Below are 55586 nucleotides of genomic sequence, written 5' to 3' on the forward strand. Positions count from 1 at the left end.
AGGATGGCGGGCGCGGCCTTCGCCGCGCCGGTCAGCGCCAGGGCGCGGCCATGACGCAGCACGACGACGACCGGCTTTCCCGTCGCCGCGACGGCTTCGGCCAGCGTCAGTTGCGCATCGGGGATGCCGATATCGACGCGCGATTGCGCCTCGCCCGACATGCCGGCGCTTTCGCCGATGACCAGAACGACGACGTCCGATGCTTCGGCGGCACGCACCGCCTCGTCGATGCCGCCCTCATAGGGCAGCTCATAGTCGCTGCCCCTCGCCATCGTCAGCGTGCCGCGGCCGCCCATCACCGCCTGAAAACCCTCCGCCATCGTCACGCAGGTCGCGACGTCCGGAAATACCGACCACGGGCCGGGATAGTCATATTTGTCGTTGATGCAGGGGCCGATCAGGGCGATCCGTGCCGATTTTGAAAGAGGGAGAAGACCGCCCTCGTTCTTCAGCAGGACGATCGACTTGCGGCCGGCTTCGCGGGCGAGCGCCAGGGTCTCCGGCTTGCGCAGATCGGTCTGTTCGCGGTCCTCATCGAGCGAGCGATAGGGATTGTCGAACAGGCCGAGCGCCTGCTTGACGCGGAGCACACGCCGCACCGCTTCATCGACGGTCGCCATCGACACGGCGCCGCTTTTGACCAGATCGGGGAGATAGTCGTTGTAGAGGCCCGACTGCATGGCGACATCGCAGCCGGCATTGATCGCCCTGGCGGTGGCGTCGGCGCCATTGGCGGCGAAGCCATGCGCGATCAGTTCCTCTTCCGACGTGTAGTCGGAAACGACCAGGCCCCTGAAGCCCCATTCGCCGCGCAGGATGTCGGTCAGGAGGTAATGATTGCCGGTAGCCGGCACGCCGGCGATGTCGTTGAACGCCGACATGGTCGAGAGCGCTCCGGCGTCGAAGGCCGCCTTGAAGGGCGGCAGATGCGTCTGGCGCAGCGTCGTTTCCGGGATGTCGGCGGTGTTGTATTCCATGCCGCCCTGCACGGCGCCATAGGCCGCGAAGTGCTTGGGGCAGGCGAGCAGGGAGGTCTCGTCCTTGAGGCTGCTCCCCTGGAATCCCAGCACGCGGGCGGCGGCGAACTGGCTGCCGAGGAACGTGTCTTCGCCCGAACCTTCAGCATTGCGTCCCCAGCGCTGGTCGCGCGCCACGTCGACCATCGGCGCGAAGGTCCAGTGCAGGCCGACGGCGGTCGCTTCCAGCGCCGCGGCACGCGCCGTGCGGAAGGCGAGATCGGGGTCGAAGCTCGCGGCTTCCGCCAGGGGAATCGGAAATGTCGTCTTGAAGCCGTGGATGATGTCGCCGGCGAAGATCAGCGGAATTCCGCGCGGGCTCTTCTCGACGGCGATCTTCTGCATCTCGCGGCCACCGGCGACGCCGATGCCGTTGAACAGGCCGGTGATGCGGCCGGCGGCGATGTCCGCATAGACCCTGTTCCGGGTCGCGGCCTGTTCGCTGGTGGGATTGACGACCGTGCCATGAAAACGCGTCGGGTCACCGAAGAGGCTAAGCTGGCCGGCCTTCTCCTCGATCGACATGTTCGCGATCAGGTCTTCGATCGGATCGCTGCCTTTGCCGGCGGCCATGGCACGCCGGATGCCGAGCAGCGCCACGGCCGCCATGGCGGCGGCCGACACGCCCTGGAGCAGGAGGCGGCGAGTGGGGTTGAGCAGGCTCATGGCGCGCCTCGGATGGGGCATCTCGCTAAGCGGATACCGTCGCGTGCCCTGGCGAAGCAAGTCCCCTCATCGAACGCTGCGTCGATGGTTCAATGCTGCTCCTCCCGGAAGCGCGCGGGAGAGGTCCGCGACAGCACGAGGTCGCTCGCCGTCACCGCACGCGCAAGGCGATTCCGTTATCGCGGAAGCGTGTCCAACAAGATGAACATATTTTCCAATCGCTTGGACGCCTGTTCGTTCTGCCGGAGGAAACGACAGGCGGGCTCGATCGCGTCGTTGCGCTGCGTCATTCGCGGTCCTAGGTCGGGGTCATGGACGGCGCGGCCGTCGAACAAACACGGAGTTTGAAGATGAGCAACGCGATGTCGATGATGCCGATGCCCGCCATGATGCCGATGATGGGCATGAACCCCATGATGGGCGGCATGAACCCCATGATGAACAATATGATGCCGATGAACGGCATGATGGGCGGAATGATGCCGATGATGAACGGCATGATGCCCGCGATGATGCCGATGATGATGGCCAAGATGACCTGCACCATGACCGACAAGGGCATGACGTGCGAGATGATGCCGATGAACGGCATGTCCATGGAGATGTTCATGGACTGCTGCAAGCGCATGATGAGCATGATGGGCATGGGCATGCCCATGATGATGTCGATGGGCGGCATGCCGATGATGATGGGCATGATGGAGATGAAGGGCTGATTTTTCGCCCCGTCCCATCCCCGTCTCGTCGAGGAGCCGCCCACCGGGCGGCTCTTTCGTTTTCGGAACCATCAGGCCGAAACGGCCTCGACATAGGTCATGACGAGATACATGACCGCCTCGGACGCCCGCAGGTTCCGATAGCTGTGCGGCACGTCCGCGTCGAAGGCGATGGCATCGCCCTCGCCGAGCACCTGGGGCGCCTCGCGGCCGGCCGTGACCTCGACCGTTCCCTGCGTCACCACGAGGTTCTCCACCGTGCCCGGTGCGTGCGGCTCGGCATCCTCGCGATGGTTGGGCGCGAGGCGAAGCTCGTAGAACTCCACCGTCCGCTCGCTCGAGAAGGGAAACAGCGCCCGCGAGGAGAAGCGGCCGCCGCTGGATGTCAGGATCTTGGCGCGGTCCTTGAGCAGGACCGTGGTGCCGCGCGTGTCCTGGCCGTTGAGCAGCGTGGCGAAGGGAACGCCGAGCGCCGTCGCGACCTTCCAGAGCAGGCTGATCGTCGGGGCGCTCTTGCCGGTCTCGATCTGGCTGAGCATGGCGCGACTCACGCCGGACAGCTTGGCGAGCCGCTCCAGAGAGTGGCCGCGACGCGTCCGCAGGCGCTTCAGATTGCGCCCGACGGTGGCGGCCAACTCATTGGACGCTTCGCCTTCGACCTCCAGCAGGACGGCGGCCGGAACGGGATCGCGGGCGGGCTCGGTCATGTGGGCTCGGTCATGGCGCGCAACCTTCAGCGCGCCATCAGGTCGGTCCACCCATGGCGAGGATGGGGACGGGCACCATGACCCAAACCGGAACCCATGCGAACGGAGCGAAGCTCATCATCGGCATGCTCTCGGCCGGGGAGGCTGAAGCCTGCTTCGTCTTCCGGTAGGAAGAGAGATCGATGATCTTCGCTGTCTGCTGCACGGGTGCCTCCTGTTCGATGGCCCTTCCGTTATATCAGCACTCGCGTCGCTATTTCGACGGTTCGGGACCGGCCGGCGGCAGAAAAGCAAGGGCTTGTCTGCTTTCGCCGGCGGCAGAGAAACGCTGCTGCCTCCCGGCGGCTCAGCGGAACGGGGTTCCACTGAAGCGCCGGGTCGGCGCAGATTATTCCGCCGGTTCCGCCACCACGGCCGGCTTCGCCATCGGGTTGTTCGGATGCGTCGTCCAGTTGGCGTATTCGCCGGTGACGGCGCGGCCCGTGCGCGGGTCGGTGCCGCCGGTCATCGGCTCCATGGTGATGCAATTGTCGATCGGGCAGACATTGACGCAGAGATTGCAGCCGACGCATTCGGCGTCGATCACCTCGAAATGGCGCTTACCGTCGACCATCGACGTGATCGCCTGGTGCGAGGTGTCCTCGCAGGCGATGTGGCAACGGCCGCACTTGATGCAGAGATCCTGGTCGATCTTCGCCTTGGCGACATAGTTGAGGTTCAGGTACTGCCAGTCGGTGACATTGGGCACCGCGCGGCCGACGATCTCGTCGATCGAGGTGAAGCCGCGCTCATCCATATAGTTGGAGAGGCCGGAGATCATCTCCTGCACGATGCGGAAGCCATAGGTCATGGCCGCCGTGCAGACCTGCACATTGCCGGCGCCGAGCGCCATATACTCGACCGCGTCGCGCCAGGTGGTGACGCCGCCAATGCCGGAGATCGGCAGGCCGTGCGTCTCGCGGTCGCGGGCGATCTCCGCCACCATGTTGAGCGCGATCGGCTTGACCGCCGGACCGCAATAGCCGCCATGGCTGCCCTTGCCGTCGATGGTCGGGACGGGCGCGAAATTGTCGATGTCGACGGCGATGATCGAATTGATCGTGTTGATCAGCGACACCGCGTCGGCGCCGCCGCGCATCGCGGCGCGGGCCGGTTGGCGGACGTCGGAGATGTTCGGCGTCAGCTTGACGATGACCGGCATGCGCGAATGCTGCTTGCACCAGCGCGTGACCATCTCGACATATTCCGGCACCTGGCCGACCGCGGCGCCCATGCCGCGTTCGCTCATGCCGTGCGGGCAGCCGAAATTCAGCTCGACGCCATCGGCCTCGGTCTCCTCGACCTTGGCGAGGATGTCCTTCCAGTAGTGCTCCTCGCAGGGGACCATCAGCGAGACGACGAGCGCACGGTCCGGCCAGTCGCGCTTGACCTGCTTGATTTCCTGGAGGTTGAGCTCGAGCGGCCGGTCGGTGATCAGCTCGATATTGTTGAGGCCGATCAGGCGGCGATCGTTCGAATGGATCGCGCCATAGCGCGGGCCGGAGACGTTGACGACAGGCGGATCGGTGCCGAGCGTCTTCCACACGACGCCGCCCCAGCCGTCCTTGAAGGCGCGGACGACATTATAGGCCTTGTCGGTGGGCGGCGCGGAGGCGAGCCAGAACGGGTTCGGCGATTTGATGCCGATGAAGCTCGAAGCGAGATTGGCCATGGTGAAGTCCTCCCTCAGCCGGCGATGAGCGCGCGATGGATGGATTCGGCGGCGATGCGGCCATCCGCGACCGCGGCGACCGTCAGGTCCTCGCCGGTTGCGGCGCAGTCGCCGCCGGCCCAGACGCCGGGCAGCGAGGTGCGGCGCTCTTCGTCGACGCGGATCTTGCCCCGGTCGAGCGCGATCGCTTCGCCGGAACCGTTCAGCGCGGCGGGGACGAAGGCCTGTCCGATCGCCTTGAACACCATGTCGGCGGGAAGCGTGAAGGTCTCGCCCGTGCCGACGAGGCGCCCGTCCTGTTCGGCCGTGGTCTCGAAGGCGATGCCGGCGACGCGGCCATCCTCGACCAGGAGCGAGGCCGGCTTCGCATTGGTGCGGATGACGACGCCGTTGGTCGCGGCGAGTTCCTGCTCATAGAGCGAGGCGCCCATCTTCTCGCGGTCGCGGCGATAGACGAGGGTTACCTCCTCCGCGCCGAGCCGCTTCGACTGCACGGCGACGTCGATCGCCGTCATGCCGCCGCCGACCACGACGACGCGCGCGCCGACGGGCAAGGCGGAGAGATCCGAGGCCTGGCGCAGCTCCGCAATATAGTCGACGGCATCCTCGGCGCCCGGCAGATCCTCGCCGGGAAGGCCGAGCGCGTTGACGCCGGCAAGGCCCATGCCGAGGAAGACAGCGTCGAAGGAGGTCTTCAGTTCCGCCAGCGAGACGTCGCGGCCGAGCGCCTTGCCGTGCTCGACGGTGATGCCGCCGATCGAGAGGACGAAATCGACCTCGGCCTGCGCGAAATCATCCGGCGCCTTGTAGGCGGCGATGCCATACTCGTTGAGCCCGCCCGCCTTCTCGCGCGCGTCGAAGATGACGACGTCATGGCCGTGCAGCGCGAGGCGATGAGCCGCCGAAAGGCCGGCCGGTCCGCCGCCGATCACGGCGACGCGCTTGCCCGTCGCGGGCGCGCGCTCGAAAGGCTGGCCCTCGCCCTCGGCGAGCAGATAGTCCGTCGCGAAGCGCTGCAGCAGGCCGATCTTCACCGGCTTGCCTTCCGCTTCCTCGCGCACGCAGGCTTCCTCGCACAGCGTCTCGGTCGGGCAGACGCGGGCGCACATGCCGCCGAGGATATTCTGCTCGAGGATCGTCTCGGCCGAGCCGAAGGGATTGTCGGTCAGGATCTGGCGGATGAAGAGCGGGATGTCGATCGAGGTCGGGCAGGCCTTCACGCAAGGCGCGTCATAGCAGAAATAGCAGCGGTCCGCCTCGACCAGCGCCTGGTGGCGATCGAGCGGGGGATGGATGTCGGCAAAGTTGCGGACATAGTCCTCGGCCGCGAGACGGCCCGATGCGATGTCCGGCGCGCTGGTCGCCATGTGGGGAGCCCTCCAAACGGGAGGCGGGCGGCGCCGTTCTCACCAGCGGCCGCGCCTCCTGACAATCCTCTCCGGGCGGCCTCTGGCTTGTTGTTGTCCCGCGCCGGAAAACTCTTGATCATTTGGACAAATTCTCAAGAAGGCGTCAAGGAGTGGATTCGAGCAATTCCAAACTGGCTTGCACAAACAATAAGCGCGCCGCCGTTGCCGGCAAGCGCGCGATTCCATTCCAACGCGTCAGCGTGACGGGGCGTGAACCAGCCAGCCCACGATCCGCCGCACCATCGGCAGGATGAGTAGCAGGACGGGGAAGGCGATCAGCCAGGAGATCACCCAGGCCGAGCACCAGCGGGCGACGAAATCGGGGGTCAGCCCGATGCCCTTGGCCGTCGAGACGGCGGAGACGGTGCCGCACATGAAGATCGACAGGATGAAGGGGAAGACGATCGCGTGAAAGCGGGCCGGAAGCTTCCGGCGGCCGAGCGACGAAGAGGGATATGTCATGGAAGTTCCATCAGTCATGGCCGTGCGCCGACCGGGGATCTCCCGGCGACCCACGGCTCGGTGGGTCAAGGCGCGTTGACTGACGGAAACGCTTACGGCGGCCTGTGGCCACGGCGGCCATATAACGCCAACGCCGCAGGCCTGCAAGATGGCGGTGATCGCCGGTTCAGCGCCGCAGGGCGAGCATGTCGGCGAGCGAGACGGGCCGGGTTTCGCGCTCGCTGAGATCGAGCCCGTCGAGGAGATCGGCGATGTGTTCGTCCATCAGCCGCGCCGCCTCGCCGGACCGTCCCGTCGCCAGCGCGGTGATCAGCGCGCCATGCGCCGGCGTCGCGCAGGTGGCCTCGCGGCGGCGCCAATAGAGCGACAGAATGAGCGAGGAGCGGACGACGAGTTCGCGCACGAAGGACGCGAAGACCGGCTGTCCGGCGATGGCCGCGATCGAATTATGGAAATCGCCCGAGAGGACGATCGCACGGCGATGATCGCCCGCATGCAACGCGTCGTGCTCGGCTTCCATCTGGCGGCGAAGCATGGCGATGTCGGCCTCGACGGCCCGTTCAGCGGCGGTCGCGGCGACACGCGGCTCGATCAGCTGGCGCGCCTCGAACACGGCACGGGCCTCCGCGACGGTCGGATGCGCCACCGCGGCGCCGCGGTTCGGCTCGATGCTGACGACGCCCTCATGCGACAGCGCTTCAAGCGCGGAGCGGACGATCGTCCGGCTGGCGCCATAGACGGCGCCGACCTCGTCCTCCGGCAGGCGCGTGCCGGGCGGCAGGCGATGATCCAGGATCGCCCCGAGAATCTCGCGATAGACGCTCGCCGCGCGCGCGCTTCTGAGCGGCGCTCGCTCCGTCGCGACCGTCGTTGATGCCCGTCCGACGGGGCTCGTCACTCTCGGCATGTCCTCGACCCGTGCCGCGGCCCCAACCCGGCGGCCACTTCCCGCAGACTAACCCAGACACCACGGGGGGCAAGCCTCGGATCGTATACAAACTGTGCTAATATCGTCCTCATCCGCCGAATTCTTGTGCATGAGGCGAGATCGGGCATCTGATGGTGCCCGCCCGCGCCCGATACGGAATCGCCGTTTCGAATCAAGGCGAAGCCGTCAGGCCGGACGGCCGGCGGGCAACTGGCACACGACTTGCGATCTCCCGACTGACCGAAAGGGAGATGTGCATGGCGCGTGCAGCCGATCTGGAACTTGCTTCCGTCACCAAGCGCTACGGCGATACGACGGCGGTCGACTCGATCGACCTCAAGATCAAGGCCGGCACCTATTGCTGCCTGCTGGGACCGTCGGGCTGCGGCAAGTCGTCGACGCTGCGCATGATCGCCGGCCATGAGAGCGTGTCGGACGGCGACATCGTGCTCGGGCCCGAGGTGGTGAATGGCCTGCCGCCGGCCAAGCGCGGCACGGCGATGATGTTCCAGTCCTATGCGCTGTTCCCCCATCTCTCCGTTCGCAACAACGTCGCCTTCTCGCTGAAGATGAAGGGCGTCTCCAAGGTCGACCGGTCGATCAAGGCGACCGACGCGCTGAAGCTCGTCGATATGGAGCGCTACGCCGAACGTCTGCCGAGCCAGCTTTCCGGCGGCCAGCAGCAGCGCGTGGCGCTCGCGCGGGCGCTGGTGACCGATCCGCAGATCCTCCTGCTCGACGAGCCGCTCTCCGCGCTCGACCCGTTCCTGAAGATCAAGGTCCGCGCAGAGCTCAAGCGCTTCCAGCGCGAGCTCGGCATCTCCTTCATCCATGTGACGCACAGCCAGGAAGAGGCGATGGCGCTCGCGGACCTGATCATCATCATGAATGCCGGCAAGATCGAGCAGCAGGGCGCGCCGCGCGAGATCTTCAACGCGCCGGCGACGGAGTTCGTCGCCCGCTTCATCGGCGGCCACAACATCATTCCGGAGACGGGCGGCCGCAAGGTCAGCGTGCGCGCCGACCGCGTGAAGGTCTCGACCGATGGCGAGACGGGCACCGGCGCCGTCGTCCGCGAGGTCGAGTACCAGGGCACCGTCGTCTATCTCAGCCTCGCCACCGATGCGGGGCTCGAAATGACGGCGATCGTGCCGGAGCGAACCTTCTACGAACGCCCGATCGAGACGGGCGAGAGCGTCCGCGTCCACTGGGACGCAAGCGACGTGCACGAGCTCGCGGCCTGAGCGCCGCGTTTCCCAACGCAGATTGGCACCAGAGGAGATGACTGCCATGAGCCAGAATGAGAAGGGCGGGCTGACCCGCCGCACATTGCTGAAGGGTTCGGCGATCACGGCCGGCTTCATCGGCACGACCGCCGTGACCGGCTTCCCGGCGGTCCATGCCGACGAGCCGATCACGCTGCGCTACCTGTCGACCGCGACGAACCAGTCGCCGGCCATCGCCGCCAAGGCGAAAGAGGTCACGGGCATCAACGTCGAATATGTGACCGTCACGACCGACGACGTCACCAAGCGCATCATCACGCAGCCGGATTCGTTCGACCTCGTCGACAGCGAATATGCAAGCCTTCCGAACCTGATCCCGTCGGGCAATCTGATGGGCATCGACGCCAAGAAGGTGAAGCTCGTCGACAAGCTCGCGACCGTCATGACCAAGGGCGAGATCGGCGGCAAGAAGATCGGCGACCAGGGCACGGCGCCGCACAAGGTCTTCTATCTCGAGAAGCAGCGCGGCAAGACCTTCGCGAACGAGCCGACCGAATGGATCACGCTGATCCCGACGACCTACAACGCCGACACGCTCGGCATCCGCCCCGACCTGATCAAGCGCCCGATCGAGAGCTGGGCCGAGCTGCTGAACCCCGAGTTCAAGGGCAAGGCCGCGATCCTCAACATCCCGTCGATCGGCATCATGGATGCCGCCATGGTCAATGAGGCGATGGGCCTCGTGAAGTATGGCGACAAGGGCAACATGACCAAGGAGGAGATCGACAAGACGATCGCCACCCTGATCGAAGCCAAGAAGGCTGGCCAGTTCCGCGCCTTCTGGACCGACTTCAACGAGAGCGTCAATCTGATGGCCTCGGGCGAGACCGTCATCCAGTCCATGTGGTCGCCGGCCGTCACCGCCGTCCGCCTCAAGGGCATCCCCTGCACCTTCCAGCCGCTGAAGGAAGGCTATCGCGCCTGGGCTTCGGGCTTCGGCCTGCCGAAGACGCTGAAGGGCAAGAAGCTCGACGCGGCGTATGAGTTCATCAACTGGTTCCTCTCCGGCTGGGCCGGCGCCTATCTGAACCGCCAAGGCTATTACGCGGCGGTTCTCGAGACGGCCAAGGAGAACATGGAGCCCTATGAGTGGGCGTTCTGGATGGAAGGCAAGCCGGCCGAGAAGGACATCCATGGTCCGGATGGCGGCCTGCTCGAGAAGGCCGGCACGGTCCGTGACGGCGGCTCCTACGATACGCGCATGGGCGCCGTCGCCTGCTGGAACTCGACCATGAAGGAGAACGCCTACATGGTTCAGAAGTGGAACGAGTTCATCGCCGCGTAAGGCGAGCCGTCTCTCTTCCGCCTCTCCGAGAGAGGCGAGAAACGCGGCCTCTCCCGCTATTGGCGGGGGAGGCACTTCGAGAACTGGACGCTGGCGGACGAGCGGAGCCTGCCCACACGATGCTGGAAGATAAATCGCGCTGGACGCCTTATTGGCAGGCGGCTCCGCTTGCCCTCGTCTTCTTCGTCTTTTTCCTGCTGCCGCTGGCGGTGACCTTCGTCGTCTCGTTCTGGACCTATACGGGCTATTCGATCGAGCCGGCCTTTGTCGGCGACAATTACGTGACCGCGTTCGACAAGTGCTTCGCGTCCCTGCCGGACCTCTGCACGACGTTCCGCACCTATCTCTCGACGCTGCGCTTCTGCCTGCTCGTCTGGCTGATCACGCTCGTCCTCGGCTTCACCATTGCCTATTACCTCGTGTTCGAGATCCGCTCGAATACGGTCCGCATCGTCCTGGCGCTGCTGACGACGATCCCGTTCTGGACGTCGAACGTGATCCGCATGATCTCGTGGATCCCGTTGCTCGGGCGCAACGGCCTCGTCAACCAGGCGCTGATGGGGGCGGGCATCGTTTCCGAGCCGGTCGACTGGCTGCTCTATTCGCCCTTCGCGGTGACGCTGTCGCTGGTCCACATCAACACGGTCTTCATGATCGTGCCGATCCTCAATTCCATGCTGCGCATCGACCGCTCCCTGATCGAGGCGGCCTATGACACGGGCGCCTCGCCCTGGCAGACGATCTGGAACGTCATCGTGCCCTTGTCGAAGACCGGCATCGCGATCGGCTCGATCTTCGTCGTCACCGTGGTGATGGGCGACTTCATCTCCGTCGGCCTGATGGGCGGCCAGCAGATCGCCTCCGCCGGCAAGGTGATCGAGACGCAGATCACGGCGCTGCAATTCCCGATCGCCGCGGCGAATGCGATCGTGCTGCTCGCCGTCGTGCTGATGATCGTCTGGGTGATGCTGCGCCTCGTCGATATTCGCAAGGAGCTGTGAGGCATCATGTCCGAAGGCCGCTCCCGTGCGTTCTACCTCCTCTCCGCCGTCTTCGCCCTCTATGTCCTCTTCCTCTACGGGCCGACGATCACCATCCTGATCCTCTCGTTCCAGGGTCCGAATGGCGGCATGACCTTCCCGATGAACGGGGTCTCGCTGCACTGGTTCTACAATCTGTGGAACGGCATCGGCGTGCCCAACGTCATGGATGCGCTGGTCAATTCGCTCGAGCTCGGCCTCACCGTGACGATCCTCACCGTGATCATCTCGGTGATGGCGGGCTATGCCTTCCGCAAGAAATTCCGCGGCTCGAACGCGCTGTTCTTCACGGCGATCGCGAGCCTCATCCTTCCCTCGATCGTCGTGTCGCTGGGCATCGCGCTCGAATTCCAGATCTTCAACCAGAGCATCACGGGGCTCGGCGACTCGCTCGTCGAAAACTATGTCGACATCGAGAACCCGACCGCCTGGACCAATTTCCTCGGCTGGGTCGGGACGACGATCCAGGACAATTTCTCGACGCTGATGGGCCTCTTCACCTCCGGCCTCGGCGCCCATCTGACCTGGACCTTGCCCTTCGGCCTGCTGATCATGTTCGCCGTCTTCAATCGCTTCAATCCGGCCTATGAAGAGGCGGCGCGCGATCTCGGCGCGACGCCCTGGCAGACCTTCCGCCATGTCGTGCTGCCGATGATCCTGCCGTCGCTGTTCGGCGTGGCGCTGTTCGGCTTCACGCTCTCCTGGGACGAGATCGCGCGGTCGAGCCAGGCGGTCGGCGCCGCCAACACGCTGCCGCTGACGCTGCGCGGCCTCACCACGACGGTGACCACCCCCGTGATCTATGCCCTCGGCACGGTGACCACCGCCGTCTCCTTCGCCGTGATCAGCACCGCCTTCGTCGGCGTGCTCATCGTGCAGGCGCGCCGCCGCCGTCACGGTTCTGATGCCGGAAAGGGCACGCTATGAAGCCGCGCATGCGCATCCAGGTCATCAACCCCAACACGACCGCGAGCATGACGGCAAAGATCGCGGCGGCCGCACGGCTCGTCGCCTCGCCCGGCACCGAGATCTTCGCGACTCAGCCCGACGAGGGGCCGGTCTCGATCGAAGGCTATTTCGACGAGGCGCTCTCGGTCCCCGGTATCCTTGAGGAGATCGCGCGCGGCGAAGGCCAGGAGATCGCCGGCCACGTCATCGCCTGCTTCGACGATACCGGCCTCGACGCGGCCCGCTGCTTCGCCAGCGCGCCGGTCGTCGGCATCGGCGAGGCCGCCTATCATATGGCGAGCCTCGTCGCGGGCCGCTTCACCGTGGTGACGACGCTGGCGCGCTCGATCCCGGCGCTGGAGCACAATCTCGTCCGCTACGGTCTCGCGTCGCGCTGCGGCGGGGTACGGGCGGCCGAGGTTCCGGTTCTCGCGCTCGAGGACCCGCACTCCTCCGCGCGCGACCGCGTCTCCGGCGAGATCGACCGGGCGATCCGCGACGACCGCGCCGAAGCGATCGTGCTCGGCTGCGCCGGGATGGCGGATCTCGCCCGCTCGCTTTCGGCCGAACACGGGCTTCCCGTCATCGAGGGCGTCTCGGCCGCCGTGCGGCTCATCGAGGACCTGTCCGTCATGGGCCTCTCGACCTCGCGCATCGGCGGATGGGCCTCGCCCCGCCGCAAGCCGCTCTCGGGCCGCTACGCCGTGTTTTCGCGGGCCTCCTGAGCCCGCGATCGGCCGCGTCCGCCTCTCCGTCGACGGAACCCTTCGCCGCCTTTACCGTTTGCTGACGGCCCGCATGGAAATTGACGGATGCCAAGTCCGGCATGCGCGGCTTCTGGTAGTATGACGGCAAGTCCCGGCAGCCATGGCTGGCGGAGCCTGTTCACGGCCGGCGCGCCGGCCCTAGGAGTGGCACGATATGGCAGACAAGAACGAAGCCGCTGCGGAGCTTTCCGAGCAGATCAAGGCGATCCAGGCCGAAATTCTCTCGCTGACGGAGACGGTCCGCGCGTTTTCGGCGGAGAAGGCTGCGGCCGGCGCCGAGGCGCTCCGCGAGGCGGCCGGCGTTGCCGGCGCGACGGCGCGCGGCACGGCCGAGGAAGCCCGCCGCCGCGGCGAGGCGTTCGCTGAGGATCTGGAAGGCCGGATTACGGCCAAGCCGCTGCCGGCCGTGCTGATCGCCGCCGGCGTCGGTCTCGTCCTCGGCGCAATCCTGGCGCGCCGATGAGCGCCATTCTCGAAGCGCTCGCGTCGATCGCGACCGCCGCCGCGACGGAGGCCGCCGCGCGCAATGCGCGGCGGATCGTCTGGGGCGGCGCTGCCGTTCTCTGCCTGCTGGTCGGGTTCGTCTTCGCGGCCTCGGCCGGCTATGAGGCGCTCGTCGTCGCGGTCGGTTCGCTCGCCGCCAAGCTGATCCTGGCCGGCGTCTTCCTGATCGTCGGACTGATCATTCTGGTGGTGCTGCAGATCCGCAAGTCGCAGCGCCGGCAGCAGGCGAAGGAGAGCGGTCCGACGACGGCTCTCGCCGTCGCCTTTGCCATGGGCCTGCTCAGCGGCTTCGGCCGCCGGAAATAGCTCAGGCGGCCATCGAGGCCGTCGAGTTGAAGAAGAGCGCCTGGCTGATCGCGGCCTTCACCGTGCGCGGATCGAAGGGCTTGGTCAGCAGGAAGGTCGGCTCGGGGCGCTCGCCGGTCAGCAGGCGCTGCGGGAAGGCTGTGATGAAGATCACCGGCACGGAGAAGCCGGCGAGGATATCGCGGACGGCGTCGATGCCCGACGAGCCGTCGGCGAGTTGGATGTCGGCGAGCACGAGGCCCGGCTGCTCGGCGCTCGCGGCGTCGACGGCTTCGTCGCGGGTTCGCGCGACGGCGGCGACCTCGTGGCCGAGTTCCTGAACGATGCCGGCGAGATCCATCGAAATCATCGGCTCGTCCTCGATGATGAGGACGCGGGTGTGGGTCTGGCGGTCGATCTCGCCGATCGCCTCGGCGACGAGTTCGCGGACCTTTTCCGTCTCGATGCCCATGACGAGCCCTGTATCGGCGTCGGAGAAGCCCTCCATCGTCGTCAGCAGCAGGGCCTGGCGACTGTCGGGCGTCATGGCGGCGAGGCGCTGCTGCGCCGTGGTCTCCTGCCGGCTGATGCCGTCGATCGCCTCATCGGCGCCGAGCTGCGCGCCGGACCAGATCCCGTGGAACAGGCGGTAGAGCGCGATCTTGGGGTGAATCGTGCGGTCGATCACCGCCGGCTCGTTGACGATCGCCTGGAGGCAAGCGCGCACATAGGCGTCGCCGCTGCGCTGGCCGCCCGTCAGGGCGCGTGCGTAGCGCCGCAGGAACGGAAGGTGCGGCGCGAGGTTTTGCGACATGGAGTCGGGCATGAACATACCTTCGAAAACGGGCATCGACTTCAATTCAATGCGAGCGTCGCATCTTGGTTCCCGATCCGGAACCAATTTTGATCGGCCGCATTAAGTTCGTCGCGACGGGGCAGAACCGGCTCCGGAATCAGCCTCGCGACGGAGCGCGAAGACGAGCGGACGGACCGGCGCATGCGCAAATCTGGGACAGAGAACGTGAATCAAGAGGACAAGGACCGGCGGGCCGAAGTGACGAGCCTGCCGACGGGTGAAGAGCGCAAGCACAAGGAAGATTGGATCGGCCGCCAGCTGCGCCGCGTCTTCGATGACGCGCTCAGCGAGCCGCTGCCTGACGACATCATGTCGCTCCTCGAGCGTATCGATGAGGAACCGCCCGAGAACGGCGGCACGGGGAAGGGGGCGTCGTGAGCGCAACGTCGATCAAGAAGGATCTGGTCGGTGCGCTGCCCATGCTCAGGGCCTTCGCGCGCTCGCTGACCGGCAACCGCGACAGGGCGGACGATCTGGTGCAGGAAACGGTGGTCCGTGCCCTGTCCAATCGCGACAAGTTCCAGGAGGGGACCAATCTCCATGCCTGGCTCGTGACGATCCTGCGCAACCAGTTCTACTCGGAGGGGCGCAAGCGCCGCCGCGAAGTCGAGGATGCCGACGGCCTTCATGCGGGCCGCCTGTCGGATCTGGCGGCGCAGCCGGGACATCTCGAGCTCGAGGACTTCCTGCGCGCCCTGCGTCTTCTCCCCGACGAGCAGCGCGAGTCGCTGATCCTGATCGGGGCGAGCGGCTTTTCCTATGAGGAAGCTGCGGAGATCTGCGGCGTCAAGGTCGGCACCGTGAAGAGCCGCGTCTCCCGTGCTCGGGCCCGGCTCGAGGAGATCATGCAGGGTGGCGTCACGCTGCCGGAGGGCGACAGCGTCAAGTTGTCGGCCCGCGAGATCGAGCAGGCGCTTCGTCTCCGCATATAGGGCGGCCCGCTTTGCAGGTTCGCTCCAAACGAAAGAAGCCCCGCTTCCTGTCAGGAAGCGGGGCTTTCTCGTTTCCGGTTCCGCCGGGTCAGGCGCGGCGCATCAGATGCATGACGGCGGAGATCAGGAACAGCACGATCGCGACGACGAAAATCAGCTTCGCGATGCCGATCGCCGTTCCGGCAATGCCGCCGAAGCCAAGAACGGCCGCGACGAGCGCCACGATCAGAAAGAGTATCGCCCAGTTCAGCATTCTTCCCTCCGCATTCGTGCGGCCACCTGGCCGCTCGAAGAGAACAATGCCCCTGACCCCGTCCGGTTCCCGCGCCGTCGTGAACGGCCGATATTCGTTTCGCTTGTCCGCGGCTATTCGACGATGGCGCGGCCGGTGATCTCGATGCCGAAGCCCTGCAGGCCGACATATTGGCGGTCATGCGAGGTGATGAGGCGGATCGAGCGCACCTTGAGATCGCGCAGGATCTGCGCGCCGACGCCAACCTCGCGCCAGCGTTCCTTGCGCTGGCGGGCCGAGAGGTGCTTCTCCTCGCCATCCGTCGCGACCGAGCCATCCGGCCGCACGACGGCGGGATCGCGGATCATGACGAAGACGCCGCGATCCGCCGCGCCGATCTTCTTGAGCGTCGTTTCGAGCCAGGTCTTCGAATCCGGCCCGCGCGAGACGAGGTCGCTGATCGGATTGGCGCGGTGGATGCGGACGAGCACGTCGCTCTGCTCGGCGACGTCGCCGAAGACGATCGCCAGATGCTGCAGCGGGTCGAACGGCGTCTCGTAGACATAGGCCATCGCCGTGCGGCCGCCGACCGGCGTCTCGAAGCGATCGACCTCCTTGATGAAGCTCTCGGTCCGCGCCCGGTAGGCGATCAGATCCTCGATCGAGACGATCTTGAGATTGTGCGTCTTGGCGAACTCGATGAGCTCGGGCAGGCGCTTCACGGTGCCGTCGTCATTGACTACCTCGGCGAGCACGCCAGCGGGCTCCAGGCCGGCGAGGCGGGCGAGATCGATCGCCGCCTCGGTGTGGCCCGAGCGGATCAGCACGCCGCCGTCGCGCGCGATGAGCGGGAAGATGTGTCCCGGGCGGAGGAAGTCGGAGGCGGTGCAATTGTGGTTCGCCAGCGCCTGGATCGTGTTGGCCCGCTCCTCCGACGAGATGCCGGTGGTGAGACCGACCTTGTAGTCGACCGTGACGGTGAAGGCCGTGCGCATCGGGTCGCGATTGTTCGCGACCATCGGCGGCAGGTGCAGCTGCTCGGCGCGTTCCGCCGTGACGGGCACGCAGATGATGCCGCTGGTATGGCGGATCATGAAGGCGACATTCTCCGGCGTCGCCTTGGACGCCGCCATGATCAGGTCGCCTTCGTTCTCCCGGTCCGTGTCGTCAACCACGACCACCAGTTCGCCGGCCGCGATCGCGGCGACGGCTTCTTCGACCTTGTTGAGCGACATGGCGAAATCCCATCGAGAAGGAGCGTTGAAGGTCCTTATCGCCATAGATTGCGCGGCGCCAGATGGCGGGCGCTCAAATTCGGTTGTGCAAGAGGTATGTTTTGCTTACCACTACCGGCGATCGGGAGGCTGCGTGCGCGAGCACGCTTTTCGAAAGAACGGGAAAATGGCGGATACGACTAGGTTTTCGGGACGAGGCGCGATCATCACGGGTGGTGCCTCGGGCATCGGCCTGAAGACGGCGCAGAGGATCGTCTCCGAGGGGGGGACGGTCTGTCTCTGGGACGTCGACACTGCCGGCATCGACAAGGCCAAGGCGCTGCTCGGCGAGCGGGCGCATGGCATTGCCCTCGACATCACCAAGCCGGAGGCCGTCGAGGCCGCCGCCGCCGAGGCCGAGCGCCATCTCGGCAAGATCGACGTGCTCGTCTGCTCGGCCGGCGTCGCCGGCAAGAACGCCCTCGTCGTCGATTATCCGATCGATGAGTGGCAGCGTGTCTTCGCCATCAACGTCAACGGCCTCTTCTACTGCAACCGCTTCGTCGCGCCGCTGATGAAAAAGCACGGCTATGGCCGCATCGTGAATGTCGCCTCGATCGCGGGCAAGGAAGGCAATCCGACCGCCTCCGCCTATTCCGCCTCCAAGGCGGCCGTGATCGGCTTCACCAAGTCGCTCGGCAAGGAACTCGCCAAGGACGGCATCACGGTCAACGCCATCACCCCGGCCACGGTCGACACGCCGATCCTGGCGCAGGTCAGCCAGGCGCATATCGACTACATGCTCTCCAAGATCCCGATGGGCCGCTTCGGCACCGTCGACGAGATGGCGTCGATCATCACCTGGCTCGCCAGCGCCGAATGCTCGTTCACGACCGGCGCCGTCTTCGACGTGTCGGGCGGCCGCGCGACCTATTGATCGTCGCAACATCCGATCCACGGCGCCTGAGGCGCTGCGGATGCCTTGTGACGGGTGCCCTGCATCCGTCACATAAAGATATCTTTATATCCTGATTGCCGCCGCCGCCGCCCTCCGCTATAAGCGCGCCTGACGCTTGAGCGACATGGAGATGCGAAGAATGGCGAACGTGCACGACTACGCGATCAAGGATATCGGGCTCGCCGATTGGGGCCGCAAGGAACTCGACATCGCCGAGATCGAGATGCCCGGCCTCATGAGCGTGCGCGCCGAGTTTGGCCCGTCGCAGCCGCTCAAGGGCGCGCGGATCGCCGGCTCGCTGCACATGACCATCCAGACCGGCGTGCTGATCGAGACGCTGAAGGCGCTCGGCGCCGATGTCCGCTGGGCCTCGTGCAACATCTATTCGACCCAGGACCACGCTGCGGCGGCGATCGCCGATGGCGGCACCCCGGTCTTCGCCATCAAGGGCGAGAGCCTCGAGGATTACTGGGAATATACGCACCGCATCTTCGAGTGGGCCGATGGCGGCGTGCCGAACATGATCCTCGACGATGGTGGCGACGCAACCGTGCTCATCCATCTCGGCAAGCGCGCCGAGGATGGCGACACCGCCTTCCTCGAGTCGCCCGGCAATGAGGAAGAGGAAGTCCTCTTCGCGGCGATCAAGCGTCGCCTCAAGCACAAGCATGGCTGGTACAACGAGATCGCCAAGTCGATCCAGGGCGTGACCGAGGAGACGACCACCGGCGTGCATCGCCTCTACGAGATGCAGAAGCAGGGCAAGCTTCTGTGGCCGGCGATCAACGTCAACGACTCCGTCACCAAGTCGAAGTTCGACAATCTCTATGGCTGCCGCGAGAGCCTGGTCGACGGCATCCGCCGCGGCACCGACGTGATGATGGCCGGCAAGGTCGCCATGGTCGCCGGCTTCGGCGATGTCGGCAAGGGCTCGGCCGCGTCGCTGCGCTCGGCCGGCTGCCGCGTCATGGTCTCGGAAGTCGATCCGATCTGCGCGCTGCAGGCGGCGATGGAAGGCTATGAGGTCGTCACGATGGATGACGCCGCCCCGCGCGCCGACATCTTCGTGACCGCGACGGGCAATGTCGACGTGATCACGCTCGACCATATGCGCGCCATGAAGGACCGTGCGATCGTCTGCAACATCGGCCATTTCGACAGCGAGATCCAGGTCGCCGCGCTGCGGAACTACAAGTGGCACAACATCAAGCCGCAGGTGGACGAGATCGAGTTCCCGAACGGCAAGCGGGTGATCCTGCTCTCCGAGGGCCGTCTCGTGAATCTCGGCAACGCCATGGGCCATCCGAGCTTCGTCATGTCGGCGTCCTTCACCAACCAGACGCTGGCGCAGATCGAGCTCTTCACCAAGCCCGGCCAGTATGAGCGCAAGGTCTATACGCTGCCGAAATATCTCGACGAGAAGGTCGCGGCGCTGCATCTCGACAAGATCGGCGTGAAGCTGACCAAGCTCACCGAGAAGCAGTCTGAATATATCGGCGTCGGCGAGCAGGGCCCGTTCAAGCCCGAGCATTACCGCTACTGAGGCGCGTCCTCGACGCTGCCGGACGAACGGAAGCCGCCTTCGGGCGGCTTCTTTTTTGCGCGCGGCGGCCGGTGGCCGCGCTTCTCGGGCGAAGCCGTGCAAGAATCGGGTGTCGCCCTCGACGTGGGCTTCCTAGATTGCGATCATAGCCTGAGGAAGCGACGCCATGCTGAACATCGCCACCGCCTTCGCCGCCTGCGAGCCGGCTCCGCTGGAGACGTCTGCCGCCGACTACGAGATCATCCGCCGTGCCGTGGAGTTCCTGAGCCAGCGCTGGCGCGAGCAGCCCTCGCTCGAGCGCCTCGCAGGCCATGTCGGCATGAACCCGCTGTCGCTGCAGAAGCTGTTCACGCGGTGGTGCGGCCTGTCGCCGAAGGCGTTCATCCAGGCGCTGACGCTCGACCATGCCCGCGCGCTGCTCGCGGCCGACGCCTCGATCCTCGATACGAGCTACGAGGTCGGCCTCTCCGGACCGGGGCGGCTGCATGATCTCTTCGTCACCCACGAGGCCATGAGCCCGGGCGCCTACAAGGCGCGCGGCGAGGGCGTCACGATCAAATGGGGCTTCCATTCCTCGCCCTTCGGCATGGCGCTGATCATGGTCACCGATCGCGGCCTCGCCGGTCTCGCCTTCGCCGATGCCGGCGAGGAGCGCGCGGCGCTGCTCGACATGAAGGGGCGCTTTCCCTGCGCCGAATATGAGGAAGACTACGAGGCGACGGCGCCGTATGCGGCGCGCATCTTCGAGCCCTCGCGCTGGCGCGAGGATACGCCGCTGCGCATCGTGCTGATCGGGTCCGATTTCGAGGTGCGGGTGTGGGAGACGCTGCTCTCCGTGCCGCTCGGCCATGCGGCGACCTATTCGCAGATTGCCGAGAAAGTGAACAAGCCGCGCGCCGCCCGCGCGGTCGGGACCGCCGTCGGGCGAAACCCCATCTCCTTCGTCGTGCCGTGCCATCGCATCCTCGGCAAGACCGGGGCGCTGCATGGCTATCATTGGGGCCTGACGCGCAAGCGCGCCATGCTCGGCTGGGAGGCCGGCGTGGTCCGCCAGCCCGTGGAAGGCGACGGCGAGGCTTGATCGCGCCGGCGCTTCGCGCGTAAAGCCGGGCGGTCTCCTCGTCGAAAGGACCGCCATGGCACCCCGGAACCTGTTTGTCTTCGGCCTCGGCTATTCGGCGACCGCCTTCGTCCGGCGGAGCGCGGGCGATTGGGACAGCATCGTCGGCACGGTCCGCTCGGCGGAAAAGGCCGCCGCGCTCAAGGCCGAAGGCATCGAGGCGCTCCTCTTTGACGGCGAGCGGCCGGATGCCTTGATTGCCGCGCGGCTCCGTGCGGCGACGCATCTCGTCCTGTCGATCGCACCGGGCGAGGCGGGCGATCCGGCGCTTCTCCATTTCCGCGACGATCTGCTGGCTGCGCCGAACCTCGCCTGGATCGGCTATCTCTCCACGGTCGGCGTCTATGGCGACCAAGGCGGCGGCTGGGTCGACGAGGCGACGGCGCCCAATGCCGTCTCGGAGCGCGCGCGCCGGCGCGTGGAGGCGGAGGCCGCCTGGCAGGCGCTCGGTGCGGAGAGGGGCGTCCCTTTGGCGCTGCTGCGCCTTGCCGGCATCTATGGCCCGGGCCGCAACACCTTCGTCAATCTCGCCGACGGAACGGCGCGGCGCATCGTCAAGCCCGGCCAGGTCTTCAACCGCATCCATGTCGACGACATCGCGGCCGTCGTGCAGGCGGCCGCCGAGCGGCACGCTTCGGGCGTCTTCAACGTCGCCGACAACGAGCCGGCGCCGCCGCAGGACGTCGTCGCCTTCGCGGCGGCGCTCGCCGGCTATCCGCCGCTGCCCGACATCCCGTTCGAGACGGCGCAGCTCTCGCCCATGGCGCGCTCCTTCTATGCTGATAACAAGCGCATCGCGAATGGCCGCCTCGCCCGCGATCTCGGCGTCACGCTGCGCTACCCGACCTATCGCGATGCGCTCAGCGCGCTGTGGGCGGACGGCAGCTGGCGCGGCTGAAACGCCGAATGTGCCGCCGACGAGACCCCGTGAAGGTGCCGCTCGTCATTGAACGATCAGCACGATCCTCCCGCGAATGTGCCCGCGCTCACTGAGCCGATGCGCTTGCGCAATCTGATCGAGTGGAAAGGTTCGCTCGACGGGAAGCCAAAACCGACCCGACTGGATGAGAGACCCTATCGTGCCGAGGGCGTGGAAGGCATGGCCTTGAAAGCCAGTGCTGAAGCGCACGCCATGCTGCTTCGCGCCTTCGAAGTCGGCGAGGGTCAAGACATTCTCGGCACGGCCGGCAAGATCGATCAGATCGGGCAATACCCCGCTTCCTGCCACGTCGAGGGCGGCGTCGACCCCACAGGGCGCGAGGGCGCGGACGCGCTGCGACATGCCCTCGCCATAGGCAACAGGCTCTGCGCCGAGGAGACGGACGAACTCGTTGTTGGCCGCACTGGCGGTTCCGATCACGCGCGCGCCCCGGGCGACGGCGAGCTGTACCGCGGTACTGCCGACGCCGCCGGACGCGCCGTTGATGAGCAGCGTCGTGCCGGAGCCGACGCCGAGCTGGTCGAGGCCTCGCGTCGCCGTTTCGAGCCCGACGGGAAGGGCCGCCGCGTCGATGAAGCCGAGCCCATCGGGAATCAGCGCGCGATGAGTCACGAGCGCCAGTTCGGCGGCCCCGGCTCCGACATCGGAAACACCGAAGATCCGGTCGCCCAGCTGAACGTCGACGACGCCTTCGCCGATCTCGTCGACGACGCCAGAGACATCACGACCGGTGGTCTGGGGCAGGCCGTCACCGAAGTCCACCAGGCCGGCGCGCAGCTTGACGTCGGTCGCACTGATGCCGACGGCGCGAACGATGATCCGCACCTGTCCGGGACCGGGATGGGGATCAGGAAGATCGACGAGCTCAAGCACGTCGGGATCGCCAAACCGGCTGAATTGCGCCGCTTTCATGATACGCTCCTGTCGCTTCGTTCGACCGGAGCGGCTCGTCGATTGAGAACCACACGGACGAACTCAGACGCCGCTGCGGCGTCCAATATTCGTCGTGGAATCTCACGCAAGACGCGAGGATAGAGCTTTCGTCACCGAAAGGACCTGGGCTTACCAAACCAAGTCAGCCTTTTTCGACGACGCCAGCCTAGGATTGCGGCGGCCGGATCGCAAGTTCCGGCTTCTAGCCGCCGTAACGCTCGGTGCGGATTGTCGAAGGATCGAGGCCGGCCGCGACAGCGAGATCGCTCGCGACGCTGACGAAGGGGTTGGAGCCGCAGACATAGGTCGTGAGAGGACGGGCGGTCTCGATTGCTTCCTCGATGCTCTCGGCATCGATGCGCCCGGCGATCATTCCGTCCCGCGCTGCGTCGCGCGAGAGGTGGATGATCAGGCGGAAATGCGGGTCGTCCGCACGGCGGCGCAGCAGTTCCTCGCGCCAGATGAGTTCCTCATAGCTGCGTGCGGAATAGATCAGTGTCGCGGGAACCTGCGGCGCGACGGCCGCCCGGTGGCGCAGGATCGACATCAGCGGCACGAGGCCGGAGCCGCCGCCGATGAGCAGGATCGGCCCGCCATCCTCCGCGCTCCAGTTGAAATGGCCGCCGATCGGGCCGCGCAGTTCGATGTCGTCGCCGATTTCGACGATTTCGTGGAAGAAGGGCGAGACCTCGCCGCCGGTCATCACCTCGATCGCGAGCTCGATCGTGCCGCTTCCATCCGGGGCCGAGCCGATCGAATAGGAACGCTGCGCCTGGTAGCCGTCCTCCGCGGTCAGGCGGATGTCGACATGCTGGCCGGCCGTGAACGTCGTCCAGCCCTCGGGCCGCAGGCGGAAGGATTTGACGCGCGGCGTCAGCACTTCGATCGCCTCGACAGCGGCGTTCCGCCAGACGAGGCGCTGCGGCCCGGCTTTCACGTCCATGGCGGGCTCAATCGTCGGTGAAGCGCTGCTCGCGCCAGGGATCGCCATACATGTGATAGCCGCGCAGCTCCCAGAAGCCGGCCTCGTCGCGGCTGGTGAACTGCAGGCCGGTGATCCACTTGGCCGATTTCCAGAAATAGAGATGCGGCACGAGCAGGCGCGCCGGTCCGCCATGGTCCGGCGTGATCGGCTGACCCTCATAATGGGTCGCGACCATCGCCTTGCCGCCGATCAGGTCGGCCGTCGGGATGTTGGTGGTGTAGCCGTCATAGGAATGGGCGAGCGTGAAGGCGGTCGGCGCCTCGATCCCGGCCTCGGCCAGGATGTCGTCGATCATTACGCCGCTCCAGGCGGTGTTGAATTTCGACCATTTCGTCACGCAATGGATGTCGCGCGTCAGCTTGACGTGCGGCAGCTTCTGGAACTCGTCCCAGTTCCACTTGGCGACCGGGCGGATGCCGTTCTTGATCGTGAACGACCAGTTCTCGATCTTCACATGCGGCGTCGGGCCGGCCGACAGCACCGGGAAATCCTCGGTCAGATATTGCCCCGGGGGCAGGCGGTTGCCGATCTCGTCGCTCGGCCGCCGGCCGACAAAACCTCGTGTCGCCATGTTCGCTCCTGCTTGCCGCGCCCTCAGGCGATGGCCTCGACCGCCGCGACGATCCGCTCCAGATCCTCCGGCCGCGACAGCCTGTGGCCGGCATCCTTGATCAATGTCAGCACGACATCGTCCTCGGCGAGCCGCGAGACCAGTTCCACGGCGGTGTTCCAGGGGACCTCGTCGTCGAGAATGCCCTGGATGATATGGACGGGCGCCCCGATGGCAATGGGGGCGTCGCCGAGAAGATGGCTTTCGCCGTCGTCGATCAGCGCTTTCGTGATGACATAGGGCGAATCCGAAAAAGCGCTTGGAAGATGCCACTTGCCGGTGGTCTCGAGTTCCGCCCGCGCGGCGGCGTCCATATGGGCGAGGATCAGGTCGCGCGTCATGTCGACCGCCGGGGCGAGCAGCACCAGGCCCGCAACGCGTCCGCGCCCGGTCCGCCGGTCGGCGAGCGCGAGCAGCAGTGCGATCCACCCGCCCATCGACGAGCCCACCAGGACCTGCGGGCCCTCGGTGAAGCGCTCCAGCACGGCGCCGGCCTCTTCCAGCCAGCGCGAGATCGTGCCGTCCTCGAAACGGCCGCCGGAGACGCCATGGCCGGAATAGTCGAAGCGGACGAGCGCGCGGCCGGTCTTTTCCGCAAAGGCGTCGAGCGCCTCGGCCTTCGATCCGCGCATGTCGGACATGAAGCCGCCGAGGAACAGGATCCCCGGTGCGCCGCCGGGCCGATGCAGCACGGCGATGCGCCGCGCCGCTGTGCCTTCGCCCACCGTAATCTCGTCTTGGATCAAGGACATCCGATACCCATATTGCACAATTGCCGCGAAACGCGCGGAAATCCGCGCCTCCGGTTGACTTTCGCGGCTCATTCGCGGATTTTCAATGTCATGTTCGGGTCGTGCTGAACCCGAAGCGGCCGGCGAACCACCTCGCGTCAAGGACGTCGGGGTTGCTCGCGTCGGTCGTTTCTTCGCTTCAACCGTTCCCGCCCTTTTGTCGAGAGAGGAGTCTCTTCCATTCGTCGTCCCTTCAAAGCGCCGCCGCCCACCAAGGATGGGCCGCGTATCAACCGCGAGATCCGTGGTACCCGCGAAGTCCAGCTGATCGATCAGGACGGGCAGAATGTCGGGCGTGTTCCGCTCGACGAGGCCCTCGCCCGCGCTCAGGAAGCCGGACTCGATCTCGTCGAGATCTCGCCGAACGCCGATCTGCCGGTGTGCAAGATCCTTGATTTTGGCCGCTTCAAGTACCAGACCCAGAAGAAGGCCAACGAGGCGCGCAAGAAGCAGAAGATCGTCGAAGTCAAAGAGATCAAGATGCGCCCTGCCATCGATGATCATGACTACGAAGTGAAGATGAAGGCGATCAAGCGCTTCTTCGAGGAAGGCGACAAGGTCAAGCTGACCCTGCGCTTCCGTGGCCGTGAGATGGCGCACCAGCATCTGGGCATGAAGCTTCTCGAGCGGGTGCGCGACGAGACGGCCGAGATCTCGAAGGTCGAAGCCGAGCCGAAGCTCGAAGGTCGCCAGATGATCATGGTGCTGGCGCCGCGCTGACGCGGCGTCTGCGACCGGGCGGACGGCCGGCTCATCAGCCGGCTATCGCGCTCGGCGCTTGTACTTCGTGACGGCTGCCGCTATAACGCCGCCGTTTCCGAGCCGCCCGGCGAGAGGAACGCTATTCCAGCGATTTCTCCGGGCATGCCGTGTCGGCTCTCGAAGGCTTTCAAGCCGAATCGCCGCCGGGTCGTCCGTCTTCATGGCGGGCGCGAAGGCGGTATCGTTTTCGGCGCAGATAAAGGTAGAGCAAAATGCCCAAGTTGAAGACCAAGAGCGGAGCGAAGAAGCGCTTCAAGCTCACGGCCACCGGCAAGGTGAAGACGGCTCAGGCCGGCAAGCGGCACGGCATGATCAAGCGCACGGCGAAGTTCATTCGCAATGCGCGCGGCACCACGACGCTTTCGGCGCCGGATGCCAAGATCGTCAAGCAGTTCCTGAACGGCTGAACGCCCCTTACCGGAGATCTGAACCATGTCCCGAGTGAAGCGCGGCGTAACTGCACACGCCAAGCACAAGAAGGTCCTGAAGCGCGCCAAGGGCTTCTACGGCCGTCGCAAGAATACGATCCGCACCGCCAAGGCGGCCGTCGATCGCGCCGCCCAGTACGCGTTCCGTGACCGCAAGGCCAAGAAGCGTTCGTTCCGCGGCCTGTGGATCCAGCGCATCAACGCTGCCGTCCGCGAAGTGGCCGAGGGCCTGACCTACAGCCGATTTATCGACGGCCTCGCCAAGGCCGGTATCGAGGTCGACCGCAAGGTGCTGGCCGAGCTCGCGATCAGCGAGCCGGCTGCCTTCAAGGCGCTGGTCGATCAGGCTCAGGGCGCGCTCAAGGCCGCCTGATGCCCAGGCCGCCCGCAAGGGCGGCCACCGGACCTTCCGGGGCCGAAACGGATCATCCGCCGCCGCGGCACGCCGCGGCGCGGTTCGTTTCTGGTGGATCCGGCGAGCCAACCTCACCGGATCCTGTCGAGGATCCGGCGTTGCGGACCACTGGTCCGACGCCAAGGTGAGGAATTCCGATGTCCGATCTGGACACGCTCGAGCGTGAAATCCGCGGCGCCATCGAGGCCGCAGCGGATGAGGGCGCGATCGAGGCCGTTCGCGTTGCCGCGCTCGGCAAGAAGGGCTCCGTCTCCGAACGTCTGAAGGGCCTCGGCGCAATGTCTGCGGACGAGCGCAAGGTCATGGGGCCGCTGCTGAACGGCCTCCGCGATCGCGTCGCCGAGGCGCTCGCCGCCCGCCGCGACGAATTGAAGAAGGCCGGCCTCGCCGCTCGCCTCGCGGCCGAGACGCTCGACGTCACGCTGCCGCTGCGCGCCGGCGCTCTCGAGACGGGCCGCATCCATCCCGTCAGCCAGGTGATCGACGAGATCACTGCCATCTTCGGTGATCTCGGCTTCGCCGTCGCCGAGGGGCCGGATATCGAGACCGACCACTACAATTTCACCGCGCTCAACTTCCCCGTCGGCCATCCGGCGCGGGAGATGCACGACACCTTCTTCTTCGCGCCCGATGACCAGGGCGAGCGGCTGCTCCTGCGCACGCATACCTCGCCGGTCCAGATGCGGACGATGGAGAAGGTGGCGCCGCCGATCCGCGTCATCGCGCCCGGCCGTACCTACCGCATGGACAGCGACCAGACCCACACGCCGATGTTCCATCAGGTCGAGGGGCTCGTCATCGACAAGACGAGCCATATCGGCCACCTGAAATGGGTCCTGGAAGAGTTCTGCCGCGCCTTCTTCGAGGTGGAGAAGGTCGAGATGCGGATGCGTCCATCCTTCTTCCCCTTCACCGAGCCGTCCATGGAAGTCGACATCCGCTGCAGGCGCGTCGGCAATGAGGTGCGCTTCGGCGAGGGCGACGACTGGCTGGAGATTCTCGGCTGCGGCATGGTTCATCCGAACGTGATCCGCTTCGCCGGCCTCGATCCGGACGAATATCAGGGCTTCGCCTTCGGCATGGGCATCGATCGCATCGCCATGCTGAAATACGGCATGTCGGACCTGCGCGCCTTCTTCGACGCCGATCTGCGCTGGCTGACCCATTACGGCTTCCGCCCGCTCGACATTCCGAGCCTGGTCGGCGGCCTGAGTTCGTAGGAGAGCGTCATGAAATTCACCCTCTCCTGGCTCAAGGATCATCTGGAGACCGAGGCTTCCGTCGATGCGCTCGCCGAAGGGCTGACGCGCATCGGGCTGGAGGTTGAGGGCGTCGAGGACAAGGCGAAGCTGCTCGCCCCGTTCACGATCGCCTATGTCGTCTCCGCCGTGCAGCATCCCAATGCCGATCGCCTGCGCGTCTGCATGGTCGATACCGGTGCCGGCGATCCGGTGCAGGTCGTCTGCGGCGCGCCGAATGCCCGTGCGGGCATGAAGAGCGTGTTCTCGCCGGCCGGAACCTATATTCCGGGCAAGAACATCACGCTGTCGGTCGGCACGATCCGCGGCGTCGAAAGCCATGGCATGCTGTGTTCGGCCGCCGAGCTCGAACTGTCCGAGGACCATGACGGCATCATCGACCTGCCGGCCGATGCGCCGGTCGGTGTACCCTATGCGACCTGGGCCGGCCTCGGCGATCCGGTGCTCGACATCGCGATCACGCCGAACCGCTCGGATTGCCTCGGCGTCCACGGCGTCGCGCGCGATCTCGCGGCCGCGGGTCTCGGTCAGCTCAAGGGTGGCGCCGTCGCCCCGATCACGGGCGCCTTCCCGTGCCCGGTCGGCGTCACGCTCGATTTCGGCGATACGCCCTCGCTCTGCCCGGCCTTCGGGCTGCGGCTCGTGCGCGGCGTCAAGAACGGACCCTCGCCCGAATGGATGCAGGCGAAGCTGCGCGCCATCGGGCTGCGCCCGATCAACGCGCTCGTCGACATCACCAACTATCTCACCTTCGATCGCGGCCGGCCGCTGCATGTGTTCGACGCGGCCAAGGTTCACGGCGATCTGACCGTGCGCCGCGCCCGCGAAGGCGAGAGCCTGCTCGCGCTTGACGGGCGGACCTATGAGCTCGACCCGTCCATGTGTGTCATTGCCGATGGCAACGGCGTCGAGTCGCTTGCCGGCATCATGGGCGGCGAGGCCTCCGGCTGCTCGGAAGAGACGGTCGACGTGCTGATCGAATCCGCGCTCTGGGAGCCGCTCGCGATCGCCCAGACCGGCCGCAAGCTCGGCATCAATTCCGATGCGCGCTACCGTTTCGAGCGCGGCGTCGATCCGGCCTTCATGTTGCCCGGCCTAGAACTCGCGACCAAGCTGGTGCTGGACCTGTGCGGTGGCACGCCGAGCGAAATCGTCGTTGCCGGAACCGTGCCCGAGCCGCATCGCTCGATCGCCTTCCCGGTCTCCGAGGTGAAGCGGCTTGCCGGCATCGATCCGACCGAGGACGAGATCCGTCAGGTGCTGACGGCGCTCGGCTTCGCGCTTTCGGGCGCGGCCCCCGTGCTGACGGCGGTGGCGCCGTCCTGGCGACCGGACATCGAAGGCAAGGCCGACCTCGTCGAGGAGGTGATGCGCATCCTCGGCGTCGACCGCGTGCCGTCGACACCGCTGCCGAAATCCGCGGACGTGACGCGGCCCGTGCTGACGCTGATCCAGACCCGCACGCGCCGCGCCAAGCGCATCCTGGCCGTGCGCGGTTTCGTCGAGGCGGTGACGTGGTCGTTCGTCGCCAAGCCCGTCGCCGAGGCGTTCGGCGGCGGCGCGCCCGCGCTGGCCCTCGCCAATCCGATCTCGACCGACATGTCCGACATGCGGCCGAGCCTTCTGCCCGGGCTCCTGCTCGCCGCGCAGCGCAATGCCGATCGCGGCTATGACGATGTCGCGTTGTTCGAGGTCGGCCAGGTCTTCCGCGGCGCGCGGCCCTCGGATCAGTTCGTGGCGGCCGGCGGCGTCCGCCGTGGCACCGCGGGCGTCGGCGGGACGGGACGGCATTGGCAGGGCAAGGCGGCGCCGGTCGGTGTGTTCGACGCCAAGGCGGATGCGTTGGCGCTGCTCGATTCGCTCGGCGCGCGGGTCGATCGCATGCAGATCGTTCCCGGCGGTCCGTCCTGGTTCCATCCGGGGCGTTCGGGCACGATCCAGCTCGGTCCGCAGAACGTCATCGGCCATTTCGGCGAGTTCCATCCCGCGACGCTGGAGACGCTCGACGTCGAGGGACCGCTGGCCGGCTTCGAGATCATCCTTGACGCCATTCCCGTGCCGCGGGCCCGGCCGACGCGGACCAAGCCGCCGCTCGACCTGACGACGCTGCAGCCCGTCCGCCGCGATTTCGCCTTCGTCGTCGACCGGTCGGTCGAGGCGGGCAAGATCGTGCGCGCCGCCCAGGGCGCGGACAAGAATCTCATCGTCGCGACGACGGTGTTCGATCTGTTCGAAGGGGCCGCGATCGGGGTCGACAAGAAGTCGGTGGCGATCGAGGTGACGATCCAGCCGGCCGAGCGGACGTTGACCGACGAGGAGATCGATACGATCTGCAAGCGCGTCATCTCTCAGGTTGCAAAGGCGACCGGGGGTGTCCTGCGCACATGAGGAACAAAGACGAAAGACGTCGGGCCTGAGCAGTCCGACGGCATGCCGTGACTACCCGCCCGGCCTTCTGCCGGACGGGCCTTGCGAAACGGGTGCTGGGAATGCCGCGCTACGAGATTCACGGTCACGCGATCATTTCGGACAATGATTGCATCGCCGGTTCCGATGGACGCATGCCTGAGGCGCTGCGCAACGAGGCCGACTGGAACCGCTTCCAGGCCGAACTCGATCGGGCCGTGCTGGTGGTGCTCGGCCGTGTTGGCCACGAGACTCATCCCAATACGCGCGGACGGCGGCGCCTCGTCGTCTCGACGCGTTCCGACGGCGTCGAGCGCCGTCCCGATGCATGGTGGTGGAATCCCGGCAAGGCCTCGCTCGGCGAGGCGCTGCGCACGGCCGCGCCCGAAGGCGGGCTGGTTGCGGTCCCCGGGGGGCGGCGGGTGAACGACCTGTTCCTGTCGCTGGGCTTCGATACGTTCCACCTCGTCCGCCGGCACGGCATTGTGATTGTGCGCGGCATCCCGGTGTTCACGCGCGCCTGGGTGGCCGGCTCGGCGGAAAAGCTGCTTTCCAGCCACGGCCTGCATCCGGCGGGCACCGAGGAACTCGACCCGAACGGGCCGGTCACGCTCACCGCCTGGACGCGGTAAGCATTGCTGCGGGCGGCCGGTGGGTAGCCGGCCGCAGCGTCGATTCTGTCAGTGCAGGCTGACGGCCTCGAGATCGTTCTCGCGGGCGTTCATGACGATGGCCTCGCGGCTGTCGGAGATCATGAGCGGCGCGCCGGCGGCGTCGAGCAGCGCCCAGAAATGCTTGCCCGGCGCCACGGCGGGCGCATCGGGGAAGTACTTGCGGATCTCGTCCGACGACACGGACTTGACGAAAGCGAGCTGGCCGCTTCCCAAGCCGGCAAAGCTTTCGGGCGACATGACGAAACGGGGTTCGGACATAAGGTGTCTCCTCATATGAGCGAGCAAGGGACCACGGTCAGTCGCGCGCCGCGATCTCGATTCTGCGGACGATGCGCGCCGGGGTCGGCCTTGCGAGGTCGATGGCGAGCAGCCCGTCCTTCAATTCGGCGGAAATGATTTCGATGCCGTCGGCAAGCACGAATGTCTTCTGAAACTGCCGCGCGGCAATGCCGCGATGCAGGTAGACCCGCTCGCGATCATCGACCTGACGGCCGCGAATGACGAGCTGGTTTTCCTCGACGGTCACTTCCAGCGATTCCCTGGAGAAGCCAGCGACCGCGAGCGTGATCCGAAGGCACTCATCGTTCTGTTCGGTCTTGGCGATCCGCTCGATATTATAGGGCGGATAGCCATCGCCTGAAGCCTTCGCCACGCGGTCGAGCACGCGCTCGATCTCGTCGAAACCCAGGAGCAGCGGGCTCGAAAAGCCCGAAACACGCGACATCACAAAGTCCTTCCACCAAGCGACCTTGTCTGCGGACCCTCGAAGAGGCATCCGGCGGAATTTCCGCTCCTTCTATATGGTCCGCGCCGCGGAGGGTTCAAGCGTCCCCGCGGACGGGTGCCTCCCAGCTGCCGGATGCTTCGGAGCGGAGCAGCGCGTCGAGCACCGCCATGTTGGCAAGCGCGTCGTCGAGCCCGAACGTCCACGGGCCCGTGCCTGCCACGGCGCGCGAGAAGGCCTCGGCCTGCAGCGCATATTGATCGACCGGTGGCAGGGTGATCGGCTCGGGCGGATGTCCCGGACCATGCGTGTCGATGAAGATCTGCGCGCTCTCGTCGGTCGGGGCCGAGAAGGGTGTCGGCACCTCGATCCGCCCCGTGGTGCCGACGATGCCGATGCGCTGATGCCGGAAGATCTGGGTGGAGATCGTCGCGGAAAGCTGCCGCCCGTCGCCGAAATCGGCGAGGAAGCTCGCCGTGCGGTCGGTGCCCATGGCGGGGTCGCGATCGACGAGGGCGAGGACACGGAGCGGTTCGGCATCGAAGATCAGCCGCGCCGCCGCGACCACATAGCAGCCGATATCGAGAAGGGCGCCGCCGCCGGTATCGACGCGGTTGCGGATATTCGCCGGGTCGACATTCAGGAAGGAGAAATAGCCCTGCACGGTGCGCGCCGCGCCGATGCGGCCCGAGGCGAGGATGCGGCGGATTTCCTGCCACTGCGGATGGTGGCGGAACATGAACGCCTCGGCGACGAGACGATCGCCGGCCGCTTCGCGCAGGCCCAGCAGTTCTGCCCGGTTCGCGCCCATCGGCTTCTCGCAGAGCACATGCTTGCCGCGCGCCAGCGCGGCACGGACCGTCTCGGCATGCAGGTGGTTGGGCAGCGCGTTGTAGATCACGTCGATCTCCGGATCGTCGAACAGCTCCTGATAGGATCCGTAGGCCTTCGGGATGTCGAAGGCGCCGGCGAAGGCCTGGGCACTGTCCAGCGAGCGCGAGGCGACGGCTGTGAGCGCCGTCGAGGGGCTCTTCAGCAGGGCCGGCGCGACGCGCTGGCGCGCGATGCGGGCGGTGCTCAAGATGCCCCAGCGGATCGGCCGGGCTGCCGGCTCGCCTGCGAGCGTGATCATCGCGCTGTCCTCCTTGTTTCCATGTGTGTCCAGCCTCATTGCAGAAACCGCGGCGCTTCGCTAGGACGGCGTGCAAAGCCTGATGATCCGAAGGATGCCGAGCCCATGACGATCCGCCTGCACCGCGGCGACCTGCCCGACTTGTCGCGCTATCAGAGCTCGGTTGCGATCGATACGGAGACGCTCGGGCTCAACCCGCATCGCGATCGGCTCTGCGTCGTCCAGCTTTCCCCCGGCGACGGGACGGCGGATGTTGTCCAGATCGCGCCCGGCCAGACGACGGCGCCCAATCTCGTGCGGCTGCTGACCGATCCGTCCGTGGTCAAGATCTTCCATTTCGCCCGCTTCGATGTCGCGGTGCTGGCCAAGACCTTCGGCGTGACCGTCGCGCCAGTCTATTGCACCAAGATCGCCTCGCGCCTGACCCGCACCTATACGGACCGGCACGGCCTCAAGGATCTCGTCAAGGAACTGCTCGACGTCGATCTTTCCAAGCAGCAGCAGAGCTCCGATTGGGCGGCCGAGACGCTGACGGATGCGCAGCTGTCCTATGCCGCCTCCGACGTGCTGCATCTTCACGCGCTGAAGAACCGGCTGGATGAGCGCCTCGCACGCGAGGGCCGCATCGGTCTTGCCGATTCTTGCTTCCGCTTCCTGCCGACGCGGGCGGCGCTCGATCTCGCCGGCTGGGCCGAAGAAGACATATTCGCGCATTCCTGAGCGCGGAGTCGCGAATTCTCCGCAATCGTGTAGGTTCACTGCGCCACCGTATCCGGAGTGTCGATGGCCTCTTTGGACGACCCGCAGAACGCTTACGAGAATGACGCGTGGCTCGCCGAGACGCGCGCCGACATCGCACGTCGCTACGCATCCGCGCGTCGCCACAGCCGCATCGTCCGCGTGCTGCGCTATGCACTGCCCATTATCAGCGTGCTCGGCGTCGTGGCCTTCATCGTCATTGCCTATGTCCTGCCGCAACTGCCCTCGGACATTTCAGCATCCTCGATCGACGTGAATAGCAATTCGATCGTGATGCAGGATCCGCATGTCTCGGGCTATCTGAGTGGCGGGCGTACCTATGAGGTGCGGGCCGACCGGGCGGAGCAGCAGTTGCAGGACACCAAAGTCGTCACGCTGCATAACATCAACGCCACGCTCGGTTTCGGGAATGGCGAGACGGCGAAGATCAACGCGAAATCCGGCATATTCCACGCGGATTCGCAGCGCATCGAGCTGAATGACAAGATCACCATAGCGACGACCACGGGAATCAAGGGCTCGCTCGAATCCGCCGATATCGACATGAAGGCCGGCTCGATGTCGACCAATAAGCCGATCGAGTTCAGCTCCCAGGGCAGTCTGATCCGCGCCAATGGCGTGTATGTCGAAGACAAGGGCGAGTGGATTACCTTCACCGGCCCGGTGCATGTAACCTATGCTGTACCTGACGAATCGAAGCCTGACGCGGCCGAGCCCCAGCGGTGAACCCACTATGCGAAAGAAGTCGACCTTGCGCCTCCTTCCCGCCCTCCTAATCGCCGCACCTCTTTTCGTGCTGCCCGCGGCAGCACAGACGACCGGTGAGATGTTCAAGGGCTTCAAGTCCGACTCGAGCGGCCCGGTCAATGTCGAGTCCGACTCGCTCGAGGTGTCGCAGAAGGATGGCCAGACCATCTCCACCTTCAGCGGCAATGTCACGGTCACCCGCGGCGACTCGGTGCTGAAGGCCGGCAAGATCACGATCTATTCGGCTGATGCCAAGAAGGACCCCAAGGCCGCCGCAGCGGCCAAGATGGCGGCCGCCAAGTTGCCGGGCGCCGATGCCGGCCTTCCCGGCGCGGGCAGCTTCACGCGCATCGAGGCGACCGGCAAGGTCTATGTGAATTCAGGCGACCAGACCGCGACCGGCGATGCCGCCGTCGTCGACATGGTGGGCCGCCAGGTGACGCTCGACGGCAATGTCGTGCTGAGCCAGGGACCCAACGTCATCGCCGGCGATCGGCTCGTCTGGGACATGGATAGCGGCCGTGCGCGGATCGAGCAGAAGAAGGGCTCGCGCATCCGCGGCGTCTTCACGCCGGGCTCGACGCCCGGTGCCCCCGGCACGCCCGAGGCGGCCGGCGCGGCGAAGAAGCCGTGACGCGCAGCCTTTTGATCCGGCGCCGGCAAGCGAGAGGACACTGACATGTCGGGATTGTCTGCCGGGAAGAACGGCGGCGACGCCGTGCTCGACGGCGAGGACGAGGCGCCGGTCACCCGATACGCGCCCGACGCGGGCGGGCCCGGCTGGCTGATCGCGCGCGGGCTCGGAAAGAGCTATCGCCGCCGCCGCGTGGTCTATTCGGCGTCGCTGGCCGTCGCGCGCGGCGAGGCCGTCGGCCTGCTCGGCCCGAACGGCGCAGGCAAGACGACGATTTTCTACATGATCACCGGGCTCGTTCAGGCCGACAAAGGCCGGATCGAGCTCGACGGCCACGACGTCACGAACCTGCCGATGTATCGGCGGGCGCGCCTCGGAATCGGTTACCTGCCGCAGGAAACGTCCATCTTCCGCGGCCTCACGGTCGAGCAGAACATCCGCGCCGTGCTGGAGGTGGTCGAGCCGGACCACGCCAAGCGCGAGGAGGAGCTCGATTCGCTGCTGGAGGAGTTCCACATCTCGCATCTGCGCAAGTCGCCCGCGATCGCGCTGTCGGGCGGCGAGCGTCGGCGCTGCGAGATCGCGCGCGCCCTTGCGAGCCGGCCGGCCTTCATGCTGCTCGACGAGCCCTTCGCCGGCATCGATCCGATCGCGGTCGGCGATATCCAGGCGCTGGTGCGTCACTTGACGGCCCGCGGCATCGGCGTGCTGATCACCGACCACAATGTGCGCGAAACGCTCGGCCTGATCGACCGCGCCTACATCATTCATTCCGGCGAGGTCCTCATGGAGGGCCGCCCGCACGACATCGTGTCGAGCCCGGAAGTGCGCCGGCTTTACCTCGGCGAGCAATTTACCCTTTGATCGTCCGGCGGCATGCGATACCAAGGAAGTGCGACAAGCAATTCCTGGACCAATCGTAGAGCCCCGGCCGCGTATTCATGTCCCTTTCGCCAAAGCTCGAGTTCCGGCAGACCCAGTCGCTGGTGATGACGCCGCAGCTGATGCAGGCCATCAAGCTGCTGCAGCTGTCCAATCTCGATCTGGTCTCCTATGTCGATGCGGAGCTGGAGCGCAATCCGCTGCTCGAGCGGGACGAGCGCGACGAGCTCGGCGAGGCGGCCCCGCCGCCCGAGAAGGCGTCGGACCTGGCGGAGCAGCAGGCGACCGCGCTCGACGTTGCCGAAGACCGGCCGGACTGGCTGGAGACGCGGCTCGAAGTGTCGCCGGATTCGATCGCCGAACGGCTCGACACCGACCTTTCCAACGTCTTTCCCGATGATCACGGCCATGCCGCCGGCGAAGCCGCGCCGATGCCGCCGGCCGATCCCTGGGCGATGACCGGGACGCGGACGACGCAGGTCAGCGACGACTATAATCTCGAAGCCTTCGTCGCGGAGGAGAAGTCACTCGCGGACGTGCTCGGCGAGCAGCTTGGTCTCGCCATTCGCGACGAGCGGCTGCGCCTGATCGGCTACGCCCTGATCGACGAGGTCGATGCCGCCGGCTATATGCGCGGCAGCCTCGCCGCGATCGCGGAGCGGCTTGGCACGGATGTCGCGGAGGTCGAGGCGGTCCTCGCCATCCTGCAGACCTTCGAGCCGACCGGCATCTGCGCCCGCGACCTGCCGGAATGCCTCGGCATCCAGCTCAAGGAGCGCAACCGCTTCGATCCGCCCATGGCGGCGCTGCTCAGCCATCTCGATCTCGCGGCCCGGCGCGACTTCGCCGCGCTGCGCAAGGTCTGCGGCGTGGATGACGAGGATCTCGCCGAAATGCTCGGCGAATTGCGCGCGCTCAATCCCAAGCCCGGGGCGCGGTTCGGCTCGGCGCCGATGCAGCCGATCGTTCCCGATGTCGTCGTGCGCCCGGCGCCCGACGGCAGCTGGCTGATCGAGCTCAACACCGACACGCTGCCGCGCGTGCTCGTGAACCAGAGCTACTATGCCAAGGTCGTGCGGTCGACGAAGGACACGGAGCGGGCCTATCTCGCCGACTGCCTGCAGACGGCGAACTGGCTGGTGAAGAGCCTCGACCAGCGCGCCAAGACGATCCTGAAGGTCGCGACGGAGATCGTGCGCCAGCAGGACGGCTTCCTGACGCATGGCGTCCGGCATCTGCGGCCGCTCAATCTGAAGACGATCGCCGAGGCGATCGGCATGCATGAATCGACCGTCTCGCGCGTCACTTCGAACAAATATATGGCGACGCCGCGCGGCATCTTCGAACTCAAATATTTCTTCACCTCCGCCATCGCCTCCTCGGAGGGCGGCGAGGCGCATTCCGCCGAGGCGGTGCGCCACAGGATCCGCTCGCTGATCGACGCGGAGAGCGCCGACGACATTCTCTCGGACGATACGCTGGTGAAGCTCTTGCGGGATTCGGGCATCGACATTGCCCGCCGCACGGTCGCCAAATATCGGGAGGCCCTGCGCATTCCCTCCTCCGTGCAGCGCCGCCGCGAGAAGCAGGCTGACCCTGCCATGTCGCGCTGAGGCGGTTCCCCAAGACAGGGCTTGCCTTCTTCGCGCCGGATGCCCAGCTTCCTATTGGGGCGTTTCCTTGACTTGGGAGGCGGCCCTCAATAGAAGGGCGCGGCGCTGAACGGCGCGAACGGCCCGGAAGCGTCGGTCGGTTGACCGGCGGCGCAGGGTCGAAACGGCATTGAGGCCGGCGGGTCCGGTTGGTGTCGCGCTCGACGGGACAGTCCCTCCGGGGATGTCTCGGATCGTAACGACGACCAAGAGGTACGGGATCCATGTCTCTGCGCATTTCCGGCAAGAACATCGAGATCAGTGAGGCCTATCGCGCCCATGTGGAGAGCCGCATCGGCGCGACGCTCGGCAAGTATTTCGACGGCGGCTTTTCGGGCCGCGTCGTGCTGGAGCGCGACGGTGCGGGCTATCGCGTCGACTGCGCGCTGCATCTCGACAGCGGCGTCGACCTGAACGCCGAGGGCCGCGGCCATGAGATCTATCCGACGTTCGAGCAGGCCGCAGAGCGGCTGGACAAGCAGCTGCGCCGCTACAAGCGCCGCCTGAAGGATCATCGCCACGAGGCGCGCCTCAATGGTGCGGCTGCCGAGGCCGAGATGAGCCATGTGGTGCTGGCCGCGACGCCCGACGCGGACGACGAGATCCCGTCCGACTATGCGCCCATGGTCATAGCCGAGGAATCGAAGCGCCTGAAGACGCTGTCGGTCTCCGGCGCGGTCATGGCGATGGATCTCGCCAATACGCCCGTGGTGGTGTTTCGCCATGCCGGTCATGGCGGCGTGAACATCGTCTATCGCCGTGAGGACGGCAATATTGGGTGGATCGATCCGGCCCCGGCCGGCAAGGGGGATTCCGTCGACCGCTGATTCCGCCTAAGCTCGACATCGTCGCCCCGCCGTGCGCCGGAAAGCGCGCGGCGGGTCGATGGGTCTCGGATCAGCGGCATGAACGAGGCGTACTGGACCAAGTCATGGACCTTAGCGATCTGATCACTCCGGACGCGATCGTTCCGGCGTTGAAAGCCAATGGCAAGAAGCAGGCTCTGCAGGCGCTTGCCGAGAAGGCCGCGACGCTGACCGGACTCGACGAGCGCCAGATCTTCGACACGCTGCTGCAGCGCGAGCGCCTCGGCTCCACCGGCGTCGGCAATGGCATCGCCATTCCGCATGGCAAGCTCGCCGGCCTCAAGCGCATCCATGGCGTGTTCGCGCGCCTCGCCAAGCCGATCGAATTCGACGCGCTGGACGACCAGCCGGTCGACCTGATCTTCCTGCTGCTGGCGCCCGAGAGCGCCGGCGCCGATCATCTGAAGGCGCTCGCCCGTATCGCGCGCCTGCTGCGCGAGCCTGGCCTCGCCACGAAGCTGCGCGCCTCCAGCGACGCCAGCGCGCTGTACGCCGTCCTGACCGCCAGCGCGACCGCCTCCAACGCGGCTTGACGTTTTTCGCCGCGCACGTTTCCCTTGCGGCGATGCACCGCGCGCGGGGATGCGGAATGAAGGCGAGGCTGATTGCCGTCCTGATGCTCGGGGTTCTCGGGGCGACGCCTGTCCTCGCCGAGCCAGAGCCGACGCTCGATGCCTTCGCCGGCATGGCGACCGGGCATGGCCGTTTCCGCAGCGCGCTGATCGGGCTCGACCGCGGCTTCACCATCACGACGCGCGGGCGCCAGGCGGGCGGCTATTTCGTTCTGGATCAGCAATTCCGCTTCGACGACGGCGAGACCGACCGGCGCGTCTGGCGCTTTCGCCGCGTGGGGCCGGGCCGCTATGCCGGCACGCGCAAGGACGTGATCGGCGAGGCGGTGGTCAGGGTCGAGGGCAGCCGGATCACCATGACCTATGACGTGCTCGTGCCGCGGCGCGACGGCTCGAAGCTGACGCTGCATTTCGAGGATCGCATTTCGCGCGAGGGTCCGCGTGCGATCTTCAACAAGGCGACGATCTACACGCTCGGCCTGCCGGTCGGCAGCGTGGAGACGAAGCTGGTGCGGCGCTAGAGCCGTTCAGCGCTTCATGGAATCGCTGAACGGCTCACTCTCTTTGTTTGGTCGCGTTTTCTTCACGCGAACCGGGAACCACTGCTCGAAAACGCTCCCGGCCCCGCGCCAGCCGCTTGAAGCGCGCCGTCAGCGATACCGGATCTGGTTCCAGCGGTGGCCGAGCAGCGACAGGATGATGATCAGCCCGTTGAAGAACTGGACATAGAAGCCGGAGAGACCGCCGGCGACGATGCCCGTCTGGATGAACGAGACGATCACCGCGCCCATCGCGCCGCCGGCCACCGTTCCGACGCCGCCCCAGGTCGGGGTGCCGCCGACGAACACGGCCGCGAGCGTTGGCAGGAGATAGGCGTCGCCGGACGAGGGCCACCAGGTGAAATTGATCATGGTGGAGAAGATGCCGGCCAATGCCGCCCCGAGCCCCATGAACACGAAGGTGGCGACCCGCACCCGTTTGGTATCGATGCCCATCTGCGCGGCGCTGTCGGGATTGTCGCCGACCGCGCGGACGCGGACGCCGAAGCGGTGCCGGTTGTAGAGGAAGATCGAGATGATCACGAAGATCAGCGCCCAGACCACCTGGATCGGGAAGCCGCCGACCGAGCTCGAGAACAGCTTGTAGGCGAGGGTATCGTTGAGGCCGAGCAGCGAGATCGACTTGCCTTCCGTCGGGATCATGATCAGCCCGCGCAGCAGGAAGTTCATGCCGAGCGTCGCGACGAGCGAGGAGAGGCCCGCATAGACGACGATCGCGCCGACGCCGAAGCCGAGGCCCATGCCGACGAGGATGGCGCCGATCATGCCGATGAACGGATTGAAGCCGGCCTGCACGGCCAGAGCGAAGATCCAGGCCGAGAAGCCCATCGTCGCGGGGAAGGAGAGGTCGATCTCTCCGACCGTCACGATGAAGACTAGCGGCACGACCAGGAACAGCGCCACCGGCAGCGTCAGCAGCACGGAATTATAGATCGGCCAGCGCGAGAAGATCCCCGGCGCGAAAGCGAAGAAGATCAGCATCATCACCACGAACACGGCCAGCGTGCCGAGCGATGCACGGTTGCCGAGGAGGAATTTCCGCCAGGGGCTCGGCTTGATCGAGGCGTTGTGCGGTTGACTGAGGCTGCTCATGCCTGTGCTCCCTGCCGGTGGGCGGCGCGTTCTGCGAGGATCGCCTCGAGCGGATTCGGCCCATTCGGATGGGCGATGTGCTCCATGAAGGCGATCAGGTTCTCGGCGCTCTTCGCCTCGTCCTTGGTGATCTCCAGCGCGACGCGGCCGCGATCGAGCACGATGAAGCGCTCGGCGATGTCGAAGACGTGGTGGATGTTGTGGCCGATGAACAGGATCGAGCGGCCGCTCTCACGAACGGTGCGCACGAAGCGGAACACCTTTTCTGTCTCGGTCAGCGACAGCGCCGTCGTCGGTTCGTCGAGAATGATGAGGTCGGCCTTGTTGTAGATGGCGCGGGCAATGGCGACGCCCTGGCGCTCGCCGCCGGAGAGCTGGCCGACGATCGAATCGGGCGAAAAGACCTTGGAGGTGAAGCCGATCTCGCGCATCAGCCGCTCGGCTTCGGACCGCTCCTTGGCGACATCGAGAAAGCCCATGGCCGTCGTGATCTCGCGGCCCATGAAGATGTTGCGCACGATCGTCTGCTGCACGGCGAGCGCGCGATCCTGGAACACGGTCTCGATGCCCGCGTCGCGCGAGCGGGCCGGGCTCCAGCCGGGAACCTCCTTGCCGCGCACGAAGATCTGGCCGTGGCTCGGCCGTACCGCGCCGGCGAGGATCTTGATCAGCGTCGACTTGCCGGCGCCATTGTCGCCCAGCAGTCCGACGACCTCGCCGCGGTCGACATGCAGCGAGACGCCGCCGACGGCGAAGACGTTGCCATAGGATTTCTTGATGTCGCGAAGCTCGATCAGACGCTCGCCCATGTCATGCTCCCTTTCCGGATGGGGAACGCGGCGAGGCGGCGGAACCGCCGTCTCGCCGCGCCGGGTCGAGTGATCAGCGCAGGCCCTCGGTGGCGAGATCCGCCACGGCCTTGTAGTTGTCCGGCGTCACGAAGCCGGCGCCCGTATCGACATTGAGCGGGCCAAGGCCGTAGACGATCTGGCCGCAGAGGCTGAGGATCGGGATATAGCCCTGCAGGAAGGGCTGCTGGTCCGAGGTGAGCTGCACCCAGCCATCCTTGAACGCCGAGACGATCTGCGGCGAAGTGTCGAAGCCGATATTGGCGATCTCGCCCGGCTTCTTGCCGACGGTCTGCATGTAGACCGGCGCATTGCCGAGCATCTGGCCGCCCGGATAGGCGATCAGCTTGGCTTCGGGATTGGCCAGCAGGCCGGCGCTGATCACGGGGATCGCGAGGTTGGGATCACCAGCCATTTCCGGCGTCGAGTTGAGCTTCACCACCTTGAGGCCGGCATCCTCGAACGCCTTCGCCGTGGCGCCTTCGCGGATGACGCGGTTTTCCTGCGACCAGTCGGCAATGATCAGCGCCGTATCGCCGGCCTTCAGGCCGAACTGCTTGATCGCCTGCTCGCCGAGCGCGCGGCCCTGCGGATCCAGATTGGCGCCGACATAGCCGCCGCCGAACTTGGCGCGCACATCCGGCACGTCGACGTTCTGGTATTCCATCTTGATGCCGGCCGCCGCGGCCTGTTCGGCGAGCGGCATGATCGCCGCCGGGCCGGGATGGCCCATCATGGCGATGCCGGCCGGCGCCGAGGCGATCGCCTCGCGCAGCTGCTGCACCATCTTCTCGAGCTGCCAGCCGGAGAAGACATATTCGACATCGGCGCCCGTATCGGCGGCCGCCTGCTTGGCGCCGTTATAGACGATCGTGCCGAAGGCATCGCCCTCCGCGCCGCCGACGAAGAAGCGGATCTTGACGCCCTTGCACCAATTGTCGCGCAGGGCCTCCGCGCTGGCCGTCGTGACGGCGCCGGTGGCGAGCAGAGCACCCAGCGCCGCGGCGCCGAGAATCAGGCCGCGGAAGCGCGTGGCAGTTCCAGCAAGTTTCATGAGTTCCTCCCTCGTTATGACTGCCGGCCGTCATCGGCGCGGCAACTCCCTGCATGCCGGAACGGAGCGCGTCCCGGCCTTCCTGCGTCGCCGTCCTCACCGGAAGTTCTCCTCCCTCCGGTGGGGACAGCCTCAGAAATCTCTGCGCCGCGCCGCCCTCAGGCGGGGTCGGGCACGAAGGCGGCGCCGCCGCGCGCGCCCTTCAGATAGTTCAAGGCGTGGACCTGGCCCGTCATCTCGAGCGCGTCGCGATAGACCGGGTCGTGCCAGCCTTCGATATCGATCGTGCCCCGGTATCCGGCGAGGCGCAGTTCGCTGATGATGCGCGTCCAGTCGCTGTCGCCAAAGCCGGGCGAGCGCATCTGGACGAAGGGATATTTGCCGAAGATACCGTGCTCGCGGATCACGTCCCAGCGAATGGTGGCATCCTTGCCGTGCACATGGAAGAATTTCGGCGCCCATTTGCGGATCTGTGGCACCGGATCGATCAGATAAACCATCTGGTGGCACGGCTCCCATTCGAGGCCGAGATTGTCGTCCGGCGTCTCGTTGAACATCAGCTCCCAGGCGTCGGGATTATGCGCGATGTTCCAGTCGCCCGTGGCCCAGTTGCCGTCCATGGCACAATTTTCGAAGGCGAGGCGCACGCCCTTGTCGGCGGCGCGCTTGGCGAGCTCGCTCCAGACCTCGCGATAGCGCGGCAGGCTCTCCTCCAGCGGGCGGCCGCGGAGGCGCCCCGTAAAGCCGGCGATCGTCTTGGCGCCGAAGAGATGGGCGTTGTCGATCAGCGTCTTCCAGCCGTCGAGCGTCTGGCGGTCCAGATCCGTCGTCTCGAGCGGGTTGCCGAACATGCCGAGCGTATCGATGACGACGTCGGCGTCGCCGATCGCGTCCTTCAGCTCCCCGGCGAGGCGCGGAATGTCCTTGTCGCCGATCGTCTGCCAGAAGAACGGCTCGATCGATTCAAAGCCGAGCGGCAGGATCTTCCGCACGGTGGCGGCCGGGTCGGGCGCGTTGCCCTTGATCATGGTGCCGATGCGGATGTCGAGGAGCGGGTTGGTCACGAGGCGGTCCTTCAGATCGAAATGTCGACGCGGCGTCCGGTCTCGGCGCTTTCGATGGCGCCGAACACCATGGCGAGGCTCTTGATGTTCTCCCGGCCGACCGTCTCGGGGATCGGCCCGCCGCGCGTGGCGGCGATGAAATCCTGCAGAACTCCGAGGTGGCCGCCCGTTCGGTCGGACGGGGCGAGGGGAGGAAGCTCGGCAGCGGCCACCTCGGAGAAGAACTGGCCGGGTCCGGCCGGCTTCGCAGTCTCGATCCTGACGCCGTCATGGCCGTCCCAGAGCAGCGTGCCCTTCGTGCCGATGAGGCGCCACTGGCTTTCCCAGCTCGTCATCAGCCCGTCGGCGCACCACGAGCCGCGATAGGTGAAGACCACACCGCGCTCCATCTCGAAGATCGCGGCGGCCGAGGAATCGCGCTCGTACCAGGAACCGGTGGGGTTCCATTCCCGGCAATAGACGGCCGTCGGCGCCGCGCCGGCCATCAGGCGGGCCGCGTCGAAGGTGTGGATCGCCATGTCGAGCAGCAGCACATGCGCCATCTCCTCGCGAAAGCCCCCGAAATGCGGGGCGAGGAAGAAGTCGCAATGGAGTGAGGTGATGTCGCCGATGAGGCCGTCCGCGACCGCGCGGGCGATGCGGCGCACGCCCTCGATATAGCGCCGGTTCTGGATGACGACGAAGAGGCGCCCCGCAGCATCGGCGCGAGCGATCAGGTCGCGCGCCTCCGCAAGGCTCGTGCCCATCGGCTTCTCGGACAGGACATGGCAGCCGGCGGCGAGCGCCTTCGCCACGATCGCATGCCGGGCGCTTGGAACGGTGACGTCGAAGACGATGTCGGGCCGGGTCGTTTCGAGGAGCGCGTCGAGGCTGTCGGCGATGGCGGCATCCGCGAGGCCGAATTCCGCGGCGCGAGCGCGGGCGCGCTCCGCGTCGATATCGGCGAGCCCGACCACGGAAAGCCCATCGATGGTCTGTGCGGCTTCGAGCCAGGCACGGCTCATCGCTCCGCAGCCGACCAGAACGGCGCGTTGCATCGGCGTCTCCTCCCCCACGGCATCCTTCCTCATTTGCTGCGCCGCAAACGTTTTCGGTGCGCTGCAAAGATGCCGTAAACGTTTACGATGACACATCAGTGTGCGAAGCTTGTCAAGAGAGCGGATGTGGGGAGGATGGGTGCCGACATGCCGGTTTGGGAATCGCGTGCTGGCATGGCAGGGGGAACGTCGCCTATATCCGCACGGGCGAGAACACGGGCCAGAACATGTGAGGGGCAGTCGGCGTGAGCATTCGCGAGCTGGCGCAGCATCTGAATATCTCGATCGGGACGGTGTCGCGGGCGCTGAACGGGCGCTCCGACGTCAATCCCGAGACGCGCAAGCGCGTGTTCGAGGCGGCTGCGAAGTTCGGCTATGTCCCGAACCAGTCCGGCCGCAGCCTCCGCCAGGGCACGACCAACGCCATCGGCTTCATGATCGAGATGAACAGCGAGACCAGCCTGCATGGCGATACGTTCTTCATGAGCGTCTTCGCCGGCGTGCAGTCGGTGTTCAAGGCGCATCACCTCGATCTCGTCGTGCTGCTCTGTCCCTTCGACGACGACCCCTATGAGCATCTGCGCCGCGTCGTGTCGCGCCGCTTCGTCGATGGGCTGTTCATCTCGGCGACGCAGCGGCACGACCAGCGGATCGACTATCTGATCGAGCGCGAGATCCCGTTCATGGCGCTTGGCCGCAGCCTGTCGGGCGGCTCGCATCCCTGGATCGATCTCGATTTCGAGGGCGTCGCCACCGCCGCCGTCGATCGGCTGGTGGCGCGCGGCCACCGCCGCATCGGGCTCGTCAAGCCGGCGAGCGAACTCAATCTCGGCTATGTCTTCGCCGAGGCCTATCACGCGGCGCTCGTCCGCCACGGCATTCGCCCGGATCCCGATCTCGTGGTGCGCGCCGACCAGACCAGCGAGGAGGGGGGCTATGGCGCGATGGGCCGCCTGCTGGCCCTGGATGAGCGGCCGAGCGCGGTGATGCTCGTCAACGAGATCATGGCGATCGGCGCCTATCGCCGCCTGCACGACGCCGGCCTGCAGGCCGGCCGCGACGTGGCCGTGATCGGGTTCCGCCAGTCGCCGCAGGCGCGCTTCCTGTCGCCGACGCTGACCTGCTTCGATGTCTCCCTCTTCGATCTCGGCTGCCGCCTCGCCACGGGGCTGCTCGCCACCATGCCAGCCTATCGCGACCTCTATCCCGTCGGCCTCGTACAGGACATCTGGCCGATGACGCTCGTGCCGGGCGAGAGCGACCCGCCGCTTTTGGTGTGATGCGGATAACCCCGCGCCGCGGGACGCGCGAATCTTGTGGAACGTTCCAATAATTTGCGCATCGTCCGCCTCCGCTCGAGACGACTGGTTTCCGAGTTGGCGACAGGGTCCGCGGGAGAATTCCGCGATATTTCAATATATTGTCTGACTTTCCGGCTTCGGGTGTGACTCGACCTCCTTCCTGAGTCCCGGCCCAGAGGGTGCTTGACGGCACGGTGAGCCGGGTCTATTCACTGGAACGTTCCAATTCAGAGAGCCTCCAGGGCCGATGAACGCCAGGGAAACGCCCAGTTCCGCGACGCGCGTGACGATGATCGACATAGCCCGGCATGCCGGCGTGTCGAAATCGACCGTCTCGCTCGTGCTGCAAGCCTCGCCCCAGGTGAAGGCCGAGACGCGGGAGAAGGTGCTCTCGTCGATCGACAAGCTCGGCTACGTCTATAATCGCGGTGCGGCGAACCTGCGCAGCGCCCGCTCCAACATTGTCGGCATGGTCATCAACGACCTCGCCAACCCCTTCTTCGCCGAGCTCGCGGTCGGCATCGAGCGCGTCTTCCACGCCGCCGGCTACATTCCCTTCATCGCCAATACGATCGAGAATCCGCGCCGCCAGGCCGAGGTGCTGCGCTCCATGTCGGAGCACGACATCGCCGGCCTCATCATCTGCCCGGCGCGCGGCACGCGGCCCGCCGATATCGCGGCGCTCTCCGGCCTCGGCTTCCCGACCGTGCTCGCGATGCGCCGGATGGGGCCGGGCTTCTCCTCGGTGACGCCGGACAATCTGCGCGGCGCGCGCCGCGCGACGGAGCATCTGATCGCGCTCGGCCACCGGCGCATCGCCTTCTTCGGCGGCTATGCCGACATGATCGCGCAGAACGACCGCTGCGGCGGCTGGCGCGCGGCCATGGAGGCGGCCGATCTCGCCATCGATCCGGGCTGGATCATCGAGGGTCCGCCCAATCGCGATTGCGGGGCCAGCGCCATTGCGCGCGTGCTCGACATGGACAACGCGCCGACGGCGGCGCTGTGCTTCAACGATGTCGTCGCCTTCGGCGTGCTGTCGGGCCTGGAGCGGCGCGGCCTCGTCGCCGGCAAGGATTTCGCGCTGGTCGGCTTCGACGATGTCGCCGAGGCGCGCCACACCAATCCGCCGCTTTCGACGGTCCATGTCGATACCGCCTCGCTCGGCGAGCGCGCGGCGCATCTGGTGCTGCGCATGATCGGCGGCGACACGCGGCCGGAAGAATTCGTCAGCGATGTCGACCTCGTCGTTCGGGCGAGCAGCGGCGGTTCCATCGGGAGGGGTGAATGAGCGGTACCATCGGCTGGGGCCTCGTCGGCGCCTCGAACATCGCACGGCAGTTCGTCATCAACGCCATCCGGCAAAATGGCGGCGAGCCGCGCGTCGTGATGAGCACCGATGCGGCACGCGGCGCGGCTTTCGCGAAGGAGAACGGCATCGCGGAATCGACGACGGATCTCACCGCGCTGCTGGCGACGCCCGGCGTCGATGCCGTTTATATCTCGACGACCAACGAACTGCACCGCGATCAGGCCATCGCCGCGGCGCGGGCCGGCAAGCATATTCTCTGCGAGAAGCCGCTGGCGCTGACACTCGCCGACGCCCATGCCGCGGTGGATGCGGCCAAGGCGGCCGGCGTCGTCTTCGCGACCAATCATCATTTGCGCAATGCCGGCGCGCACCGTGCCATGCGCCAGGCGATCCTTGATGGACGCATCGGCCGTCCGCTCGCCGCGCGCGTCTTCCACGCCGTCTATCTCCCGCCGAGCCTGCAGGGCTGGCGCATCAATGCGCCGGAGGCGGGCGGCGGCGTCATCCTGGATATCGCCGTGCATGATGCGGACACGCTGCGCTTCGTGCTCGGCGACGAGCCCGAGAGCGTCGTTGCGATGACTCAGTCCTCGGGCATGGCGAGCGTCGGCCTCGCCGATGCGGTCATGACCACGGTCACCTTCCGCTCGGGCCTGATCGCGCAGACCCATGATGCCTTCACGTCGAAATATGCCGGCACGGGCTTCGAGGTGCATGGCACCGAGGGCTCGCTGATCGCGCGCGACGTGATGACCCAGCAGCCGATCGGCTCGCTCGTGCTGCGCAACGAAGCCGGCGAGCAGGCAATCGATTTCGACCGCACCGACCTCTATGTGCGCGCGCTCGGCGCCTTCCATGCCGCCATGCGCGGCGAGGGCCAGCCGGCGGCGACCGGCGAGGACGGTATCCGCTCGCTCGCCTTCGGCCTGGCCGTCGCGGAGGCGGCGAAGACGGGCGGCACGGTCAAGGTGGAGACGGGGTTGTGACGCTGGCGGCGAAGCCGGCGGGAGAAGGGTCAGTGAATTCTCCGGGTGGGGTCGCAGTCCCCCAGCCGGACCCGAGGTCCGGCCTCTCTTTGCGGGAGAGGTGAAAGAGCAAGAGCATGAAATCCAAAGTCATCACGGCCGATGCGGCCGCCGCCCTCATTCCCGACGATGCCGTCGTCACCGTCTCCTCGGCGAGTGCGCTCGGCTGTCCCGACGCCACGCTGGCGGCGATCGGCCGGCATTTCGAAGCGAGCGGCCATCCGACCAATCTGACGATGCTGCATCCGATCGCAGCCGGCGACATGTATGGCGTCAAGGGCATCGACCATATCGCCAAGCCCGGCCTGCTCGGGCGCATCCTCGCCGGCTCCTATCCCTCGGGTCCGTCGACCGCCGAGCCGCCGGCGATCTGGAAGATGCTCGGCGACAATCTGATCCCGGCCTACAACATCCCCTCGGGCATTCTGTTCGACATGCATCGCGAGGCCGCCGCCAAGCGCCCCGGCGTCATCACCAAGGTCGGCCTCGACACCTTCGCCGATCCACGCCGCCAGGGCTGCGCGATGAACGAAGCCGCCGCCACCGACCCGGTGGTGGAACTGATCGATTTCCGCGGCGAGGAATGGCTGTTCTTCCCGTCGATCGTGCCGAATGTCGCGATCATCCGCGCCACGACGGCGGATGAGCGCGGCAATCTCTCCTTCGAGCATGAAGGCGCCTATCTCGGCCCGCTCGATCAGGCGCTGGCGGTGCGCAACAATGGCGGCATCGTCATCGCGCAGGTGAAGCGCCTCACGCAGGCCGGCACTCTGAAGCCGCTCAACGTGCATGTGCCGGGCATCCTCGTCGACCATATCGTGGTCGCGCCGGACCAGTGGCAGACCTGCCAGACGCCGTATGAGCCCGCCATCTCCGGCGAGATCTCGCGGCCGCTGTCGAGCTTCGAGACGCCCGCCTTCGACATCGCCAAGGTCATCGCGCGCCGCGTGGCGCTCGAACTCAGAGAGGGCTGGGCGGTCAATATCGGCTTCGGCATCTCGGCCAATGTGCCGCGCATCCTCATCGAGGAAGGCCGGCATGGCGACGTGACGTGGATGATCGAGCAGGGCGCGGTCGGCGGCGTTCCGCTGCTCGATTTCCAGTTCGGCTGCGCCTCGAATGCCGAGGCGATCGTGCCGAGCCCGCATCAGTTCGTCTATTTCCAGGGCGGCGGCTTCGACTGCTCGCTGCTCTCCTTCCTGCAGATCGACCAGTCCGGCTCGGTCAATGTCTCGCGCCTTTCCGCCCGTCCGCATGTGACGGCGGGTGCCGGCGGCTTCGTCGACATCACGGCGCGGGCGAAGCGCATCGTCTTCTCCGGCTATTTCAATGCCGGCGCGAAGTTCGAGATCGTGGACGGCACCGTCCGCACGCTCAAGGAAGGCAAGGTCAAGAAGCTCGTGCCCGAGGTCGAGCATGTCTCCTTCTCCGGCCGCCGTGCGGTCGAGCAGGGCCAGGAGATCCTCTATGTCACCGAGCGCTGCGTGATGCGGCTGACGCGCGAAGGCGTGATGGTCGTCGAGATCGCGCCGGGCTTCGATCTGGAGCGCGACATCCTCGGCCAGGCGGATTTCCCGCTGCTGGTCGCGGGTGATCTCAAGGTCACGCCGGACCGGCTCTACCATGCCGCGCCGATCGGCCTTCATCTCGCGGGAGGCCTCCATGGCTGAGTCCGCAGGCGAGGCCCGCGTGCAGGGCCGCATCGAAGGTCATGTCGCCATCCTGACGCTGGACCGTCCGGCCAAGCTCAATGCGCTCGACCAGGCGATGATGGCCGGCATCGAGGCCTGGGTGGATGAAGTCGAGGCGAACCGCGAGGTCCGCGCCGCGATCATCACCGGCGCGGGCGAGAAGGTCTTTTCCGCCGGCGGCGACATCGCCGCCTGGGCCGGGCTCGACCCGCTCACCTTCATGCGCGACTGGATCCGCAAGGGGCACCGCGTCTTCGACCGGCTCGCGCGCCTGCGCCAGCCTTTGATCGCGGTCGTCAACGGTCATGCCTTCGGCGGCGGGCTCGAACTCGCCGCCACCGCCGATCTCATCATTCTGGAGGAGCACGGCCGGATCGGGCTGCCGGAGACCGGGCTCGGCATGGTCCCGGGCTGGTCGGGCACGCAGCGCCTGGTGCGCCGGTTCGGTCCGCGCATCATCCGCCGCATGGTGCTGGCCGGCGAGATGTTTCCGGCCGAGAGCGCGCTGGCGCATGGGCTGGTCGACCAGGTGGTGCCGAAGGGCGAGGGACTCACGGCCGGGATCAAGCTCGCCGAGGCGATCGCGGCCCGCGGCCCGATCGCGGTGCAGCTCTCCAAGCAGCTGATCAACGCCGCCGAGGGCGAGGAGGAGGCTTTCGCCATCGAGGCGGTCGCCGGTGCGCTCGTCGCTTATTCCGATGATCTGAAGGAGGGCGCTGCCAGCTTCCGCGAGAAGCGCACGCCCCGTTTCGAGGACAGATGACATGACGCTGCATATCGATCCGGCCTCGCTTGCCGAGGCCAAGGGCGGTCCGAAGCGCTGGCAGATGCTGATTGACGGCAAGTGGACCGACGGCGCCGTCGGTCTTGAGGGTGAGCGCGTCTCGCCGGGCCATGGCGTGCTCGTCAGCCGCTATGCCTTCGGCTCGCAGGCCGACGTCGAGCGGGCCGTGACCGCTGCCCGCCGCGCCTTCCATCGCGGCCCCTGGCCGAAGATGAAGGCGAGCGAGCGCGCCGCGGTGCTCTTGAAGACCGCCGACCTGATCGACGCGCGCCGCGAGGAGATCGCCCGTCTCGACGCGATCGAGAGCGGCAAGCCGATCCGCCAGGCCCGCGGCGAGATCGAGGGCGCGGCCGATATCTGGCGCTATGCCGCCTCGCTTGCCCGCACGCTGCACGGCGAGAGCTACGCCAATCTCGGCGAATCCATGCTCGGCGTGGTGCTGCGCGAGCCGATCGGCGTCGTCTCGATCATCACGCCGTGGAACTTCCCGTTCCTGATCGTGGCGCAGAAGCTGCCCTTCGCGCTCGCCGCCGGCTGCACCGCCGTCGTCAAGCCGAGCGAGCTCACCTCCGCCTCGACCGTGCTGCTCGGCGAACTGCTGATGGAAGCGGGCCTGCCGGAGGGCGTCTGCAACATCGTGCTCGGCACCGGACCCGAGGTCGGCGCGCATATGGTGTCGCATCCGAGCGTCGACATGGTGTCGTTCACCGGCTCGACCCGGGTCGGCAAGGCGACGGTCGCTGCGGCTGCCGCGACTCTCAAGAAGGTGTCGATGGAGCTCGGCGGCAAGAATGCGCAGGTCGTGTTCCCCGATGCCGACATTCCCGCGGCCGTCGATGCGGCGGTGTTCGGCGCCTTCTTCAATGGCGGCGAGTGCTGCAATGCCGGCAGCCGGCTGATCGTGCACAAGGACATCGCGGCGGATTTCCTCGCCGCCTTCGCCGAGCGCGCCAAGCGGGTGCGCGTCGGTGATCCGCTGGATGAGCGCACCGATGTCGGCGCGATCATCACGGCGGCGCATCTGCAGAAGATCGAGAACTTCGTCGGCGACGCCTCTGCCGACGGCGCCCATGTCCTCATGGGGGGCAGCGGCATCGAGTCCGGCGCCGGCCAGTATATGGCGCCGACCGTCGTTGCCGGCGTGAAGCCCGAAATGACGATCGCGCGGGAGGAAGTGTTCGGGCCGGTGCTCTCCGTGCTCGAATTCTCCCGCACCGAAGAGGCGATCCGTCTGGTCGAGGAAACGGACTACGGCCTCTCCGCCGGAGTGTGGAGCCGCGACATCGATACCGCCGTCGGAGTCGCCCGTTCGGTGCGCACCGGCACCGTCTGGGTCAACACCTTCATGGACGGATATCCCGAGCTTCCCTTCGGCGGAATGAAGCAATCGGGACTGGGTAGAGAACTCGGAAAAAATGCGGTAGAGGATTATTCGGAGGTCAAAACAATTCAGTTTCATCGCGGCCCACGCACCGCCTGGTGGGTGGGAAACTGAAGCAGTGGAGCGGCCGCCCGGAGGGCGGACGAGGTTCAATCGGGAGGTTTTCAATGCGTAAGATACTGATGGCGTCCGCCATTCTGGCGGCGACGGCGCTTTCCGCCCATGCGGAGGACGTCAAGGAAGTCCAGATGCTGCATTGGTGGACGTCGGGCGGCGAGGCTGCCGCGCTGAACGTCCTCAAGCAGGACCTGGCCAAGGAGGGCTACACCTGGAAGGACGTTCCGGTGGCCGGCGGCGGCGGCGACGCCGCGATGACCGCGCTCAAGGCCATGGTCGCGGCGGGCAACCCGCCGACCGCCTCGCAGATGCTCGGCTACACGGTCCTCGACTATGCCGAGGCCGGCAAGATGGGCGATTTGACCGAGACGGCCGTCGCCGAGGGCTGGGACAAGGCCGTCCCGGCGGCTCTGCAGAAGTTCTCCGTCTATAACGGCAAGTGGGTCGCGGCGCCGGTCAACGTTCACTCGGTGAACTGGCTCTGGATCAACAAGGCCGTGATGGACAAGATCGGCGGCACCGAGCCCAAGAACTTCGACGAGTTCGTCGCGCTGCTCGACAAGGCCAAGGCGGCCGGCGTCACCCCGCTCGCGCTCGGCGGCCAGAACTGGCAGGAGGCGACGATGTTCGATTCGATCGTCCTCTCGACCGGCGGTCCGGAGTTCTACAAGAAGGCCTTCAACGACCTCGACGAGGACGCGCTGAAGTCCGACACGATGAAGAAGTCCTTCGACAATCTCGCCAAGCTCAAGGACTATGTCGACCCGAACTTCTCGGGCCGCGACTGGAACCTTGCCACCGCCATGGTCATCAAGGGCGATGCGCTGGTCCAGGTCATGGGTGACTGGGCGAAGGGTGAGTTCAAGGCGGCGAACAAGGAGCCGGGCGTCGACTTCCTCTGCTACCGCTTCCCGGGCACCGATGGTTCCGTGATCTACAATTCGGACATGTTCGGCATGTTCGACGTTCCGGAAAACCAGAAGGCCGCGCAGATCGCTCTGGCGAAGGCGACGCTTTCGAAGAGCTTCCAGTCGGCCTTCAACGTCGTGAAGGGCTCGGTTCCGGCCCGTACCGACGTTCCGGATACGGCCTTCGACGCCTGCGGCAAGAAGGGCATCGCCGACCTCAAGGCGGCCAATGACGGCGGCACGCTGTTCGGCTCGCTGGCCCAGGGCTATGGCGCCCCGCCGGCCGTCGCCAATGCCTATAAGGACGTCGTCTCGAAGTTCGTCCACGGCCAGATCACGACCTCCGACGAGGCCGTGAACCAGCTGGTCCAGGCGATCAACGACGCGAAGTAAGCGACGCATCAATGCGGCTCCCTGCCCGTGCGGGGAGGGAGCCGCACCTGCTGTTCCTTCACCTCTCCCTGAGGGAGAGGTCGGCGCGCAGCGCCGGGTGAGGGTTTACGGGCTTGGCCGTCGATGCTCCCCTTCGAGCCCTTCCGGATGGTTCCCTAAACCCTCTCCCGCCGGCCTGCGGCCGTCGACCTCCCCCTCATGGGGAGGTGTAACAGGGCGCGTTCCGCGCCCAGCTTTCGAGTTGCGGCCCTCAGGGAGGCCTTCATGACGTCGATCGTCACGGACAGGATGCAGACGCCGGAGCGCGCGACACAGCGCAAGTCGCTCCGGGCGCGTCTCCAGGAATGGCTGCCGAAGATCGTGCTCGCGCCGAGCTTCGCCATCACGCTCTTCTTCGTCTATGGCTTCATTCTCTGGACGATCTATTTGTCCTTCACGAAGTCCAAGGCGTTCCCGAGCTATACACTCACCGATGCGCGCGCCTATCAGCGGCTCTGGCGCTGGACCTTCGAGAGCAACCCGCCCTCGTCCTGGTACACTTCGATCACCAACATGGTGATCTTCGGCGTGCTCTACATCGTCTTCTGCCTGGCGATCGGTCTCTTCCTCGCGATCCTGCTCGACCAGAAGATCCGCGGCGAAGGCGTGCTGCGGCCGATCTATCTTTATCCGATGGCGCTCTCCTTCATCGTGACGGGCGTCGCGTGGAAATGGTTCCTCGATCCGGGTCTCGGCCTCGAGCAGACCATGCACCAATGGGGCTGGACCTCGTTCCATTTCGACTGGATCAAGAACAAGGACTACGTGATCTACACCGTGGTCATCGCCGGCGTCTGGCAGGCCTCGGGCTTCATCATGGCGATGTTCCTCGCGGGGCTGCGCGGCATCGACAGCGAGATCATCAAGGCGTCGCAGATCGACGGCGCCTCGCCGATCCAGCTCTATCGCCGCATCATCATCCCGCTTCTGCGACCCGTCTTCCTGTCGGCACTGATCGTGCTCGCCCATATGGCGATCAAGTCCTACGACCTCGTCGTCGCGCTGACGAGCGGCGGACCCGGCGGCTCTGCCTGGCTGCCGTCCAACTTCATGTACGAATACACCTTCAAGCGGAACGAGATGGCGGTCGGTTCGGCCAGCGCCGTGATCATGCTGGCGACCATGTCGGCGATCATCGTGCCCTATCTCTATTCCGAGCTCAGGGAGAAGAACCGATGAGCGCCGCCACCGTGGGCGCCCGGCCGGCGGGTTCGCGCGTCCTGAACCGCATCGTCATCTACGGCCTGCTGCTCGTCTTCGCCCTCGTCTACCTCATCCCCTTCTTTGTGATGCTGGTGACGTCGCTGAAGACCATGCCGGAAATCCAGAACGGCAATATGCTCGCCTTGCCGAAGGATCCGACGATCCAGCCCTGGATCAAGGCCTGGGGCGAGGCCTGCGTCGGCCTCACCTGCGAGGGCATCCACGGCTATTTCTGGAACTCGATCAAGATGGTGGTTCCCGCCGTCGCGATCTCGACCCTGCTCGGCGCGCTGAACGGCTATGTGCTGACGAAGTGGCGCTTCAAGGGCCACAAGCTGGTCTTCGGGCTGATGCTGTTCGCCTGCTTCATCCCGTTCCAGTCGGTGCTGCTGCCGATGGCAACGGTGCTCGGCCAGTTCGGCCAGCTCGGCAAGGTCTTTACCAACGCCTTCGGCATGAATCTCGGTTTCGGCAACTCGACCGTGAACCTCGTCTTCGTGCACGTGGTCTACGGCCTCGGCTTCACGACCTTGTTCTTCCGCAACTATTATGAGGCCTTCCCGACCGAGCTCGTGAAGGCGGCCATGGTCGATGGCGCCGGCTTCTTCCAGATCTTCCGCCGCGTGCTGCTGCCGAACTCGCTGCCGATCATCGTCGTGACGGTGATCTACCAGTTCACCAATATCTGGAACGACTTCCTCTTCGCCTCGTCCTATGCCGGATCGGGCGACGTGATGCCGATGACGGTGGCGCTCAACAATGTGGTCAATACGTCAACCGGCGTCGTCGAATACAATGTGAACATGGCGGCGGCGATGATCGCGGCCCTCCCAACCCTCCTCGTCTACATCCTCGCCGGCCGCTACTTCGTGCGCGGTCTGATGGCGGGCGCCGTCAAGGGATAGATCATGGCGTTTCTCGAAATCGATCGTCTCGTGAAGCGCTACGGCGCGACGGACATTCTGAAGGGCATCTCGCTCTCGGTGGAGGAAGGCGGGTTCCTGGTGCTGGTCGGGCCGTC

At 66.3% G+C, this 55586-nt stretch carries 60 protein-coding genes (2 of these 60 only partly in view); 37 read left to right on the top strand and 23 right to left on the bottom strand.

The window, feature by feature from the left end; all coding sequences use genetic code 11:
- The 8 genes from GGR25_RS22600 to GGR25_RS22635 all read right to left on the bottom strand — a co-directional run.
- Positions 1-1682 carry the 5' portion of a glycoside hydrolase family 3 N-terminal domain-containing protein gene (locus GGR25_RS22600; RefSeq protein ID WP_183401145.1) on the bottom strand. 595 nt of this gene lie to the left of the window's left edge, so the window shows 1682 of its 2277 coding nt (coding positions 1-1682); it begins with the start codon at positions 1680-1682; the stop codon falls past the left edge of the window.
- Between the two features lie 298 nt (positions 1683-1980).
- On the bottom strand, positions 1981-2442 hold the full coding sequence (locus GGR25_RS22605) for a hypothetical protein (RefSeq protein WP_183401146.1): 462 nt from the start codon (positions 2440-2442) through the stop codon (positions 1981-1983).
- A gap of 27 nt (positions 2443-2469) precedes the next feature.
- Positions 2470-3105, bottom strand: a complete 636-nt coding sequence (locus GGR25_RS22610; RefSeq protein ID WP_183401147.1) for a helix-turn-helix domain-containing protein — start codon at positions 3103-3105, stop codon at positions 2470-2472.
- A 37-nt stretch (positions 3106-3142) separates the two neighbouring features.
- Positions 3143-3310, bottom strand: a complete 168-nt coding sequence (locus GGR25_RS22615; protein WP_183401148.1) for a hypothetical protein — start codon at positions 3308-3310, stop codon at positions 3143-3145.
- A gap of 183 nt (positions 3311-3493) precedes the next feature.
- Positions 3494-4816, bottom strand: a complete 1323-nt coding sequence (preA, locus tag GGR25_RS22620; protein ID WP_183401149.1) for an NAD-dependent dihydropyrimidine dehydrogenase subunit PreA — start codon at positions 4814-4816, stop codon at positions 3494-3496.
- A 14-nt stretch (positions 4817-4830) separates the two neighbouring features.
- Positions 4831-6183 (bottom strand): NAD(P)-dependent oxidoreductase, encoded by a 1353-nt coding sequence (locus GGR25_RS22625; protein WP_183401150.1) that lies wholly within the window; start codon positions 6181-6183, stop codon positions 4831-4833.
- Positions 6184-6420: 237 nt separating this feature from the next.
- Positions 6421-6687 carry a DUF2798 domain-containing protein gene (locus tag GGR25_RS22630; RefSeq protein WP_183401151.1) on the bottom strand — a complete coding sequence of 89 codons (267 nt, stop codon included), beginning with the start codon at positions 6685-6687 and terminating at the stop codon, positions 6421-6423.
- Between the two features lie 166 nt (positions 6688-6853).
- Positions 6854-7585, bottom strand: coding sequence for a GntR family transcriptional regulator (locus GGR25_RS22635; RefSeq protein ID WP_343068153.1), 732 nt, complete (start codon positions 7583-7585; stop codon positions 6854-6856).
- 287 nt (positions 7586-7872) lie between these two features.
- Here GGR25_RS22635 and GGR25_RS22640 point away from each other — a divergent pair, with 287 nt between their 5' ends.
- From GGR25_RS22640 to GGR25_RS22670, 7 genes are all read left to right on the top strand, one after another.
- Positions 7873-8859 carry an ABC transporter ATP-binding protein gene (locus GGR25_RS22640; protein WP_183401153.1) on the top strand — a complete coding sequence of 329 codons (987 nt, stop codon included), beginning with the start codon at positions 7873-7875 and terminating at the stop codon, positions 8857-8859.
- A gap of 46 nt (positions 8860-8905) precedes the next feature.
- Positions 8906-10186: an ABC transporter substrate-binding protein gene (locus tag GGR25_RS22645; RefSeq protein ID WP_380147148.1), complete on the top strand. Its 1281-nt coding sequence runs from the start codon at positions 8906-8908 to the stop codon at positions 10184-10186.
- A 119-nt stretch (positions 10187-10305) separates the two neighbouring features.
- Positions 10306-11187, top strand: a complete 882-nt coding sequence (locus GGR25_RS22650) for an ABC transporter permease (RefSeq protein ID WP_183401155.1) — start codon at positions 10306-10308, stop codon at positions 11185-11187.
- Between the two features lie 6 nt (positions 11188-11193).
- Positions 11194-12153 (top strand): ABC transporter permease, encoded by a 960-nt coding sequence (locus GGR25_RS22655; protein ID WP_183401156.1) that lies wholly within the window; start codon positions 11194-11196, stop codon positions 12151-12153.
- 8 nt (positions 12154-12161) lie between these two features.
- Complete coding sequence (locus GGR25_RS22660) at positions 12162-12899, top strand: aspartate/glutamate racemase family protein (protein ID WP_183401157.1); 738 nt, start codon at positions 12162-12164, stop codon at positions 12897-12899.
- A 196-nt stretch (positions 12900-13095) separates the two neighbouring features.
- Positions 13096-13404, top strand: coding sequence for a DUF883 family protein (locus tag GGR25_RS22665; protein ID WP_183401158.1), 309 nt, complete (start codon positions 13096-13098; stop codon positions 13402-13404).
- Positions 13401-13751 (top strand): hypothetical protein, encoded by a 351-nt coding sequence (locus GGR25_RS22670; protein WP_183401159.1) that lies wholly within the window; start codon positions 13401-13403, stop codon positions 13749-13751. The genes GGR25_RS22665 and GGR25_RS22670 overlap by 4 nt, the downstream gene beginning before the upstream one ends.
- 1 nt (position 13752) lies before the next feature.
- Here the strand turns inward: GGR25_RS22670 and GGR25_RS22675 are convergent, their stop codons facing one another.
- Positions 13753-14556, bottom strand: coding sequence for a response regulator (locus GGR25_RS22675; protein ID WP_183401160.1), 804 nt, complete (start codon positions 14554-14556; stop codon positions 13753-13755).
- A gap of 195 nt (positions 14557-14751) precedes the next feature.
- Between GGR25_RS22675 and GGR25_RS22680 the strand changes: the two genes are divergently transcribed.
- Positions 14752-14964 carry a NepR family anti-sigma factor gene (locus GGR25_RS22680; protein ID WP_183401161.1) on the top strand — a complete coding sequence of 71 codons (213 nt, stop codon included), beginning with the start codon at positions 14752-14754 and terminating at the stop codon, positions 14962-14964.
- A complete protein-coding gene (locus tag GGR25_RS22685; RefSeq protein ID WP_183401162.1) occupies positions 14961-15518 on the top strand; it encodes a sigma-70 family RNA polymerase sigma factor in 558 nt (185 codons plus the stop codon). Before GGR25_RS22680 ends, GGR25_RS22685 begins: the two co-directional genes overlap by 4 nt.
- A gap of 88 nt (positions 15519-15606) precedes the next feature.
- Here the strand turns inward: GGR25_RS22685 and GGR25_RS22690 are convergent, their stop codons facing one another.
- Both GGR25_RS22690 and ribB read right to left on the bottom strand, forming a co-directional pair.
- Positions 15607-15771: a DUF1328 domain-containing protein gene (locus GGR25_RS22690; RefSeq protein ID WP_183401163.1), complete on the bottom strand. Its 165-nt coding sequence runs from the start codon at positions 15769-15771 to the stop codon at positions 15607-15609.
- Between the two features lie 113 nt (positions 15772-15884).
- Positions 15885-16985, bottom strand: coding sequence for a 3,4-dihydroxy-2-butanone-4-phosphate synthase (gene ribB / locus GGR25_RS22695; protein WP_183401164.1), 1101 nt, complete (start codon positions 16983-16985; stop codon positions 15885-15887).
- A 166-nt stretch (positions 16986-17151) separates the two neighbouring features.
- On the opposite strand from ribB, the gene GGR25_RS22700 reads away from it, so the two are divergent.
- The 4 genes from GGR25_RS22700 (at position 17152) to GGR25_RS22715 (ending at position 21483) form a co-directional block, all read left to right on the top strand.
- Positions 17152-17901 carry an SDR family NAD(P)-dependent oxidoreductase gene (locus GGR25_RS22700; protein ID WP_183401165.1) on the top strand — a complete coding sequence of 250 codons (750 nt, stop codon included), beginning with the start codon at positions 17152-17154 and terminating at the stop codon, positions 17899-17901.
- 160 nt (positions 17902-18061) lie between these two features.
- Positions 18062-19465, top strand: coding sequence for an adenosylhomocysteinase (gene ahcY / locus GGR25_RS22705; protein ID WP_183401166.1), 1404 nt, complete (start codon positions 18062-18064; stop codon positions 19463-19465).
- A gap of 166 nt (positions 19466-19631) precedes the next feature.
- Positions 19632-20546 carry a methylated-DNA--[protein]-cysteine S-methyltransferase gene (locus GGR25_RS22710; protein WP_183401167.1) on the top strand — a complete coding sequence of 305 codons (915 nt, stop codon included), beginning with the start codon at positions 19632-19634 and terminating at the stop codon, positions 20544-20546.
- Positions 20547-20601: 55 nt separating this feature from the next.
- Positions 20602-21483 (top strand): SDR family oxidoreductase, encoded by an 882-nt coding sequence (locus GGR25_RS22715; RefSeq protein WP_183401168.1) that lies wholly within the window; start codon positions 20602-20604, stop codon positions 21481-21483.
- 45 nt (positions 21484-21528) lie between these two features.
- On the opposite strand, the gene GGR25_RS22720 is transcribed toward GGR25_RS22715, so the two are convergent.
- From GGR25_RS22720 to GGR25_RS22735, 4 genes are all read right to left on the bottom strand, one after another.
- The gene (locus GGR25_RS22720) at positions 21529-22437 is read right to left on the bottom strand and encodes an NADP-dependent oxidoreductase (RefSeq protein ID WP_183401169.1); all 909 of its coding nucleotides are present in this window, start codon (positions 22435-22437) and stop codon (positions 21529-21531) included.
- 223 nt (positions 22438-22660) lie between these two features.
- Entirely contained in the window at positions 22661-23401 is a 741-nt protein-coding gene (locus GGR25_RS22725; RefSeq protein WP_183401170.1) for an FAD-binding oxidoreductase, read from the bottom strand.
- Positions 23402-23408: 7 nt separating this feature from the next.
- Positions 23409-24014: a sulfite oxidase-like oxidoreductase gene (locus tag GGR25_RS22730; protein ID WP_183401171.1), complete on the bottom strand. Its 606-nt coding sequence runs from the start codon at positions 24012-24014 to the stop codon at positions 23409-23411.
- A 23-nt stretch (positions 24015-24037) separates the two neighbouring features.
- The gene (locus GGR25_RS22735) at positions 24038-24877 is read right to left on the bottom strand and encodes an alpha/beta hydrolase (protein ID WP_343068159.1); all 840 of its coding nucleotides are present in this window, start codon (positions 24875-24877) and stop codon (positions 24038-24040) included.
- Between the two features lie 147 nt (positions 24878-25024).
- Between GGR25_RS22735 and infC the strand changes: the two genes are divergently transcribed.
- The 6 genes from infC (at position 25025) to GGR25_RS22765 (ending at position 30746) form a co-directional block, all read left to right on the top strand.
- The gene (gene infC / locus GGR25_RS22740) at positions 25025-25564 is read left to right on the top strand and encodes a translation initiation factor IF-3 (RefSeq protein ID WP_183401323.1); all 540 of its coding nucleotides are present in this window, start codon (positions 25025-25027) and stop codon (positions 25562-25564) included.
- A gap of 254 nt (positions 25565-25818) precedes the next feature.
- The gene (rpmI, locus tag GGR25_RS22745) at positions 25819-26013 is read left to right on the top strand and encodes a 50S ribosomal protein L35 (protein ID WP_183401172.1); all 195 of its coding nucleotides are present in this window, start codon (positions 25819-25821) and stop codon (positions 26011-26013) included.
- A 25-nt stretch (positions 26014-26038) separates the two neighbouring features.
- Positions 26039-26407, top strand: a complete 369-nt coding sequence (gene rplT / locus GGR25_RS22750; protein ID WP_183401173.1) for a 50S ribosomal protein L20 — start codon at positions 26039-26041, stop codon at positions 26405-26407.
- A 179-nt stretch (positions 26408-26586) separates the two neighbouring features.
- Positions 26587-27669, top strand: coding sequence for a phenylalanine--tRNA ligase subunit alpha (gene pheS, locus GGR25_RS22755; RefSeq protein WP_183401174.1), 1083 nt, complete (start codon positions 26587-26589; stop codon positions 27667-27669).
- A 9-nt stretch (positions 27670-27678) separates the two neighbouring features.
- Positions 27679-30096 (top strand): phenylalanine--tRNA ligase subunit beta, encoded by a 2418-nt coding sequence (gene pheT / locus GGR25_RS22760; RefSeq protein WP_183401175.1) that lies wholly within the window; start codon positions 27679-27681, stop codon positions 30094-30096.
- A gap of 173 nt (positions 30097-30269) precedes the next feature.
- Positions 30270-30746 carry a hypothetical protein gene (locus GGR25_RS22765; protein WP_246410193.1) on the top strand — a complete coding sequence of 159 codons (477 nt, stop codon included), beginning with the start codon at positions 30270-30272 and terminating at the stop codon, positions 30744-30746.
- 48 nt (positions 30747-30794) lie between these two features.
- Here GGR25_RS22765 and GGR25_RS22770 read toward each other — a convergent pair whose 3' ends face one another.
- From GGR25_RS22770 to GGR25_RS22780, 3 genes are all read right to left on the bottom strand, one after another.
- The gene (locus GGR25_RS22770) at positions 30795-31046 is read right to left on the bottom strand and encodes a BQ00720 family protein (protein WP_246410194.1); all 252 of its coding nucleotides are present in this window, start codon (positions 31044-31046) and stop codon (positions 30795-30797) included.
- Between the two features lie 37 nt (positions 31047-31083).
- Positions 31084-31512, bottom strand: a complete 429-nt coding sequence (locus GGR25_RS22775; RefSeq protein WP_183401177.1) for an Hsp20 family protein — start codon at positions 31510-31512, stop codon at positions 31084-31086.
- A 97-nt stretch (positions 31513-31609) separates the two neighbouring features.
- On the bottom strand, positions 31610-32644 hold the full coding sequence (locus GGR25_RS22780; protein WP_183401178.1) for a Gfo/Idh/MocA family protein: 1035 nt from the start codon (positions 32642-32644) through the stop codon (positions 31610-31612).
- Between the two features lie 105 nt (positions 32645-32749).
- On the opposite strand from GGR25_RS22780, the gene GGR25_RS22785 reads away from it, so the two are divergent.
- From GGR25_RS22785 to GGR25_RS22820, 8 genes are all read left to right on the top strand, one after another.
- The gene (locus GGR25_RS22785; protein WP_183401179.1) at positions 32750-33364 is read left to right on the top strand and encodes a ribonuclease D; all 615 of its coding nucleotides are present in this window, start codon (positions 32750-32752) and stop codon (positions 33362-33364) included.
- A 63-nt stretch (positions 33365-33427) separates the two neighbouring features.
- The gene (lptC, locus tag GGR25_RS22790) at positions 33428-34129 is read left to right on the top strand and encodes an LPS export ABC transporter periplasmic protein LptC (protein ID WP_183401180.1); all 702 of its coding nucleotides are present in this window, start codon (positions 33428-33430) and stop codon (positions 34127-34129) included.
- A 25-nt stretch (positions 34130-34154) separates the two neighbouring features.
- Positions 34155-34784 carry an LptA/OstA family protein gene (locus GGR25_RS22795; RefSeq protein ID WP_183401181.1) on the top strand — a complete coding sequence of 210 codons (630 nt, stop codon included), beginning with the start codon at positions 34155-34157 and terminating at the stop codon, positions 34782-34784.
- Positions 34785-34829: 45 nt separating this feature from the next.
- Positions 34830-35648 (top strand): LPS export ABC transporter ATP-binding protein, encoded by an 819-nt coding sequence (lptB, locus tag GGR25_RS22800; protein ID WP_246410196.1) that lies wholly within the window; start codon positions 34830-34832, stop codon positions 35646-35648.
- Between the two features lie 77 nt (positions 35649-35725).
- Complete coding sequence (gene rpoN, locus GGR25_RS22805; protein ID WP_183401182.1) at positions 35726-37279, top strand: RNA polymerase factor sigma-54; 1554 nt, start codon at positions 35726-35728, stop codon at positions 37277-37279.
- Between the two features lie 263 nt (positions 37280-37542).
- Entirely contained in the window at positions 37543-38145 is a 603-nt protein-coding gene (gene hpf / locus GGR25_RS22810; RefSeq protein ID WP_183401183.1) for a ribosome hibernation-promoting factor, HPF/YfiA family, read from the top strand.
- 104 nt (positions 38146-38249) lie between these two features.
- Entirely contained in the window at positions 38250-38717 is a 468-nt protein-coding gene (gene ptsN, locus GGR25_RS22815) for a PTS IIA-like nitrogen regulatory protein PtsN (RefSeq protein ID WP_183401184.1), read from the top strand.
- A 56-nt stretch (positions 38718-38773) separates the two neighbouring features.
- Positions 38774-39277: a DUF3833 family protein gene (locus GGR25_RS22820; RefSeq protein WP_183401185.1), complete on the top strand. Its 504-nt coding sequence runs from the start codon at positions 38774-38776 to the stop codon at positions 39275-39277.
- Between the two features lie 129 nt (positions 39278-39406).
- Here the strand turns inward: GGR25_RS22820 and GGR25_RS22825 are convergent, their stop codons facing one another.
- The 5 genes from GGR25_RS22825 to GGR25_RS22845 all read right to left on the bottom strand — a co-directional run bounded on the left by GGR25_RS22825 (position 39407) and on the right by GGR25_RS22845 (position 44411).
- Entirely contained in the window at positions 39407-40408 is a 1002-nt protein-coding gene (locus tag GGR25_RS22825) for an ABC transporter permease (RefSeq protein WP_183401186.1), read from the bottom strand.
- Entirely contained in the window at positions 40405-41217 is an 813-nt protein-coding gene (locus tag GGR25_RS22830; protein ID WP_183401187.1) for an ATP-binding cassette domain-containing protein, read from the bottom strand. Before GGR25_RS22830 ends, GGR25_RS22825 begins: the two co-directional genes overlap by 4 nt.
- Before the next feature lie 73 nt (positions 41218-41290).
- The gene (locus tag GGR25_RS22835; RefSeq protein ID WP_183401188.1) at positions 41291-42310 is read right to left on the bottom strand and encodes a substrate-binding domain-containing protein; all 1020 of its coding nucleotides are present in this window, start codon (positions 42308-42310) and stop codon (positions 41291-41293) included.
- Between the two features lie 158 nt (positions 42311-42468).
- Complete coding sequence (locus tag GGR25_RS22840; RefSeq protein ID WP_210300081.1) at positions 42469-43338, bottom strand: sugar phosphate isomerase/epimerase family protein; 870 nt, start codon at positions 43336-43338, stop codon at positions 42469-42471.
- 47 nt (positions 43339-43385) lie between these two features.
- Positions 43386-44411, bottom strand: a complete 1026-nt coding sequence (locus GGR25_RS22845; protein WP_183401190.1) for a Gfo/Idh/MocA family protein — start codon at positions 44409-44411, stop codon at positions 43386-43388.
- A 245-nt stretch (positions 44412-44656) separates the two neighbouring features.
- Between GGR25_RS22845 and GGR25_RS22850 the strand changes: the two genes are divergently transcribed.
- The 10 genes from GGR25_RS22850 to GGR25_RS22895 form a co-directional block, all read left to right on the top strand.
- Complete coding sequence (locus tag GGR25_RS22850; protein WP_183401191.1) at positions 44657-45691, top strand: substrate-binding domain-containing protein; 1035 nt, start codon at positions 44657-44659, stop codon at positions 45689-45691.
- Between the two features lie 268 nt (positions 45692-45959).
- Complete coding sequence (locus tag GGR25_RS22855) at positions 45960-47003, top strand: LacI family DNA-binding transcriptional regulator (RefSeq protein WP_183401192.1); 1044 nt, start codon at positions 45960-45962, stop codon at positions 47001-47003.
- A complete protein-coding gene (locus GGR25_RS22860) occupies positions 47000-48010 on the top strand; it encodes a Gfo/Idh/MocA family protein (RefSeq protein WP_183401193.1) in 1011 nt (336 codons plus the stop codon). Before GGR25_RS22855 ends, GGR25_RS22860 begins: the two co-directional genes overlap by 4 nt.
- Positions 48011-48126: 116 nt before the next feature.
- Complete coding sequence (locus GGR25_RS22865) at positions 48127-49719, top strand: acyl CoA:acetate/3-ketoacid CoA transferase (RefSeq protein WP_183401194.1); 1593 nt, start codon at positions 48127-48129, stop codon at positions 49717-49719.
- Positions 49712-50503 (top strand): enoyl-CoA hydratase/isomerase family protein, encoded by a 792-nt coding sequence (locus tag GGR25_RS22870; RefSeq protein WP_183401195.1) that lies wholly within the window; start codon positions 49712-49714, stop codon positions 50501-50503. The genes GGR25_RS22865 and GGR25_RS22870 overlap by 8 nt, the downstream gene beginning before the upstream one ends.
- Before the next feature lies 1 nt (position 50504).
- A complete protein-coding gene (locus tag GGR25_RS22875; RefSeq protein ID WP_183401196.1) occupies positions 50505-52019 on the top strand; it encodes an aldehyde dehydrogenase family protein in 1515 nt (504 codons plus the stop codon).
- A gap of 53 nt (positions 52020-52072) precedes the next feature.
- On the top strand, positions 52073-53323 hold the full coding sequence (locus tag GGR25_RS22880) for an ABC transporter substrate-binding protein (protein WP_183401197.1): 1251 nt from the start codon (positions 52073-52075) through the stop codon (positions 53321-53323).
- A gap of 264 nt (positions 53324-53587) precedes the next feature.
- Complete coding sequence (locus GGR25_RS22885) at positions 53588-54541, top strand: carbohydrate ABC transporter permease (RefSeq protein ID WP_183401198.1); 954 nt, start codon at positions 53588-53590, stop codon at positions 54539-54541.
- Positions 54538-55470 carry a carbohydrate ABC transporter permease gene (locus GGR25_RS22890; RefSeq protein WP_183401199.1) on the top strand — a complete coding sequence of 311 codons (933 nt, stop codon included), beginning with the start codon at positions 54538-54540 and terminating at the stop codon, positions 55468-55470. Before GGR25_RS22885 ends, GGR25_RS22890 begins: the two co-directional genes overlap by 4 nt.
- 3 nt (positions 55471-55473) lie before the next feature.
- Positions 55474-55586 carry the start of an ABC transporter ATP-binding protein gene (locus GGR25_RS22895; protein ID WP_183401200.1) on the top strand. Its footprint extends 1003 nt past the window's final position, so 113 of the gene's 1116 nt are visible here — the first part of the coding sequence; the start codon lies at positions 55474-55476; its stop codon lies beyond the right edge, outside the window.

Origin of the sequence: Kaistia hirudinis (assembly GCF_014196455.1) — a bacterium.
In the GTDB taxonomy this organism is placed as follows: domain Bacteria; phylum Pseudomonadota; class Alphaproteobacteria; order Rhizobiales; family Kaistiaceae; genus Kaistia; species Kaistia hirudinis.

Coding starts and splice junctions, on each gene's coding strand:
- GGR25_RS22610 (WP_183401147.1), bottom strand. CDS start 3,105: ATGACCGAGCCCGCCCGCGATCCCGTTCCGGCCGCCGTCCTGCTGGAG.
- preA (WP_183401149.1), bottom strand. CDS start 4,816: ATGGCCAATCTCGCTTCGAGCTTCATCGGCATCAAATCGCCGAACCCG.
- GGR25_RS22625 (WP_183401150.1), bottom strand. CDS start 6,183: ATGGCGACCAGCGCGCCGGACATCGCATCGGGCCGTCTCGCGGCCGAG.
- GGR25_RS22630 (WP_183401151.1), bottom strand. CDS start 6,687: ATGACATATCCCTCTTCGTCGCTCGGCCGCCGGAAGCTTCCGGCCCGC.
- GGR25_RS22640 (WP_183401153.1), top strand. CDS start 7,873: ATGGCGCGTGCAGCCGATCTGGAACTTGCTTCCGTCACCAAGCGCTAC.
- GGR25_RS22645 (WP_380147148.1), top strand. CDS start 8,906: ATGAGCCAGAATGAGAAGGGCGGGCTGACCCGCCGCACATTGCTGAAG.
- GGR25_RS22650 (WP_183401155.1), top strand. CDS start 10,306: ATGCTGGAAGATAAATCGCGCTGGACGCCTTATTGGCAGGCGGCTCCG.
- GGR25_RS22655 (WP_183401156.1), top strand. CDS start 11,194: ATGTCCGAAGGCCGCTCCCGTGCGTTCTACCTCCTCTCCGCCGTCTTC.
- GGR25_RS22660 (WP_183401157.1), top strand. CDS start 12,162: ATGCGCATCCAGGTCATCAACCCCAACACGACCGCGAGCATGACGGCA.
- GGR25_RS22665 (WP_183401158.1), top strand. CDS start 13,096: ATGGCAGACAAGAACGAAGCCGCTGCGGAGCTTTCCGAGCAGATCAAG.
- GGR25_RS22670 (WP_183401159.1), top strand. CDS start 13,401: ATGAGCGCCATTCTCGAAGCGCTCGCGTCGATCGCGACCGCCGCCGCG.
- GGR25_RS22675 (WP_183401160.1), bottom strand. CDS start 14,556: ATGCCCGACTCCATGTCGCAAAACCTCGCGCCGCACCTTCCGTTCCTG.
- GGR25_RS22690 (WP_183401163.1), bottom strand. CDS start 15,771: ATGCTGAACTGGGCGATACTCTTTCTGATCGTGGCGCTCGTCGCGGCC.
- ribB (WP_183401164.1), bottom strand. CDS start 16,985: ATGTCGCTCAACAAGGTCGAAGAAGCCGTCGCCGCGATCGCGGCCGGC.
- GGR25_RS22700 (WP_183401165.1), top strand. CDS start 17,152: ATGGCGGATACGACTAGGTTTTCGGGACGAGGCGCGATCATCACGGGT.
- ahcY (WP_183401166.1), top strand. CDS start 18,062: ATGGCGAACGTGCACGACTACGCGATCAAGGATATCGGGCTCGCCGAT.
- GGR25_RS22710 (WP_183401167.1), top strand. CDS start 19,632: ATGCTGAACATCGCCACCGCCTTCGCCGCCTGCGAGCCGGCTCCGCTG.
- GGR25_RS22715 (WP_183401168.1), top strand. CDS start 20,602: ATGGCACCCCGGAACCTGTTTGTCTTCGGCCTCGGCTATTCGGCGACC.
- GGR25_RS22720 (WP_183401169.1), bottom strand. CDS start 22,437: ATGAAAGCGGCGCAATTCAGCCGGTTTGGCGATCCCGACGTGCTTGAG.
- GGR25_RS22725 (WP_183401170.1), bottom strand. CDS start 23,401: ATGGACGTGAAAGCCGGGCCGCAGCGCCTCGTCTGGCGGAACGCCGCT.
- GGR25_RS22730 (WP_183401171.1), bottom strand. CDS start 24,014: ATGGCGACACGAGGTTTTGTCGGCCGGCGGCCGAGCGACGAGATCGGC.
- GGR25_RS22735 (WP_343068159.1), bottom strand. CDS start 24,877: ATGAGCCGCGAAAGTCAACCGGAGGCGCGGATTTCCGCGCGTTTCGCG.
- rpmI (WP_183401172.1), top strand. CDS start 25,819: ATGCCCAAGTTGAAGACCAAGAGCGGAGCGAAGAAGCGCTTCAAGCTC.
- rplT (WP_183401173.1), top strand. CDS start 26,039: ATGTCCCGAGTGAAGCGCGGCGTAACTGCACACGCCAAGCACAAGAAG.
- pheS (WP_183401174.1), top strand. CDS start 26,587: ATGTCCGATCTGGACACGCTCGAGCGTGAAATCCGCGGCGCCATCGAG.
- pheT (WP_183401175.1), top strand. CDS start 27,679: ATGAAATTCACCCTCTCCTGGCTCAAGGATCATCTGGAGACCGAGGCT.
- GGR25_RS22765 (WP_246410193.1), top strand. CDS start 30,270: ATGCCTGAGGCGCTGCGCAACGAGGCCGACTGGAACCGCTTCCAGGCC.
- GGR25_RS22770 (WP_246410194.1), bottom strand. CDS start 31,046: ATGTCCGAACCCCGTTTCGTCATGTCGCCCGAAAGCTTTGCCGGCTTG.
- GGR25_RS22775 (WP_183401177.1), bottom strand. CDS start 31,512: ATGTCGCGTGTTTCGGGCTTTTCGAGCCCGCTGCTCCTGGGTTTCGAC.
- GGR25_RS22780 (WP_183401178.1), bottom strand. CDS start 32,644: ATGATCACGCTCGCAGGCGAGCCGGCAGCCCGGCCGATCCGCTGGGGC.
- GGR25_RS22785 (WP_183401179.1), top strand. CDS start 32,750: ATGACGATCCGCCTGCACCGCGGCGACCTGCCCGACTTGTCGCGCTAT.
- lptC (WP_183401180.1), top strand. CDS start 33,428: ATGGCCTCTTTGGACGACCCGCAGAACGCTTACGAGAATGACGCGTGG.
- lptB (WP_246410196.1), top strand. CDS start 34,830: ATGTCGGGATTGTCTGCCGGGAAGAACGGCGGCGACGCCGTGCTCGAC.
- rpoN (WP_183401182.1), top strand. CDS start 35,726: ATGTCCCTTTCGCCAAAGCTCGAGTTCCGGCAGACCCAGTCGCTGGTG.
- hpf (WP_183401183.1), top strand. CDS start 37,543: ATGTCTCTGCGCATTTCCGGCAAGAACATCGAGATCAGTGAGGCCTAT.
- ptsN (WP_183401184.1), top strand. CDS start 38,250: ATGGACCTTAGCGATCTGATCACTCCGGACGCGATCGTTCCGGCGTTG.
- GGR25_RS22820 (WP_183401185.1), top strand. CDS start 38,774: ATGAAGGCGAGGCTGATTGCCGTCCTGATGCTCGGGGTTCTCGGGGCG.
- GGR25_RS22825 (WP_183401186.1), bottom strand. CDS start 40,408: ATGAGCAGCCTCAGTCAACCGCACAACGCCTCGATCAAGCCGAGCCCC.
- GGR25_RS22830 (WP_183401187.1), bottom strand. CDS start 41,217: ATGGGCGAGCGTCTGATCGAGCTTCGCGACATCAAGAAATCCTATGGC.
- GGR25_RS22835 (WP_183401188.1), bottom strand. CDS start 42,310: ATGAAACTTGCTGGAACTGCCACGCGCTTCCGCGGCCTGATTCTCGGC.
- GGR25_RS22840 (WP_210300081.1), bottom strand. CDS start 43,338: ATGATCAAGGGCAACGCGCCCGACCCGGCCGCCACCGTGCGGAAGATC.
- GGR25_RS22845 (WP_183401190.1), bottom strand. CDS start 44,411: ATGCAACGCGCCGTTCTGGTCGGCTGCGGAGCGATGAGCCGTGCCTGG.
- GGR25_RS22855 (WP_183401192.1), top strand. CDS start 45,960: ATGAACGCCAGGGAAACGCCCAGTTCCGCGACGCGCGTGACGATGATC.
- GGR25_RS22860 (WP_183401193.1), top strand. CDS start 47,000: ATGAGCGGTACCATCGGCTGGGGCCTCGTCGGCGCCTCGAACATCGCA.
- GGR25_RS22865 (WP_183401194.1), top strand. CDS start 48,127: ATGAAATCCAAAGTCATCACGGCCGATGCGGCCGCCGCCCTCATTCCC.
- GGR25_RS22870 (WP_183401195.1), top strand. CDS start 49,712: ATGGCTGAGTCCGCAGGCGAGGCCCGCGTGCAGGGCCGCATCGAAGGT.
- GGR25_RS22875 (WP_183401196.1), top strand. CDS start 50,505: ATGACGCTGCATATCGATCCGGCCTCGCTTGCCGAGGCCAAGGGCGGT.
- GGR25_RS22880 (WP_183401197.1), top strand. CDS start 52,073: ATGCGTAAGATACTGATGGCGTCCGCCATTCTGGCGGCGACGGCGCTT.
- GGR25_RS22885 (WP_183401198.1), top strand. CDS start 53,588: ATGACGTCGATCGTCACGGACAGGATGCAGACGCCGGAGCGCGCGACA.
- GGR25_RS22890 (WP_183401199.1), top strand. CDS start 54,538: ATGAGCGCCGCCACCGTGGGCGCCCGGCCGGCGGGTTCGCGCGTCCTG.